General features: G+C 31.9%; 49 protein-coding genes and 1 pseudogene (1 of these 50 running past the window's edge). 18 read left to right on the plus strand and 32 right to left on the minus strand.

Features of this window, described 5'->3' with window-relative positions; all coding sequences use genetic code 11:
* From CHRY9293_RS18665 to CHRY9293_RS05005, 6 genes and pseudogenes are all read right to left on the minus strand, one after another.
* Positions 1-111, minus strand: a pseudogene (locus tag CHRY9293_RS18665) (IS982 family transposase); the annotation flags it as partial.
* A gap of 127 nt (positions 112-238) precedes the next feature.
* Positions 239-1,849 (minus strand): BamA/TamA family outer membrane protein, encoded by a 1,611-nt coding sequence (locus CHRY9293_RS04985; protein WP_162031869.1) that lies wholly within the window; start codon positions 1,847-1,849, stop codon positions 239-241.
* A 13-nt stretch (positions 1,850-1,862) separates the two neighbouring features.
* Entirely contained in the window at positions 1,863-2,657 is a 795-nt protein-coding gene (locus tag CHRY9293_RS04990; protein WP_162031870.1) for an SDR family oxidoreductase, read from the minus strand.
* A 57-nt stretch (positions 2,658-2,714) separates the two neighbouring features.
* The gene (locus tag CHRY9293_RS04995) at positions 2,715-3,941 is read right to left on the minus strand and encodes a 3-phosphoshikimate 1-carboxyvinyltransferase (RefSeq protein WP_162031871.1); all 1,227 of its coding nucleotides are present in this window, start codon (positions 3,939-3,941) and stop codon (positions 2,715-2,717) included.
* Between the two features lie 76 nt (positions 3,942-4,017).
* Complete coding sequence (locus tag CHRY9293_RS05000; protein WP_122548628.1) at positions 4,018-4,344, minus strand: nucleotide pyrophosphohydrolase; 327 nt, start codon at positions 4,342-4,344, stop codon at positions 4,018-4,020.
* Positions 4,344-5,753 (minus strand): hypothetical protein, encoded by a 1,410-nt coding sequence (locus CHRY9293_RS05005; protein ID WP_162031872.1) that lies wholly within the window; start codon positions 5,751-5,753, stop codon positions 4,344-4,346. The genes CHRY9293_RS05000 and CHRY9293_RS05005 overlap by 1 nt, the downstream gene beginning before the upstream one ends.
* Positions 5,754-5,945: 192 nt before the next feature.
* Here CHRY9293_RS05005 and CHRY9293_RS05010 point away from each other — a divergent pair, with 192 nt between their 5' ends.
* The 8 genes from CHRY9293_RS05010 to CHRY9293_RS05045 all read left to right on the plus strand — a co-directional run bounded on the left by CHRY9293_RS05010 (position 5,946) and on the right by CHRY9293_RS05045 (position 14,488).
* Positions 5,946-6,197 carry a type B 50S ribosomal protein L31 gene (locus tag CHRY9293_RS05010; protein ID WP_122548626.1) on the plus strand — a complete coding sequence of 84 codons (252 nt, stop codon included), beginning with the start codon at positions 5,946-5,948 and terminating at the stop codon, positions 6,195-6,197.
* 200 nt (positions 6,198-6,397) lie between these two features.
* Positions 6,398-7,558 carry a GlmU family protein gene (locus CHRY9293_RS05015; protein WP_162031873.1) on the plus strand — a complete coding sequence of 387 codons (1,161 nt, stop codon included), beginning with the start codon at positions 6,398-6,400 and terminating at the stop codon, positions 7,556-7,558.
* A gap of 99 nt (positions 7,559-7,657) precedes the next feature.
* Positions 7,658-8,167 (plus strand): RNA polymerase sigma factor, encoded by a 510-nt coding sequence (locus tag CHRY9293_RS05020; RefSeq protein WP_162031874.1) that lies wholly within the window; start codon positions 7,658-7,660, stop codon positions 8,165-8,167.
* Positions 8,142-8,804, plus strand: a complete 663-nt coding sequence (locus tag CHRY9293_RS05025) for a hypothetical protein (RefSeq protein WP_162031875.1) — start codon at positions 8,142-8,144, stop codon at positions 8,802-8,804. Before CHRY9293_RS05020 ends, CHRY9293_RS05025 begins: the two co-directional genes overlap by 26 nt.
* 64 nt (positions 8,805-8,868) lie before the next feature.
* The gene (locus tag CHRY9293_RS05030) at positions 8,869-10,149 is read left to right on the plus strand and encodes a DUF4252 domain-containing protein (protein ID WP_162031876.1); all 1,281 of its coding nucleotides are present in this window, start codon (positions 8,869-8,871) and stop codon (positions 10,147-10,149) included.
* 12 nt (positions 10,150-10,161) lie between these two features.
* Positions 10,162-10,662, plus strand: coding sequence for a DUF4252 domain-containing protein (locus CHRY9293_RS05035; protein ID WP_162031877.1), 501 nt, complete (start codon positions 10,162-10,164; stop codon positions 10,660-10,662).
* A gap of 154 nt (positions 10,663-10,816) precedes the next feature.
* On the plus strand, positions 10,817-12,277 hold the full coding sequence (gene guaB / locus CHRY9293_RS05040; RefSeq protein ID WP_122548620.1) for an IMP dehydrogenase: 1,461 nt from the start codon (positions 10,817-10,819) through the stop codon (positions 12,275-12,277).
* A gap of 336 nt (positions 12,278-12,613) precedes the next feature.
* The gene (locus tag CHRY9293_RS05045; RefSeq protein WP_162031878.1) at positions 12,614-14,488 is read left to right on the plus strand and encodes a GEVED domain-containing protein; all 1,875 of its coding nucleotides are present in this window, start codon (positions 12,614-12,616) and stop codon (positions 14,486-14,488) included.
* 84 nt (positions 14,489-14,572) lie between these two features.
* Here the strand turns inward: CHRY9293_RS05045 and CHRY9293_RS05050 are convergent, their stop codons facing one another.
* The 3 genes from CHRY9293_RS05050 to ruvC form a co-directional block, all read right to left on the minus strand.
* Positions 14,573-16,327: an AAA family ATPase gene (locus CHRY9293_RS05050; RefSeq protein ID WP_228455473.1), complete on the minus strand. Its 1,755-nt coding sequence runs from the start codon at positions 16,325-16,327 to the stop codon at positions 14,573-14,575.
* A 122-nt stretch (positions 16,328-16,449) separates the two neighbouring features.
* Positions 16,450-17,520, minus strand: a complete 1,071-nt coding sequence (locus CHRY9293_RS05055; protein ID WP_162031880.1) for a DUF4407 domain-containing protein — start codon at positions 17,518-17,520, stop codon at positions 16,450-16,452.
* Positions 17,521-17,742: 222 nt separating this feature from the next.
* Positions 17,743-18,297, minus strand: a complete 555-nt coding sequence (gene ruvC / locus CHRY9293_RS05060; protein ID WP_162031881.1) for a crossover junction endodeoxyribonuclease RuvC — start codon at positions 18,295-18,297, stop codon at positions 17,743-17,745.
* Positions 18,298-18,385: 88 nt separating this feature from the next.
* Here ruvC and CHRY9293_RS05065 point away from each other — a divergent pair, with 88 nt between their 5' ends.
* Together CHRY9293_RS05065 and CHRY9293_RS05070 are read left to right on the plus strand one after the other, a co-directional pair.
* Positions 18,386-18,877, plus strand: coding sequence for a hypothetical protein (locus CHRY9293_RS05065; RefSeq protein WP_162031882.1), 492 nt, complete (start codon positions 18,386-18,388; stop codon positions 18,875-18,877).
* A 15-nt stretch (positions 18,878-18,892) separates the two neighbouring features.
* Complete coding sequence (locus CHRY9293_RS05070) at positions 18,893-20,266, plus strand: T9SS type A sorting domain-containing protein (protein ID WP_162031883.1); 1,374 nt, start codon at positions 18,893-18,895, stop codon at positions 20,264-20,266.
* Here the strand turns inward: CHRY9293_RS05070 and CHRY9293_RS18935 are convergent.
* From CHRY9293_RS18935 to CHRY9293_RS05085, 3 genes are read right to left on the minus strand one after another with little or no spacing between them, the layout of a single operon-like run.
* A complete protein-coding gene (locus tag CHRY9293_RS18935) occupies positions 20,263-20,520 on the minus strand; it encodes a PLDc N-terminal domain-containing protein (protein ID WP_394351022.1) in 258 nt (85 codons plus the stop codon). The genes CHRY9293_RS05070 and CHRY9293_RS18935 overlap by 4 nt on opposite strands.
* Positions 20,517-21,662 carry a serine hydrolase domain-containing protein gene (locus CHRY9293_RS05080; protein ID WP_162031885.1) on the minus strand — a complete coding sequence of 382 codons (1,146 nt, stop codon included), beginning with the start codon at positions 21,660-21,662 and terminating at the stop codon, positions 20,517-20,519. The genes CHRY9293_RS18935 and CHRY9293_RS05080 overlap by 4 nt, the downstream gene beginning before the upstream one ends.
* Positions 21,663-21,711: 49 nt before the next feature.
* Positions 21,712-22,410 carry a Dph6-related ATP pyrophosphatase gene (locus CHRY9293_RS05085; protein WP_162031886.1) on the minus strand — a complete coding sequence of 233 codons (699 nt, stop codon included), beginning with the start codon at positions 22,408-22,410 and terminating at the stop codon, positions 21,712-21,714.
* Between the two features lie 121 nt (positions 22,411-22,531).
* Between CHRY9293_RS05085 and CHRY9293_RS05090 the strand changes: the two genes are divergently transcribed.
* Positions 22,532-25,264 carry a M16 family metallopeptidase gene (locus CHRY9293_RS05090; RefSeq protein ID WP_162031887.1) on the plus strand — a complete coding sequence of 911 codons (2,733 nt, stop codon included), beginning with the start codon at positions 22,532-22,534 and terminating at the stop codon, positions 25,262-25,264.
* A 74-nt stretch (positions 25,265-25,338) separates the two neighbouring features.
* Here the strand turns inward: CHRY9293_RS05090 and CHRY9293_RS05095 are convergent, their stop codons facing one another.
* Positions 25,339-28,686, minus strand: coding sequence for a methylmalonyl-CoA mutase family protein (locus CHRY9293_RS05095; RefSeq protein ID WP_162031888.1), 3,348 nt, complete (start codon positions 28,684-28,686; stop codon positions 25,339-25,341).
* Positions 28,687-28,870: 184 nt separating this feature from the next.
* Here CHRY9293_RS05095 and CHRY9293_RS05100 point away from each other — a divergent pair, with 184 nt between their 5' ends.
* Positions 28,871-29,203, plus strand: a complete 333-nt coding sequence (locus tag CHRY9293_RS05100) for a hypothetical protein (protein WP_162031889.1) — start codon at positions 28,871-28,873, stop codon at positions 29,201-29,203.
* On the opposite strand, the gene CHRY9293_RS05105 is transcribed toward CHRY9293_RS05100, so the two are convergent.
* Complete coding sequence (locus CHRY9293_RS05105) at positions 29,200-30,327, minus strand: DUF3667 domain-containing protein (protein WP_162031890.1); 1,128 nt, start codon at positions 30,325-30,327, stop codon at positions 29,200-29,202. The two genes, CHRY9293_RS05100 and CHRY9293_RS05105, sit on opposite strands and share 4 nt — an antisense overlap.
* A 328-nt stretch (positions 30,328-30,655) precedes the next feature.
* Between CHRY9293_RS05105 and rplM the strand changes: the two genes are divergently transcribed.
* The 3 genes from rplM (at position 30,656) to rpsB (ending at position 32,450) form a co-directional block, all read left to right on the plus strand.
* Positions 30,656-31,111 carry a 50S ribosomal protein L13 gene (rplM, locus tag CHRY9293_RS05110; RefSeq protein ID WP_122548607.1) on the plus strand — a complete coding sequence of 152 codons (456 nt, stop codon included), beginning with the start codon at positions 30,656-30,658 and terminating at the stop codon, positions 31,109-31,111.
* A 5-nt stretch (positions 31,112-31,116) separates the two neighbouring features.
* On the plus strand, positions 31,117-31,503 hold the full coding sequence (rpsI, locus tag CHRY9293_RS05115; protein WP_029295345.1) for a 30S ribosomal protein S9: 387 nt from the start codon (positions 31,117-31,119) through the stop codon (positions 31,501-31,503).
* 185 nt (positions 31,504-31,688) lie between these two features.
* The gene (rpsB, locus tag CHRY9293_RS05120) at positions 31,689-32,450 is read left to right on the plus strand and encodes a 30S ribosomal protein S2 (protein WP_122637591.1); all 762 of its coding nucleotides are present in this window, start codon (positions 31,689-31,691) and stop codon (positions 32,448-32,450) included.
* Positions 32,451-32,535: 85 nt separating this feature from the next.
* Here rpsB and CHRY9293_RS05125 read toward each other — a convergent pair whose 3' ends face one another.
* From CHRY9293_RS05125 to tsf, 7 genes are all read right to left on the minus strand, one after another.
* A complete protein-coding gene (locus tag CHRY9293_RS05125; RefSeq protein ID WP_162031891.1) occupies positions 32,536-32,961 on the minus strand; it encodes a DUF6759 domain-containing protein in 426 nt (141 codons plus the stop codon).
* A gap of 209 nt (positions 32,962-33,170) precedes the next feature.
* Positions 33,171-33,851: a tRNA (guanosine(46)-N7)-methyltransferase TrmB gene (gene trmB / locus CHRY9293_RS05130; RefSeq protein WP_162031892.1), complete on the minus strand. Its 681-nt coding sequence runs from the start codon at positions 33,849-33,851 to the stop codon at positions 33,171-33,173.
* A 102-nt stretch (positions 33,852-33,953) separates the two neighbouring features.
* Entirely contained in the window at positions 33,954-34,733 is a 780-nt protein-coding gene (locus CHRY9293_RS05135) for a DUF6759 domain-containing protein (RefSeq protein WP_162031893.1), read from the minus strand.
* 173 nt (positions 34,734-34,906) lie between these two features.
* Positions 34,907-35,695, minus strand: a complete 789-nt coding sequence (locus CHRY9293_RS05140) for a hypothetical protein (RefSeq protein WP_162031894.1) — start codon at positions 35,693-35,695, stop codon at positions 34,907-34,909.
* Positions 35,696-35,829: 134 nt separating this feature from the next.
* On the minus strand, positions 35,830-39,228 hold the full coding sequence (locus CHRY9293_RS05145; protein ID WP_162031895.1) for a T9SS type B sorting domain-containing protein: 3,399 nt from the start codon (positions 39,226-39,228) through the stop codon (positions 35,830-35,832).
* A 447-nt stretch (positions 39,229-39,675) separates the two neighbouring features.
* Positions 39,676-42,486 carry a T9SS type B sorting domain-containing protein gene (locus tag CHRY9293_RS05150; RefSeq protein ID WP_162031896.1) on the minus strand — a complete coding sequence of 937 codons (2,811 nt, stop codon included), beginning with the start codon at positions 42,484-42,486 and terminating at the stop codon, positions 39,676-39,678.
* A 195-nt stretch (positions 42,487-42,681) separates the two neighbouring features.
* Positions 42,682-43,503, minus strand: coding sequence for a translation elongation factor Ts (gene tsf / locus CHRY9293_RS05155; protein WP_162031897.1), 822 nt, complete (start codon positions 43,501-43,503; stop codon positions 42,682-42,684).
* Between the two features lie 143 nt (positions 43,504-43,646).
* On the opposite strand from tsf, the gene CHRY9293_RS05160 reads away from it, so the two are divergent.
* Positions 43,647-44,342: a DUF6759 domain-containing protein gene (locus tag CHRY9293_RS05160; protein ID WP_162031898.1), complete on the plus strand. Its 696-nt coding sequence runs from the start codon at positions 43,647-43,649 to the stop codon at positions 44,340-44,342.
* A gap of 71 nt (positions 44,343-44,413) precedes the next feature.
* Here the strand turns inward: CHRY9293_RS05160 and CHRY9293_RS05165 are convergent, their stop codons facing one another.
* Both CHRY9293_RS05165 and gltX read right to left on the minus strand, forming a co-directional pair.
* Positions 44,414-45,370 (minus strand): acetyl-CoA carboxylase carboxyltransferase subunit alpha, encoded by a 957-nt coding sequence (locus CHRY9293_RS05165; protein ID WP_122637584.1) that lies wholly within the window; start codon positions 45,368-45,370, stop codon positions 44,414-44,416.
* Positions 45,371-45,496: 126 nt separating this feature from the next.
* A complete protein-coding gene (gltX, locus tag CHRY9293_RS05170; protein ID WP_162031899.1) occupies positions 45,497-47,233 on the minus strand; it encodes a glutamate--tRNA ligase in 1,737 nt (578 codons plus the stop codon).
* A gap of 123 nt (positions 47,234-47,356) precedes the next feature.
* On the opposite strand from gltX, the gene CHRY9293_RS05175 reads away from it, so the two are divergent.
* Both CHRY9293_RS05175 and CHRY9293_RS05180 read left to right on the plus strand, forming a co-directional pair.
* Complete coding sequence (locus tag CHRY9293_RS05175; protein WP_122548596.1) at positions 47,357-47,701, plus strand: phosphomannose isomerase type II C-terminal cupin domain; 345 nt, start codon at positions 47,357-47,359, stop codon at positions 47,699-47,701.
* Between the two features lie 27 nt (positions 47,702-47,728).
* Positions 47,729-48,694: a glycosyltransferase family protein gene (locus tag CHRY9293_RS05180; protein WP_162031900.1), complete on the plus strand. Its 966-nt coding sequence runs from the start codon at positions 47,729-47,731 to the stop codon at positions 48,692-48,694.
* 1 nt (position 48,695) lies between these two features.
* Here CHRY9293_RS05180 and CHRY9293_RS05185 read toward each other — a convergent pair whose 3' ends face one another.
* The 9 genes from CHRY9293_RS05185 to rocD all read right to left on the minus strand — a co-directional run.
* The gene (locus CHRY9293_RS05185) at positions 48,696-49,580 is read right to left on the minus strand and encodes a hypothetical protein (protein WP_162031901.1); all 885 of its coding nucleotides are present in this window, start codon (positions 49,578-49,580) and stop codon (positions 48,696-48,698) included.
* A gap of 2 nt (positions 49,581-49,582) precedes the next feature.
* Positions 49,583-50,467 (minus strand): glycosyltransferase family 2 protein, encoded by an 885-nt coding sequence (locus tag CHRY9293_RS05190; RefSeq protein ID WP_228455474.1) that lies wholly within the window; start codon positions 50,465-50,467, stop codon positions 49,583-49,585.
* Positions 50,446-51,585 (minus strand): glycosyltransferase family 4 protein, encoded by a 1,140-nt coding sequence (locus tag CHRY9293_RS05195; RefSeq protein ID WP_162031902.1) that lies wholly within the window; start codon positions 51,583-51,585, stop codon positions 50,446-50,448. Before CHRY9293_RS05195 ends, CHRY9293_RS05190 begins: the two co-directional genes overlap by 22 nt.
* Complete coding sequence (locus tag CHRY9293_RS05200; protein WP_162031903.1) at positions 51,585-52,829, minus strand: glycosyltransferase family 4 protein; 1,245 nt, start codon at positions 52,827-52,829, stop codon at positions 51,585-51,587. The genes CHRY9293_RS05195 and CHRY9293_RS05200 overlap by 1 nt, the downstream gene beginning before the upstream one ends.
* Positions 52,830-52,897: 68 nt before the next feature.
* Positions 52,898-54,142, minus strand: coding sequence for a glycosyltransferase (locus tag CHRY9293_RS05205; RefSeq protein WP_162031904.1), 1,245 nt, complete (start codon positions 54,140-54,142; stop codon positions 52,898-52,900).
* Positions 54,143-54,145: 3 nt separating this feature from the next.
* On the minus strand, positions 54,146-55,333 hold the full coding sequence (locus CHRY9293_RS05210; RefSeq protein WP_162031905.1) for a glycosyltransferase: 1,188 nt from the start codon (positions 55,331-55,333) through the stop codon (positions 54,146-54,148).
* A gap of 3 nt (positions 55,334-55,336) precedes the next feature.
* Positions 55,337-56,323, minus strand: a complete 987-nt coding sequence (locus tag CHRY9293_RS05215; protein WP_162031906.1) for a CgeB family protein — start codon at positions 56,321-56,323, stop codon at positions 55,337-55,339.
* A gap of 4 nt (positions 56,324-56,327) precedes the next feature.
* Positions 56,328-57,077, minus strand: coding sequence for a glycosyltransferase family 2 protein (locus CHRY9293_RS05220; RefSeq protein WP_162031907.1), 750 nt, complete (start codon positions 57,075-57,077; stop codon positions 56,328-56,330).
* Positions 57,078-57,596: 519 nt separating this feature from the next.
* Positions 57,597-57,671, minus strand: partial view of an ornithine--oxo-acid transaminase gene (rocD, locus tag CHRY9293_RS05225; RefSeq protein WP_162031908.1) — the final stretch only. The gene runs 1,173 nt beyond the window's last position; only the last 75 of its 1,248 coding nucleotides appear in the window; the start codon falls outside the window, past its right edge; the stop codon is at positions 57,597-57,599.

The raw sequence follows: 57,671 nt of genomic DNA on the forward strand, positions 1-57,671 counted from the left end.
TTCTAAATCACTCAATTTCGGAGTTCGACGTTGATAAGCTACAAGTCTATCATTTGATATTTTTCTTAAAACTTCCAAAATTCTTTCGTAATTTGCTCTCAAGTTGTTCATTGTAAATGTTTTGTGGTAAAAACAATTTACTGATTATCAATCAAATGAACAACTTTATTTGTTTTTATCATAATGCACAACGGGTATAATTATATAAATTCTCATGTGATATTGGAGAAGAATTTTATTAAAATCTACTTAAAATTCCCCAGTGTATTTTTATGTCATTGAATTTGAATGGATTACCGAATTCATTTCCATTAGATAATTGAAAACTCATAAGGCCTATTGGGATAAAGAAATTAAATCCAAGCCCCACACTATAGAGTTTAGGCTTAACATTTAAAGATTTATTATTTAGCTGCCCATATTGTCCAAAAAAATCAAAAAATGCTTGATTGCCTATAAGATAACGGTATTCGAGACTTCCAAAATAGTAGAAATCTGCGGCAAGCGAATTCTCGTTAAAACCACGCATAGAGTTCCATCCCCCAAAACGATAAAGTTCATTAGCCGAAAAATCAATTTTAGAGTTCATCATAGCTCCTTCTCCTTTTATATTGAGGAAATGATTACCGGAAATATGATAATTATGCTCTCCGAAAAAATAAAACTGATTTTGGGGAGATTTTAGATTCTCTTTAGTATAAACTGTTGAGAGATAGTCATAACCTGCATTTATTTTTGTTTTATAGAGAAAAAGATCGATTTCAGTGGGTTCTATCATTTCGAACCAGATTCCAATTCCTTTTTTATTATAATCTTTCCCTTGAATATATAAATCATCAATAATACTTGAAGCTTCAAAAGTACCTCGCAGTCCCACTTTATTTCGATTATTAATATGGTAGTAAAAAGCAGGAAGCATCTTAACATTGGCGAAAGTAGAGTCTTGTCGAAAGATATTCACTTTCATATTAAGGCCTATATTTGAATTAAATAGATAAGGAATATCGGTTTGAAGATCAAAAGTTTGCCCTTTATCGGGATTCCTTTGCCAATATACATTAATGGCTTCAAAACCATTAAACATGTTTTTAAAATTAACATTTAAAGTTCCATTTAAAGTAAATTTATCAGTTTTATCATTTCCAAACCCAATAACTCCGTCGAATGTATTGGTTTTTTTCTTTTCTAGAAAGAGATAAATTTGGGTAGAATCTTTTGTAAATAACGTTTGTGGCTGTCGTTCAAGTGTTAAGAAAGGATGACTTTGGAAGTTTTTATGAATGGCTAAAAGATTTCTATCATCATAAGTTTTGCCTTTAAATTCTTTTTCAAGATTTTTCATAAATCTTTTAGGAACACGAGAATATCCTTTTACTACAAATCCATCAATTGTTCTTTTATCATTTTTATTGATATCAAGTTCTACTATGGGATACCCATTTTTTTGTCCTTTATATTTAGATTTAATTCTACTAAAGGAAAATCCATCATCAATATATATTTGATTAATACCTTTTTTTAAGGAGTCTAAATTTTTAGTGAAAAAATCTTTTTTTATCCGTGTCTTTTTTACAATTGAATCCGAAAGTTTAATATAGGTCTCATTAAAATTTTTTCCTTTATCATAAATAATTTCTGTGCTATCCCCCTTTACTTTTACTTCTTTTAATTGGGTAAAAAAGTAATTGTTTTGGGCTAAAGAATCTAAAAATTTAATAGCAGTGGCAGAATCTTTTACTTTCTTTTTAATCTGAGTTTCAGAGTCAATAAGCCAATATTGTTTTTTCTGCGCCTGGGCTAAAACGCAAAATAAAATAAAAAAGATTTTCAAAAATAGCTTCAAACTCATAGAATAATTGAAACTAACTCAGTTTATTATATTTTTTCATTAATTTCTCATAAGTTCCTTGAGGGAGAAGCCACTTTAAGGGAACTCCAATTTTTTGTCCAAATTTGCCAAAATAGTAGTGAGCTTTCCATTTATTTTTACTTAAAAGTTGATCGATATACTCTGCAACTTCAAGAGGCTCTGTTCCCTCACCGACATGTGCATTCATGAGAGAATATACTTTTTCAAAAATATTTTTATAAGGTTCAGAAACTTTTGTTCGGACTCTATTTTCTGCAATATTGGTCTTAATATCTCCTAAATGGAGTGAACACACTTCAATATTCCAAGGGTAAACTTCATACCTTATAGCTTCTGTTACTTTATCTAATGCAGATTTTGAGGCCGAATAAAACCCCCGAAATGGGAGTCCCATTTCACTTCCAATACTAGATATATTAATGATTTTTCCGAATTGATTTTTGCGCATTGTAGGAAGAACCGCGCTCATCATTTGAACAGCTCCTACTAAATTTAGATTAAATAGTTTTAAAATATCTTCTTTTGTAGAATCTTCTACAGAACCGACCATACCCATTCCGGCATTATTGATAAGAATATCAATTTGAGTTTCGGTTTTTAAAATTTCTTCTATGGTATTTTGAATAGCACTATTATCTGTGATATCTGTAGGAATAGATATGAAATATTGACTTTCCGTATATTTTCTACTTAAGCCATATACTTTATACCCTTTTTTCCCAAAATACTCAGCTAAAACAAACCCAATTCCTGATGAGCTTCCTGTAATGATTATCGTTTTTGACATGTGATTCTAATATAATTTTTAATCTATAGAAATAATGAATAATACTTCCCAAGTCATTTATATCGATTCTTTGGCCATGATCTTTGATAAATCTTCCCAAAATAGGGGGTAAGATTTCTCCACTACATTTTCATCTTCAATATGTAATTCTTGAATAAGACAAAACGGAGCAAAGCTCATAGCCATTCTATGATCTTGGTAGGTTTGGATAGAGATATTATCTTCCGGTTTATCAAAACTAATAGATTTGATAGTAGAATCAGTAATTTCAGTTACTGTTCCTAGTTTTTTTAATTCATTATATAAAGCTTGCAGTCTGTCAGTTTCTTTTACTCTTAATGTCCCTAATCCTGAAATTTCAAAATGAATTTTTAATGCAGCAGCTGTTACACATAGAGTTTGGGCAATATCTGGGCAATTGTTCATGTCTAAAACAATCCTTTCGGGCAATTGGAAATCTTGAATAGGTTGTAAGGTTATTTTATAGTCATTTGTCGAGAAAATTGTTTTTATTCCAAAAAAGTCTTCATAAATTTTTGAGATTGCAGAATCCCCTTGTGTTGATTCTTCAAAAAAACTTTTCAGATGAATAATTTCTTTACCTAATGCACAAATAGAATAGAAGTATGAAGCAGAACTCCAATCACTTTCTACTTCAAAAGTTTTGGAATTGATCGTTTCTTCAAGTTTTTTAACAGTGATTGTATTTCCATTAAAACTATTTTTAATACCAAATCTTGTTAAAATATCTAATGTCATTTCAATATAAGACCTAGAAGTTACTTCGCCAATAAGGTTTATTTCTAATCCATTTTCCAGTTTTCCGGCTATAAGTAGTAAAGATGTAATAAATTGACTAGAAATATTTGCTGGAACATCGACTTTATTGTGAGTGATTTTTTTTCCAACAATTTTCAGAGGTGGAAAACCTTCATTTTCTAAATATTCAATTTCTACTCCTAGATTTTGTAAAGCCGTTACAAGATTTTTTATAGGTCTTTCTTTCATCCTTTCTGAACCTGTAAGGATGGTGGTTTTTCCTTCACAAATAGAGTAATAAGAGGTGAGGAATCGCATGGCTGTTCCTGCATGATGAATATCTACAACATCATTATTTTCTGAAAGAGCTTTCTTTAGCAATTGGGTATCCTGAGAATTCGAGAGATTGCCAATTTCTATATGATTGAAGAGATTTTCCAAAATCAATAAACGATTCGAAATACTTTTCGAACCGCTAATCTGAACCACTTTATTTCCTATTAAATTTGATTTTTCTAACTTCATTCTATCTTCAGGTTTTATCTATTAGATTTCAGATTGTATAAGATCCGTTCTGAAATCTAATAGCTGTTATCCTATTTTATTTTAATTTTTTATTATTTTGATGCCTTTCTTTATCGCGATCAGTTTTTATTTTCATTTTTTTGTCAAAAGCTTCCTGGAGATTTACTCCAGTTTGATTGGCTAAACATAATGTGACAAACAAAACATCTGCTAATTCTTCTCCAAGATCTTTACTTTTATCACTTTCTTTTTCACTTTGTTCGCCATACCTTCTCGCGATAATTCGAGCTACTTCACCCACTTCTTCAGTGAGCATAGCCATATTGGTTAATTCATTGAAATAACGGACTCCAATAGTTTGTATCCATTCGTCAACTTGCTGTTGTAGATTTGTAATTTCCATTATTGATAAGCTCCTAAAGTAGGGTTAGCAGTTCTTGATTCATTCACGATATCCAAAGGAACAGTTCCTGCTACGGCTACATCTCCTTTTCCTCTTGCAATTGAGTTGGGCTTAACTCTCAAGTTAAGTTTTGCTGTAAAATAATTGACAAACTGAGGATCCTCATTCTTAATGCCCTGTATTACCCTAATATTGTTATCAAATGGGAAACCAGCTTCGGATATATTGGAATATTTTAACAAAGAATTTTGAATTAAAAATTCAAATTGTTGTCCAGGGGTTTGTTCAAAATTAACAGCATTATCTCTATCGGAATAAATAATACTATTTTTTATATTTAGTTGTTGGAGTGCTCCTTGCTCTGTTTGTCCATTGTCATTTTTCCATTCGTTGGTTGCAAAAATACCATTTCTATTAAGATTACTTAATATTTTGGAGTAATTGGCAATAGTTGCGTGAGTATAAGAGTGAGATCCCCCTTTAAAGATTCCGATACATGATTCTCCACAATTATTCATGACCAAATTTCTTCCATTTACAATAGACTCGACGGCATAAATTCCAAATTCTTGAAAAGTGTGAATAAAAGAATTACTGATCGTAGCATTAGTTTGTCGCATATCTAAGCCTCGTGTTCCTCCAAAAAGCCTTGTATGATTCATATTGAGATTGCTATTGGCTTCCATTCTGATGGAGTTCCAATTTTTAGGGATCGTATCATAATAGGGATCATTTCTATCTCCACGGATGATTACTTGATTGTCTAATGTCCCATTCATATTTAATGTAGCTCCTGTAGAAACTTTCATCCCACTGTTTTTGTGAAAATATACTTTGGTACCGGCTTCTATATTTAATGTTATATTGGGATTAATGGTTAAATCGCCATAAATAATTTTTGCTTTTTCATTGGTCCAGGTGGTAGGGGTGTTGATAATATTAGGATTAGTAGGACTTTGAATAAAAAACTCGGCATCTTGTACTACAGAAAACAACGTAACATGTTGTTGGCCAGCCGGGCTGGTAAACAATATACGATCATCTGCTATTGCTTCTGGACCTGATGCCTGGGGAGCAATTTCTACAAAAATGTAAAGGCTGTCCTTTTTTCTTAATGGAATATCATGGAAATCATATCCTGACTTTCCGTCAACATTGATTTTGTATAAAGATGTGGCTCCCTTTTCTAAGTTGATTTTGGGAATCATGATATCCTTATCTTCATTATTATATACTTTAACAGCATAAGTTTCGGAACGGACCTGATTGTAAACAGTATCACAGTATACCGTATCTCTTGAAAATCGTAAGGACTGTGATGGAGTATCAAAAGAGATATCATCTTTATTACATGATACAGCTATAAGGAGCATCCAAAAGGAAAAAGCCAGCAATAATTTGAATTTCATTGAACGTTAACTTTAGTTAGGTGTTCAAATTTAACGAAAATACTTTGAATTTCTTATGAGGGGGAAAAAATATCAAATCCATTATTTGTAAATTGGAAAAATTGTTGTACTTTTGCGACCTAAAATTAGCAGAGAAATATCCATTACTATTTCGAAAGCAAACTTTAATTTTTTTAAATTTAAAATTGTATTATGAAAAACGGAATTCACCCAGAAAATTATAGACTTGTTGTTTTCAAAGATATGAGTAACGATGAGATGTTTCTTTGCAAGTCTACTGCAGAAACAAAAGATACTATTCAATATGAAGGACAAGAGTATCCACTAATCAAAATGGAGATCTCTTCTACATCTCACCCATTCTACACTGGAAAAGTAAAATTAGTTGATACTGCAGGTAGAGTTGATAAGTTTATGAACAAATACAAAAAATTTGCAAAATAATTTTTTGAAGATAAAAGATATTGAAGTCTCCCTAATAAGGGAGACTTTTTTATTTTTAAGTAGAATTTAAATATTGCACTCAAAATGTATGTTAGTATTTGTATTTTTGTTTAATAAGGAAATCGGATGAAGGAGGTTCTAAATTAATTAAATTTAGCTCCCAAGGTTGGTTTCTAATTTAAACATATAACTTCTTAGAGATGCAAATAGTTTTTTCAGACGCACAATATTGGGAAGATTTTCTTCCACTCACTTTTACCAGACCCATTGCAGAAATGCGATGCGGAATTTTAACTTTTTCAGAAAGATGGCAAAAAATAGTAGAGATAACAGAAATATCTTATTTTACAGAAAACTACCTTCAGGATAAATTTAAAAAACCTGAAGATAAAGAAAGTCTTTTTCTAGTTCCCAATTTTCTACCTACCAAAAATGTGATAAAACAAATTAAGAGTCTTAAACAAGGAGAAGCTTTGGTATATGAAGATGAGTTGATTGCAGCAAAAGTGAATATGGAGAACTTTTCTTTACATCAGATTGAGAAAATGACAGATATTAAAGAAGAACTAACTTTCTTTAAAAAACCTACAGATCTTTTTACGTATAACCATCAAGCTATTGATTTTGATTTTGATCTATTAACTGAAGGAAGAGTTTCACAAGAATTATCTTCTACGAATGGTTTTTTAGGGGATAAAAAAGATTTATTTATTGAAGGAGGGGCACAAATAGAATTTTCGACTTTAAATGCAAAGATGGGAAAAATTTATATTGGGAAAAATGCAGAAGTAATGGAAGGATGTAATTTGCGTGGACCTATAGTTCTTTGTGATGAGTCTAAGTTTAATCTGGGAGCGAAAATTTATGGAGCTACTACTATTGGACCTTATTGTAAAGTTGGAGGAGAGGTGAGTAATATTATTATTTTTGGATATACGAATAAGGGACATGATGGATTCGTAGGCAATTCTGTGATAGGAGAATGGTGTAATTTAGGAGCGGATACAAACTCGTCCAATCTCAAAAATAATTATGGATCTGTAAAGTTATGGAATTATAGAGCTAAAACATTTGAAGACACGGGGTTACAATTTGCAGGATTAATTATGGGAGACCATTCTAAAACGGCAATCAATACTCAATTAAACACGGGGACAGTAATAGGAGTAGCTGCCAATATTTTCAAGGGAGGTTTTCCTCCCAATTTGATAGAAAGTTTTTCATGGGGAGGTGCTAAAGGCGATGAAAAATTTAAACTAGACAAGGCATATGAAGTAGCAGAAAAAGCAATGGCAAGAAGAAAGGTGCCTTTAACGGACCTTGATAAATGTATTTTAAAATATATATACGAACTGTATTAATGGGCTAAATAAAAAAACTTCAAAATTTTTTTGAAGTTTTTTTATTTTAGATGTAATAAAATTAGATTTTAGTTTGTCTTACTTATAGAAACAAAACTCATGACCCAAGAAACTTTTAAAAACACGGTTTTTATTCTCAAAAACGAGATGTATCGTTTTGCGAAAAGATTTGTTATGAGTAATGATGAAGCAGAAGATGTTGTACAAGATTTAATGATGAAGTTTTGGCAGAAAAAAGAAGAATTAGAGCAATTTGGAAATTTAAAATCCTATGCTCTTAAAGCGGTTCGGAATGAGTGTCTCAATAGATTAAAGCATCATAATGTAAAGCTGGGATTTGCTGATATGCAGCTCCATCAATCAGAACTTTATAAAATGGAAGTGAATAATCTTAAAGAACATATTATTATTTTTATTAATCAACTTCCCGAAAAGCAGAGAATGGTAATCCATTTAAAGGATGTAGAAGAATATGATGTTTCGGAAATTTCTGAAATATTAAATATGGAAGAGAATGCAATAAGAGTAAATCTTATGCGAGCAAGACAAAAAGTAAAGGAACAAATTTTACAATTGATGAATTATGAACAACGACAAATTTCAAGATAAATATGATAAGATCTTCCAGGATATGAAGGAAGAAAAGATGGAATGGGATTTTGAAGATTTTATTAAGAAGATAGACGGCAAAAAATCTGAAGAAGAGGAAGGTTCAAATACCTCTATGGAGAAGAATATAAAAACATCATTCCCTAAATGGTTCTGGATGGCAGCCAGTATTGTTTTGCTTCTTACCATTGGTTTTACCTTTACTTATATCAAAAATACTGATATTCAAAATCAGGCGAAATTGGTGGAAAATGAGGTGGCAAAACAGAAAACTGCTTTTATAGAAGAAAATAATGAACATCAGGAACAGGTAGCAATTAATAATATAGATTCTATTTCACAAGTAAAAAAAGATTCTGTATTTCATGAAAATAAAATTGTTGAAAACGATGTTTTAGACGAAATTCTGCCAAAAAGAGGACGTCTTAAAAAAGAGGTGAAGCCGAGGTTTGTCCATAATTCATATAGATCTTTAAAAGATTCGACAGAGTACAAAGATTCCTATGTAATTGTAAATGGGAAGAGGATAGAAAATGTAGACGAAGCTATCAATGTAACCAAATATTCATTCCAAGTATTGGCAAATAATGTTAATGAAAAATTGGTTCAACCTAAAGTGATTAACGAAGAATATTAAACTTAAAAAAGATTGTATACCTGGCCAGGTATTGATGATTGACTGAAAAAATAAAATTTGACTCATGAAAAAAATATTAATCATACTCGCGATTGCTTTTTCCCATTTCTTTATGATGTATGGGCAAGAAGATAAATTTGATAGAATTTTTGATAAATATCAAGAAGTGGAAGGAGTGACTTCCATTAAAATTGCAAAACCTATGTTTGGAATGCTGAGTAGTCTAAATATTGACGACTCTCAACTTGAACAGATTAAACCATTGTTAGCTAAAATTAATGGGCTGAAAATTTTAATTACAGAGAACCCGGAAACTACAAATTCAGCTGATGGTAAAATAGTGCAAAATAACTTATCACAGCTAAGTAAAGATATTTCTACCTATTTAAGTAATCTGAATTACAATGAAATTATGAGTGTAAACAATTCAGGTGCTAAAATAAAATTTCTTTCTTCAGAGGCTAAGAATGGAGTTTTAGATGACCTGCTGTTGAGTATTAATAGTGGAAAAGGAGAAAATATTTTAATTAAGCTTGATGGAAAGCTATCTATGGATGATGTAAATAAAATTATTAATTCTAGTGAGACGAAAACAACCACAATAAGCAACACTCGAAGTACTTTAGTGGGTGAGAATACTACGTCATATCTCAATGGGGAAAATCGAAATGTGGGAACATTTTCAGGAATAGAAGCAAGTACGGGTGTAAATGTGGTTTTTAAGCAAGAGGGCTCTACAAGTGTAAAAGTGATTGCGGATGCAGATAAACTGGAGTATATTGTCACGAAAGTTGAAAATGGTATTTTGAAGGTGTATGTTGATAATAAAGGAGTGAAAAATTTAAGATTTAAGAATATTAGTGTAAATGTTTCTTCTCCTAAAATGAATCTTATTAAAACTTCTTCTGGAGCAAGTTTTTCAACAGCAAATACCGTAAAAGAAAGTAATCTTACTATAGATGCCTCGTCAGGATCGATTGTAAAAGGAAATTTTGATGTTTCCAACAAAGCTAATATTGAGGCTACTTCCGGATCAAATATAAAAGCCGATATTAATAGTGAAAATATTACTATTAAGGGATCAAGTGGTTCCAATACAATCTTTGTAGGTAAAGTGAAATCAGGGAAGATAGATATTAGCAGTGGAGCATATTGTAAAACAGAAGATTTAAAATTAGACTCTGCAGAGGTGGAATCAACATCAGGAGGTTTTCTTTCTGTAAATGTAGCTAATAAACTTACTGTAAGAGCTTCTTCAGGAGGAGCTGTAAGATATAAAGGAAATCCTGCCATAGAATCAAATATTAGTAAAGTCTCCGGAGGAAGCTTAAAACCTGTTAACTAAAACCTATTTACCATGAAAATTTTAAAAAACATCTTTTTGATTATTGGGACGATGCTTCTTGTACAATCCTGTATTATCTCTGAAAAACCTAATATTGAATTTTTTAATGATCGACATTATGACTTTAAAGGAGCTAAATTTGTTAGTATTAATGTTCCTATGCTTTTAGCTAAACCTTATATTAGAAAGGCACTAAAAAAAGATGGAGAGAGTAAAGAGATGATTAATCTTGTTAAAAAAGTTTCAAAGATAAAAGTATTAACTGTGGAGAATGGAAATAGAGAAATGTTGAAAGATTATACAAAATATCTAACTGATAATAATTATGAAGATTGGGCTACGATAAGACACAATGGAGATAATGTCAATGTAAGAGTAAAGCAAAAAGGAGATGCTATTAAAAATATGCTTATTACTGTAAACTCAGAAAAGGATTTGGTTTTTGTAGATGTAAAGGGAAATTTTACGAGTGATGATATTTCAAAAATGATTAATTCTGCTACTGACAAGTAACTTCATATTCATATACGTATTATTTTGTTCAAAGAAATCGCTTTCATATAAGCGATTTTTTGATTTAACTCATTGATTATTAAATTTGATACAAACTATTAAAAAGGATTTTCATATCTCGCCAAAATAGTCTAATTTTGCAAAGAAAGTAAAGATGTCTATTCATAACAAAATTGTAGAGACAGCCATCACTTTCGATGACGTTCTTCTAGTCCCTTCTTATTCTGAAGTTTTACCTAATCAGGTTTCTTTAAAGTCAAGACTTACTGATAAAATTACACTTAATGTTCCTATAGTTTCTGCTGCGATGGACACAGTTACTGAAGCTGATTTAGCAATAGCTCTTGCAAGAGTAGGTGGTTTAGGATTTATTCATAAAAATATGCCCATCGCTGAGCAAGCCGCTCAGGTTAATAGAGTAAAGCGTTCTGAGAATGGAATGATTTCAGATCCTGTTACTCTTTCAAAAGATCATACCCTTGGTCAAGCCAAAGAATTGATGACAAAGTTTAAGATTTCAGGATTACCGGTTGTGGATGATGATAATTTATTAATTGGAATCATTACGAATAGAGATGTAAAATATCAGGAGAATCTTGGTATAAAGGTGGAGGAAATTATGACGAAGGAAAATCTTATTACTTCTGATAAAGATACAAATCTTGAAAAAGCAAAAGAAATTCTTCTGAAAAATAGGGTTGAAAAACTTCCTATTGTGGATAAAGATAATAAACTTGTTGGATTAATTACGATAAAAGATATAGATAATCAATTAGAGTATCCTAATGCTAATAAAGATAAAAATGGTCGTTTAATTGTGGGGGCCGGAGTTGGAGTAGGAGAGGATACATTGGATAGAATTGCAGCTCTTGTGCAAGCGGGGGTTGATATTATCGGGATTGATTCTGCGCATGGACATTCCAAAGGAGTTTTAGATAAAATTGCTGAAATTAGAAAAGTTTATCCTGATTTGGATATTGTTGGAGGAAATATTGTTACAGCAGAAGCTGCTAGGGATTTGATTAAAGCAGGAGCAAATGTTCTTAAAGTGGGTGTTGGACCAGGTTCTATTTGTACAACTAGAGTAGTTGCTGGAGTAGGAGTACCTCAATTATCAGCAATTTATAACGTATATGAATATGCTAAATCTAAAAACGTAGCAGTAATTGCAGATGGAGGAATTAAACTTTCAGGAGATATTGTTAAAGCAATTGCAAGTGGAGCAGGTGCCGTAATGCTAGGCTCTTTATTAGCTGGAACGGATGAAGCTCCGGGGGAAGAAATTATCTTTCAGGGAAGAAAATTCAAATCTTATCAAGGTATGGGAAGTCTCTCTGCTATGAAAAGAGGAGGTAAGGAAAGATATTTTCAAAGTGAGGCTAAGAAGTTTGTCCCAGAAGGTATTGAAGGAAGAGTACCTCATAAAGGGAGATTAGAAGATGTGATTTTTCAACTAACAGGAGGACTAAGGGCAGGAATGGGATATTGTGGAGCTAAGGATATAGAGGCTTTACAAAAAGATACGAAGATGGTGATGATTACAGGAAGCGGATTAAAAGAATCTCATCCACATGATGTTATTATTACCCAAGAAGCTCCCAACTATTCTTTATAATATTTAAGTATATAAAATTAAGAAGAGACTTTTCACGTGGTGGAAAGTCTTTTTTTATGTATTGATCTCCCGTGAATTAATGGATAAATAGCCTATTTTGTAATTGTATTTTTTGTTTTATAAAATGAAAATACAGTGAATTTTTGAACTTTTGTAATGGTTAATTGTATTATTTTTTAATATATGGCATTTGATTATTTTTTGTTTTAATTCATTCTTTTTGTCTTATTGTTTTTTAAATAAATTATATATATTAATATTATTAAATTTTTGTTATATTTTATTGAAATATTGTTGTAAAATACTAAATTTGGCGTGCGAAAATAAATTTTAAGAATGAAAAAACTAATCTTTATGGGTTTGTGTTTGCTAAGTATTGCCTATAGTGCTCAGCAAAGACAGTGGTCTTGTGGTTTTGATAATGTACAAGTGCCGTATCAAAGACAGAACGAGGAGATTGATGATGTTATTTATAAAATGCGTAATCAGATCCTTAAACAAGGAAGTAATACTCCTGCTAAAACCGTTGCTAATAAAACGGTAAATGGAGTCTATGAGATTCCTGTTGTTGTGCACGTTATTGCCCCTACGGGAGCTTCTTTGGGTACAGCTTATAATAAAACGGATGCGCAAATTCAAGCTTGGTTAGATCATTGTAACCAAATGTATGCGGGTACTTATCAATGGTTGCAAGGTGTTCCTGCTGATTTTGGAACAGCAGCAATTATGCCGATAAAATTAGTGTTGGCTAAAAGAGATCCCAATTGTAACCCTACTACGGGTATTGTAAGGTATAATGGAGGGACTATCTCTGGATATGACACCTATGGTGTGAAAATGAATACGAGTAGTGGTGCTACTACTGCACAGGTAAGAGCACTTGCGCCCCATTGGCCAGAAGCTTCTTATTTTAATATTTATATAATTAATAAAGTTGATGGAGGTGGGCAGTATGGTATTATGGGATGGGCAGGTTTGCCACAAAATCCCAATGCTTCTTTTGAATCGTTTATGAAGTCCTTTGTAGTTACTTTACAAGACGATATTACATTAGCACATGAGTTTGGGCATAGTATGGGGTTGCTTCATACTTTTGGAAATGCAAATTCAAGCCCTCCTGCAGGAACAACTTCTACAGACTATTGTCCACTTCAAACAAATAATAATTGTAATAGGGATGATGATGGAGTATGTGATACGGAAAGATCAAGAAGTTTATTAAGTGATTTTCCGACACCCACTAATGCGGATATGAACTATTGTACAAACAGTAATTATCAAGGAGTCCAGTATAATATGATGAACTATTCTAATCCAATAGCATATAAATTTACCGATGGACAGCATGATAGATCAGCATTATATTTCTTTGCACTTAGAGGAGCATTGAGTACATCATTAGGGGCAACAGCTCCTTCAACGAGTACTCCTATAGGAACTCCCGTTGCGGCTTGTACTCCTAGTGGTTTAGTAAATGCAGCAACAGAGGATTTTCTTGTAGGACCTACTTTAGTAAAGTTGGGAAATATTAATAATGCTTCAACAGGGGTTTGGACATATGCTCCTAATTATTATGAAGATTATACAGGAGCCAATTGTTTAAAAGCAACATCTACTGAATTGGCGATAAATCAAACTCAAAGTATTCAAGTAAATGTTACGGATAGTAATAATTCTGTACGAGTATGGATAGATTATAACAATAATGGTACTTTTGAAACTTCTGAATTAGTAGCTACCGAGGATAATATAGCTATTGATCCTGTTACACTTATTGGAACTTTCAATGGAACTTTTACAGCTCCTTCTTCTACTGTAATGAATACTCCGTTGAGAATGAGAGTAATTGTGGATTATCAAAACTCAAATATTACACCGTGTGGACAATTGCAATGGGGGCAAGCAGAAGATTATACAGTGAAATTTGTTACAAACTTATCTACTATAGATGCCAAATTCTCGGATAATGATGATTTTATAATCTATCCTAATCCAACGACAGCTCACCAAGATATATTTATCAAAACTAAAAATGCTAAAAATATAAAAGTTACAATTACTGATATGGCAGGAAGATTAATTGAAACGCCATCGGTAAAAGATGAAATGAATGGAACTTTTAGGGTAAATCATCATCTTTTAAAAGGGGTGTATATGGTAAAAGTATCTAACGGAAAAGATACAAAAGCTTCTAAATTGATAGTGAATTAATTTTTCTTTCATACAAGAAATGATAAAAAACCTCCAAATTGGAGGTTTTTTATGATGTAAAAAGATCTAATTTATTTCAAGATTTTATAAATTCAACATACTGTGGTATGCTGGTATATGAAGATATCCTTCTTTCTTTATACTTACATTTAAATTGTATTTTTGAGCTGTATCACAAATTTCTTTAGGCGACATACTGCCTTTTTTACTAAGCTCTTTACTCATATTCTTGAGTAAGTCTAAATGCAATAAGAGGTCTTCTTTAGTCCGTTTGGCTAATTGTTGCATGAGTTTCTCTATCTTTTCATCCGTGATGTATTGGTACATACGATGAGGGTAATCCTCCAGATTATAGGTGGCTTGATAATCATTTTCAAAACCGTATTTTCTTATATAATCTATAGCCAAACTTGTTGCTTGTTCTCTATCGTGACTTCTCCCGGTGCTTGCATTATTTTCTCCAAAAATAATTTCCTCAGCAATACCCCCGGCAAGATAAATTTTTATTTTATTCAATAAACTTTCTTTAGTGTCATATATTTGATGGGGAAATGTAAATCCGGCAGCATAACTACTTGCTACTTTACTTTTTAATTGTAAAGGAGTAAAGCCCGTGTAAAGTATATAAGTTATAGCATGTCCACATTCGTGAACGCTGATATTGGCGACAGTATCCTCCTGATTAGATTGTCGAATCCTGTCTATTCTACCTAAATAAGGAATTTCAATAACTTTGTTAACGATTTTGCCAATGATGATTTTTTTGTCATCATCATACCTGATTTCGATTATTTTATCATCATTAATAATGGCTTCAAATAAAAATTTGCTAAGGTTGGTGTCTAAGATATCTACAATACTGCTAAAGACAGGGCGAACTCCTTGCACAGGAAAAACGCCATTTCGATAAATAAGTTTATGGATGCTGTTATCGACTTTTAGAGTAATGCCGAATTTAGTTTTAGTTTTATTTTTGAGATTAGTGACTTCTCGTTCTATAAGTTGGTCAAAATCTTCTGTTTTCAGAGAAAAATAAATAAGGTGGATATTTCCAAATCGCGCTACTTGTTCCGGACGAAATTTTTTAGATAGAGCATTTTTAATATCAACGATTGTAATTTTTTTAGTAAAAGCATGAAAGATATTTGCATCCACATCTGCTTCGCTTGTTTCTCTTGACATTTGAAAGGCTTCGTCTAGATTTCCGCTGATGATAATTAACATTTTACTGTAATCAACAGGTTCATAAATTTTCTTTTCTTTCTGTTTTTTCAGTATGAGTTTTACCATATCTTCCTCCTTCATATCGATGATATCCATGACATCATCTTTTATGTTGAGGTATTTTTTGAGCTCTTTTGCATCCCATAAATTAAGATAAGGATTTTCTTCTAGATCGGTTTCACCTTTCATTTTTCTTCTCTTATTCTCTTTTTTGCGGAAAAGGTAAGAGAAAAGATAATGTTCTATATCTTCCCTTTCTTTTTTACTGAGACGACCGTCGCTTAATAATTCCCAAAAATCTGTGAATTTTGTCTGAGAGACAGGTGTGCCATCAGCTTCAATAGTGTTAAAACGTTGAATTTCATCAAATAAAACAATACTTGGTTTTTCGTCGCTTAAGCCGTTACTTTGAAGTATATCCGAAACGTTTTTACTCCATGTTGTCTCATCAGCATTACTGAGTTCTACTTCTACAAAACGGTCTTGAAACTCAAGGAAAGCTACTGTTTTTCTTATAAGATCTGTTTTTCCTACTCCAGTCATTCCCCAAAGATTAATAATCATAGGGCGTGTGAGAATTTCAGGCATCAAATACCAGATCTGGATGTATTCCATTAGATCGTCAATGATTTTGTTGATGCCGATAAATTCTTTTTTAAGATAGGCTTTACAATCGTCTAGCTTCTTCTTTTTTTTCTGTATTCCTTCTTTATCAATAATCATTTATGGAAATTACATTATTTTTTTAAATTATCGATAAAATTTTCAATTCGAAAATCAGTTAACGCATTTCCTTTTTCAATTTTTTCTTTGGAATACAATCGAAAGTCATTTTCGGTTTTTTCTAGGAGATAGTCATAAGGTCCTACTGCAGATATTAACTTAACTAATACAGGAGAAATCTCTAGGCAAATAAAAAGGCCCATAATAAACGAGGCGGCAAGTGCAATAATTGCAGAATTTTTTCCTAATTCATCTAACGCTTGTAGCCTTGCAGCAAACCCATTAAATCTATCTTCAAATGTTTCAGTAGATTTTCTTTCCGTTTCAAGGTTTGTATAGACTTTTGAGATTTCTTTATCGAGGTAATCTAATCTTGAAGTCATTTGCTTTTGGTAGTTTTCTAGATCTTGTCTTCTCTGTTCTTTAAGTTCTTGTTTGCGTTTGGCATTAGGTCCAAATCCTTCTTTCCCACTTGTTAATAAAGATTGTTTTCCTAAAATTTCTTTTTCAAGTTCTACAGATGCAGAATCATATGATCTTTGATATTGGGCGATTTTTTCTGAGATTTGTTTTTTTTCTGTTTCAAATGGTCCACTTTGCTGTAAAATTCTGCCACTCATTTCAGCTTGTAGCTGTTTTTTATTTCTCTGAATAATAGTATTCAGTTGCTTATTGACTTCTTTTTCAAAAATTTTTAGCTCTAAGGGTTTTGATATAATGATTCCTAAAAATGTTGCCAATACAAGTCTTGGTATAGCCATGAGGATTTGATTCCACCATGTTCCTGTTTTTTTTATAGAAGAAACAATATAGCGATCAAGATTGAAAATCATTAATCCCCAAAGAATACCAAATCCTATGGACATCCAGATATCATCAAAAACAGTATACATTGCATAACCTGCTGATAAGGTAGCAAAAATAGCAGTGAAAAGTACGATTCCACCAATGCCTGAAAATTTATTCCATTCACTTGGTGTTTTTCTCAAGATATGAATATTGCCTCCTGAGCATATCATGAGAAATCTTTGGAACCAATTTATATTTTGATTCGATTGATTTATAGCTTGTTGGTTATTTTTCATGATAGAAAATTTCTACAAAGGTAATATTAAAAACCATACCAATGCTAAAGATAGTATTATGTTTTACCAAGTATAGAGGGTGAATTGATTATTTGATTGGTTATCAGTTGGTTGTATTCTGGGTTAATTTGATTTATTTCATCTATCTATTGGATAGATGAGAGTTAAAATATGATCTCATGGAGATAAGTAATAGTTGGTATTAAGATTGTTAATACTTTATTATTTGAGTCTATCAGGATTTTGCTTTAGAAAGCTTTCCCAGCCCGAATAAGATTTGGTTTCAGCCGTAGATCCTGAATTGAAATGATGGCATACTGCAACAGCTAAGCCATCTGATGCATCTAGGTATTTTGTTGGAAAGTCTTTTAGGTTTAAAAGGTTTTGAAGCATTCCGGCTACTTGTTCCTTGCTTGCATTTCCATTTCCTGTGATGGCCATTTTTATTTTTTTTGGAGAATATTCCGTAATAGGAATATTTCGATAGAGACTTGCGGCCATTGCGACTCCTTGTGCCCTGCCTAACTTAAGCATACTTTGGACATTTTTGCCATAGAATGGTGCTTCTAGTGCTACTTCATCAGGATGAAATTCGTCGATCAAAGCTAGTGTTTTATCAAAAATATATTTAAGCTTCGTCTCATGATTAGGATATTTTTTAAGTATAAGTTCATGTATAGAAATCATTTCCATTTTACTTTTTTTTATGGAAATAATTCCAAATCCCATGATAGTCGTTCCCGGATCAATTCCTAAAATTATTTTTTCTGAAATCATTGGTCCAAAGATATGAATTTGAGATAATTATTCTATGAGAAGAGAAATGGAAAATGAAAAATTATTATTAAATTTAATAAAAAATGCTATGAAAAATTTATTTAATGTTCTCATTATTATGGGCTTTTTTTATTTCACTTATAGTGGATTTAATGATTTTAATCTTAGATCTTCTGTCAACTCTAGTGTGTCGCCTACGGATAAAGGAGAAATAATTTATCTTTTCTTTCAAGTTGAAAAAAACATTTCCGGGCAATATAAAATTGCTTTGCAAGACAAAAAAATCACGGAGGGAAAATTAAAATCAATACCCTCTTTCAGTGAAAAAGCTTTGAAGGTGGGAGATTTAATCATTTCTTTAATGGATTCCAATAATAAAGATGTAGTAAAGCAAATCTTAGAAGACCCTCTTAATCCTATTATGGAAAACTATTCGGAAGAAGGAATAAGTAGAAACTTAGTGCCTCTTCAAAAAGCAGAATTTAGTATACGATATTCTAAGCTTAAAAGCATCACAATGATAAAAATTGAAAAAAAGACCTTATCTGGAACACAAATAATATTCACCGAAAAACTATAATCAAAAACTATAATCATGAAAAAAAAACTGTTTTTTATTCTCATTTACTTTTATTCGTTTTGCTTTTCACAAACATTTGAAACAGTGGCCTTGATTCATAATGGTAATAATGATCAACGAATTAATATTGCCGTCTTAGGAGATGGGTTCACCTCATCTGAGCAAGATAGTTTTGTATCATCAGCACAATCCACATTAGATTATCTTTTTACAAAAAGTCCCTATGCAGAGTATAGAAATTATTTCAATGCTTATGCGATTAAAGTGATTTCCGGTGGTAGTGGAGTAAAGCATCCTGGAACAGCTAGTGACGTTGCAGAACCTGTTATACCAATTTCGAATCCCAATAATTATCTCGGAACTTCTTTTGATTTTGGAGTTCATCGATGCATTTATAGTAACACCACAAATAGAGTAGCGCAAGTTCTGGCAGCAAATGTGCCGGATTATGATATTACTTATATTTTAGGGAATTCTAAAGAGTATGGAGGCTGTGGAGGAACCTATGCTTTTGCTTCATTAAATGCTTCTTCAGATGAAATTGTCGTTCATGAACTGGGACATTCTTTTGGGAAATTGGCCGATGAATATTGGTTCTCTGGTACAGGAGAGTCACCAAATAAAACCAAAACTTCTAGTCCTACAAGTATTAGATGGAGAAATTGGCTCAATACAGATAATATAGGAATATATCCTTATACTGAAAGTCCTACATGGTTTCGTCCTCATCAGAACTGTGAAATGAGATATCTTAACCGTCAATTTTGTTCTGTTTGCAAAGAAGCTATTATTGAAAGAATTCATTCTTTAATCTCTCCTGTTGATTCTTTTACGCCGGCGAATGATACTGTTTTAGAAGGCTATTCTGATATAACATTTACAGTGAATGAGGTTCTGCCGATTCCCAATACATTAGTTAATACATGGGTTTTGAATGGGAATGTTCTTGAAGCTACAGAAAATACAATAACAATTACATCAGAGGAATTGAATGCAGGAGATAATACCTTGGCTTTTTCTGTTAATGATAATACTCCATTAGTGAGAGTGAACAACCATAGTGCAGTCCATTTTACCAATATTGCATGGACTTTAGTTAAAAATGATCGTATAACGACTAAAGTTAATGTGAAAGAAAGACGATTTGTAATATATCCTAATCCTGTTAATAATGAATTGTATATTGAAGGAAAAGAAGATTTTTCAAATAATATTAGTGTCACTTTATATGATGCTGTGGGAAGACTAATCCCTATCAAATTTGAACTGAAAGACACTAGAAAGATACAGATAGGTCTTAAAACATTACCTGCTGGAGTGTATACATTAAATCTTTTAGAAGATAGTGGGGTAATTATTTCACATAAAATTATTAAAGAAAATGATTAATAGTATACTAAAAACCAGCAATGAGAGCTGGTTTTTTCTTTTAAAACTAAACGCTTAATTTCTCTTAATAGCCGATTTAATTTTTTATTTGGATTCACTATAAAGAAGATAATTATCCCAATAATGGGGAGAAAGTAAACTATTAAGTGCCATGTCAATCTTTCTGTAGATTTGAGTTTACCTATTCTGATTGATACAGTTCTGAAAATCAAAATAATAACTAGGTAAATTGAAAATCGGAAGGAAATATTTATAGATTATGACGTTGAGGTTCTAGCATTTCTTTCTTAATATCCATGATGGTATTTTCGATAAGGTCGGTAGATTCTTTTATTTCAATATGAGGTCTGAAAATTGCATTTTTCCCTTTAGCTTCATCAGCAATATTGGATAGTATAATGACAGATGTATGGCTTTCTGGATAATAGATATTAAGAGAAGGTGCTCCTTTGATATATCCACTATGAAAATAGGCAAGAGGTTTTCCTATATTGAGCATAATTCCATAACCATAACCCATTTTTCCGAAAACAGGATGATGCCTTTCGGCACTTTTAGAAATAAATTGCTTAAAAGTTTCTGCTTTTAGAATTTTACCATTATAAAGTGCATTATTCCAAATTTGTAAATCTCCAATGGTAGAAAGAATACCACCTGCAGGAATTCCAATATTTTTATCACCTAGCCTTTTAGGCATATTAAGAATTTTTTCAGCATGTAGTGTATCACCGAGATATGCTCCTGCAAAATCCTTTCCTTCAAAAGTATTTCCTGTAGATGAGTTTTTCATTCCGACTCTTTTAAATAACTCTCCAATATTAGTATCAAAAGTTTTTCCTGTTACTTTTTCAACAATCTTTCCCAATGCATCAAAGCCTTCATTAGAATAAAAAAAATCCGTACCACTTTTAAACATAAGCTTTCCACCAAGAGTATTGAGACCTGAAGTATGATTCAGTAATTGGCTAATGAGTATATTTTCGTATTCTTTAGTTTGAAATTCTGGTAGATAGTGTGATACTTTATCATTAATACTTAATTTTTCCTGCTCCATTTGAAGTAAAATCAAAATGGCCGTAAATTGTTTACTAATAGACCCAATCGCAAAAACAGTATTGGAGTCGATTGGAATTCTATTAGTAAAATCTGAATAGCCGTTATTTTTTCTATATATGGGAATAGAGTCTCTAAATATGCCTACACTACCATTAAAATTATATTTTTTGAAAATTGAATCCATTTGATGGCCTATCATTTTTTTCTCGAAAATGCTAATGGTCGAATCTACAATGGTATTTCGATTCGTGGTTTTTATAGGATTATGTTCTGTTTGGCAACTTATTACACCCAATGATATAAAGAGGAATAGCATAATTTGATAGGATTTTTTCAGCATTTGTTTTTAGTTTATGCTAAAAATAAGGAAAAATAAGCTACATTCAGAATCAAATATGGAGATCACAAACCCAAAAAATATATTCTTCGATATTTTGTTTATTTGGGCTAGGATAGGTTTTCTTGATTGTTTCTCCGATTTCAAATTGAATAGGCTTTTTAAAAATAGGTCCTTCAAAGGTAAAGGTATGAAACTCTCCATTTTCTCCACAAGGGTCCACGTTTTTTGGGAGATCTTTGATAAAATCACGATCAATAATTCTTCCTACAAAACTTTTATCTAGATAGGCTTCATTTACACAGGTCACTATTGTTTTAAATCCGAGATCCAGAAACTCAAAGATAAGATCCGAGGTATTTTTTTTCCAAAGTGGGAATACAGCTTCTATATTAATAGTTTTTAATTGCTCTTCACGATATTTTCTAAGATCTTCTAGAAAAATATCGCCAAAAATGGAATGAGTAACTCCCTCTGACTTTACTTCATTCATGGTTTTTGTTATAATCTCTTGGTATTCTTCCATCGAAGGTTCTTTTGGAAGTCCCATTGTCAATAGTGGAATGCCTATACTTTCAGATTGTTTTTCTAAAAGAGAAAGGGGCACGCCATGCATGGAAACACGCTGGTACTCGTTGTTAATACTTGTGAGTAAATGGGTTATTTCGTATTTATTTTCCAGAAATATTTTATAAAGAGCAAGAGCTGAATCTTTTCCGCTGCTCCAATTAAATATAGCTTTTGCTCTCATTTTAGAAATAAAATTATAATATGATTACAAAAATAAGTCAAAAGCATGTAATATTTTATCAATCAAAATTGTCTTATCGAAATAAACTTATTAAATTTAAGCGAATTTTAAATAAAAACTAATGAAGAACCTACTATTTGGGATGGCTGTATTATTTTTTACAGGAGCCGCCAATCCTATTTTTTCACAAAAAACTGAGAGTCCCACGTTTGTTGGCAATATTGAAGGAGTAAAAGAGTATTCTTTAAGCAATGGAATGAGAGTTCTTTTACTTTCAGACCAATCACAAAGTAATATGGTAGTAAATATTGTATATAATGTTGGATCCAAGGATGAAGGATATGGCGAAAAAGGAATGGCTCACTTGCTTGAACATATGTTGTTCAAGAGTACCAAGAATATGGGAGATATTAAAAAGCAACTTTCCGATAAAGGAGGCCAAGCTAATGGAACTACTTGGTTTGACAGAACCAATTATTTTGAAATTTTCCCTTCCAGTGATGAAAATCTAAAATGGTCTTTACAAATGGAAGCTGATAGAATGATCAATGCTACTATCTTACAAAGTGATTTGGATAAGGAGTTTTCTGTAGTACGAAATGAATTTGAAATTGGAGAAAATGATCCTACGAGAGTAATGATGCAAAATGTTTTTTCCAGCGGATATACATGGCATAATTATGGAAATAGTACTATTGGTAGCAAAGAGGATATTGAAAGAGTAAAAGCTCCTACATTACGTAAGTTCTATGAAAAATATTATCAACCAGATAATGCTACATTAATTGTCGCAGGGAAGTTTGATGAAAAAAATGCATTACAATATATTTCTGAGTACTTCTCAGCAATACCAAAGCCTAGCCGTGAATTGGGGGGAACTTATACGGTGGAGCCTGCTCAAAATGGAGAAAAATATTTTGAGATTAAGAGAAATAATGATCAGCAGATTATTGCAGCGGGTTATCATACATCAGCATTTGCTGATAAAGATTATGCCGCTTTAGCAGCTTTGTATGAAATATTAACATCAGACCCTTCTGGATATTTATACAAAAGTCTTGTAGAAACCCAAAAGATATCTTCAGTATGGACTTTCAGTCCGGTGGTAAGAGATCCGGGAATGGTATATTTTAATTTTGATGTTCCCAAAGATAAAGATCTAAATCAAGCAACCAATTTTGTGAAAGCAGAATTAGATAAAGTTGCGAGCACTAAATATACAACAGATGATCTTAAAAGAGCTAAAGCAAAACTGATTAAAGATATTGAAAACGAAAAAAATAATACTATTAATTTTGCAATTAATCTTACAGAAATTGTAGGCGCAGGAAATTATAAATTAGGATTTCTTTATCGTGACAATGTTGAAAAACTTACCCTTGAGGATATTAATAGAGTTGCTCAGAAATACTTTAAAACTAATAATCGAACCCTTGGTGTTTTCCGTCCCTCTTCCAATGAAGAAAGAGTTTTCCCTACAGAATTTAGAGAAAATCAGATTGCCGATCTTGTAAAAGGCTATAAAGGAAAAGCATTAGAAAAAGAACCTGCTCCTTTTGAAGCATCGATTGCTAATCTTAAGAAAAATCTTACCGAAGGAAAACTTTCTAATGGGATGAAGTATGGTCTTATCAATAAAGAATTGAAAGGAGAAAAAGTTCAAGGTAGTTTCAGGTTTAGAATTGGAAATGAAAAAGATCTGCAAGATAAAAATGCAGTTGCAAGTATTACTGCAGCATTATTAAAAGCAGGTACTAAAAATAAAACCAAAGAACAGATACAGGATGAATTAGATGAAATGAAATCATCTATAAATCTGTATGCGTATGGACAAAGTTTTATTCTTAATATAAGTACCTATAAGCAATATTATCCTAAAGTAATGGGTATTTTGCAGGACATCTTAACTAATTCTATTTTCCCAGAAACTGAACTTTCAAAAACAGTAATTGAAACCAATACTTGGTTGGAGGGACAATTGAAGGATCCGAATGCGATTGCGAATAATGAAGTGCAGCGACTTGCATCTCCATATCCGAAGACTAGTATTTTTTATATTTCTTCTTTGCAAGAACGAATAGATGATAATAAAAAAGTCACCAGAGCTCAGATTATGGATTTTTATCAAAATATCATGGGAGCTTCCAATGGAGTAGGAACTATTATTGGTAATCTTGATCCTAAGCTCGCAGCAGCAGAATTGGAAAAAACTTTTGGTAAGTTTACTGCAAAATCAAAATTTGTTGAAGTTAAACCAACTTTCTTTGAAACAAAAAAACAAGATAAAAATATCATAACGCCAGATAAAGAGAATGCGGTGGCTTTAGGAACATCGAGCTTTAGAATGGCACAAGATCATCCTGATTATCCTGCTTTAGTAATGGCAAATGAGATTTTAGGAAGTGGGGGATTCCTTTCTGCAAGGTTGCCGATGAGGTTGCGTGAAAAAGATGGTATTTCTTATGGAGTAGGCTCATACCTTAGTGTCCCTATTACCAATGATGTAGCATCTTGGAATTATTATGCTTATTTAAACCCTACTAAAAGAGATGCTGTAGAAGCGGCAATTAAAGAGGAGGTAGGAAAAGCATTAGCATCTGGTTTTACACAAGAAGAATTAGATTCTAATAAAAAGAGTTATGCTAATGAAAGAAAAACGAATTTGGGAATGGAAAATACACTTATTAATTTAGTAAATACTCAGCTTCTTTTTGGTGTTCCTGTGGAAAAATTTGACGAACAAAATACAAAGATTCAAAATCTTAAGCTTTCTGAAGTGAATGATGCGTTGAAGAAATACCTTTCTGAAAATAATATTATTTCAGTTTTTGCAGGAGATTTCAATAAAAAATAATTTAGTATTAATTAATACTAAAAGCCCGCAGATTTTTTCTGCGGGCTTATTATTTTATTTATTATCGGTAAAGATTACATATTTCTTCTATATTTTCCACCTACTTCAAACAAAGCATTGGTAATTTGTCCAAGAGAGCAATATTTTACGGCATTCATCATTACCTCAAAGAGATTTTGCTGATTAATTGCAGCGTGTTGTAGCTCTTTTAGGGCTTCTTCAGATTTTCCTTCATTAGCATGTTGGAAGTTGTGTAAAGATTCAATCTGAGCTTGTTTCTCTTCCTCAGTTGAACGAATAACTTCGCCTGGAAGTACTGTAGGAGATCCATCTTTTCCAAGGAAAGTATTTACCCCGATGATTGGATATTCTCCAGTATGCTTTAACCATTCATAATGCATGGATTCTTCCTGAATTTTTGAACGCTGGTACATTGTTTCCATTGCGCCAAGCACTCCGCCTCTTTCCGTGATTCTATCAAATTCTGCATACACTGCTTCTTCTACAAGATCTGTTAATTCTTCAATAATAAATGAACCTTGAAGTGGGTTTTCGTTTTTAGCTAAGCCTAATTCTTTATTAATAATCAACTGAATTGCCATTGCTCTTCTTACAGATTGTTCTGTTGGAGTCGTAATAGCTTCATCATAAGCGTTTGTATGAAGGGAATTACAATTATCATAAATAGCATATAATGCTTGAAGAGTGGTTCTGATATCATTGAAATCAATTTCCTGTGCATGAAGAGAGCGTCCCGAAGTCTGAATATGATATTTTAACATCTGGCTTCTTTCATCAGCTCCATATTTTAATTTCATTGCTTTTGCCCATATTCTTCTTGCGACGCGACCAATCACTGAATATTCAGGATCAATTCCATTGGAGAAAAAGAAGGATAAATTGGGTGCAAAATCATTAATATCCATTCCTCTCGATAGATAATATTCTACGTAAGTGAACCCATTTGCTAATGTAAATGCTAACTGGGAAACCGGATTGGCACCTGCTTCTGCAATATGATATCCGGAAATAGAAACAGAATAAAAGTTTCTTACTTTTTCTTTAATGAAATACTCTTGAACATCTCCCATCAATCTTAGGGCAAACTCAGTAGAGAAAATACATGTATTTTGAGCCTGATCTTCTTTTAAAATATCTGCTTGAACGGTTCCACGAACTGTGGCTATTGTTTTAGCTTTAATTTCAGCGTAGATGTCAGCGGGAATAATTTCGTCTCCTGTAATTCCTAACAATTTTAAACCCAAACCATTATTGGAAGGTGGAAGGTCACCACTATATTTCGGTCTTTCTAACCCTTTATCATCAAACTTTGCTTTTAAAACAGCTTCAACTTTAGACTCTAGCCCATTTTCAATAATGTACTTTTCAACATTCTGATCAATGGCAGCATTCATGAAGAAAGCCAATAACATAGGAGCAGGCCCGTTGATTGTCATTGAAACTGAAGTTAATGCATTCACTAAATCAAATCCTGAATATAGTTTTTTAGCATCATCTAGTGTAGCAATCGAAACTCCTGCATTTCCAATTTTACCATAAATATCAGGAGGTAGAGCAGGGTCTTGCCCATATAGTGTTACAGAATCAAAGGCTGTTGATAAACGTTTTGCAGGCATTTCTGCAGAAACATAATGGAATCTTCTGTTGGTTCTTTCTGGGCCTCCTTCTCCAGCAAACATTCTTGTGGGATCCTCTCCGGTTCTTTTGAAAGGGTAAATTCCGGCTGTGTATGGAAAACTTCCAGGAAGATTTTCTTGCCCTTTCCATTGAATCAAATCACCCCAATCGTTGTATTTTGGTAATGCAATTTTTGGAATTTTTAAATGAGATAAAGATTCCGTTGAGGTTTCAACTTTAATTTCTTTTCCTCTTACGAAATAGGAATAAAATTCAGCATGGAAAGCTTTTTTCGTATCATCCCAAGTTTTTAGAAAATCAATATTTTCTTGTTGAAGTTCTTTTTCGGCTTTTTGATATTCAGCGTCTAAGGTTTCATTAGAAATGATGGCTTTAACACCATTAATATGATACATTTTTCTCGCTAATTCGGCTTGCTTTTCAATATTGGTGTCGTATTGTTTGTTGTTTTCAACAATTTCTGAAAGGTAACGAACTCTTTTTGGAGGGATAATTGTTACTTCATCTGTTGTTTCTTGTTCAACGAATGTTTTTAAATTTAAATCAGGGAATTTTTCATTTACTTTTGAAACTAATCTATTATATAGGTCTGTTGTTCCGTTATCATTAAATTGGGATGCTTTTGTCGCATAGACGGGCATTTCGTCTAGTTGATTTTCCCATAATAAATGGTTTCTTTGGAATTGTTTTCTTACTGCTTGAAGTGCATCAAGAGCTCCTCTTTTATCCGATTTATTTAAGGCCACCAGATCTGCGTAATCTAACATGTCAATTTTTTCCAATTGAGTGGATGCACCATATTCAGGCGTCATCACATACATTGAAACATCTGCAAAATCAGAAACTTCTGAACCTGATTGCCCAATTCCCGAAGTTTCTAAAATGATGACATCCGGATGAGCTAACTTCAACACATTCAAAGCAGAATGAATGAAGGGAGAAACCGAAACATTATTTTCTCTGGTTGCCATCGAGCGCATATAAACTCTTGGGTCGTTGATAGCATTCATGCGAATTCTATCCCCTAAAAGTGCACCTCCTGTTTTCTTTTTTGAAGGATCAATGGAAATAATCGCAATTTTTTTATCTGTATTTGAGCGTAAGAAACGTCTTACCAATTCATCTGTTAAGGAAGATTTTCCGGCTCCTCCAGTTCCCGTAATACCAATAATAGGAATATGTAGATCTTTTGATTTTTCGTCAATAGCCTTTACTAGCTCGGGCTTTTCTAATGAAAAGTTTTCTACTGCAGATATGATTTTTGCAATACTTGTAGGGTTTTCAAACGTAACTGAATCCAAATCGTTGAGGGTAATGTCTTTACCTGTTGCAAAATCGGATCGGGTTACCAAATCATCGATCATTCCTTGAAGTCCAAGTTCACGGCCGTCGTCCGGAGAATAAATCCGGTCGATGCCATAAGACATTAAATCTTTAATTTCTTCAGGTAAAATTACTCCACCACCACCACCAAAAATTTTGATCTGAGGAGAGTTTTTTTCTCTTAGAAGGTCATATATATATTTAAAATATTCATTGTGGCCGCCCTGATAAGAAGTTAGGGCAATAGCATTGGCATCTTCCTGAATTGCGGTGTTTACCACTTCTTCTGCAGATTTGTCATGACCAAGGTGAATGACTTCACATCCTGTTCCTTGAATAACACGACGCATAATATTAATCGCAGCATCATGACCGTCAAAAAGTGAGGCAGCAGTCACAATTCTCACTTTGTTTTTAGGAGTATATTTTTGGGTTTCCATAAAAAAATTAGAAAATTTCTGAATTTTCAAATATAATAATAAAATAAGAACCTTAGGTGAGGTTGTAATGTTTTGGTTTTTAATTGTTTATTGGAATTCAAGACATTGAGTATTCTCCCTTATAGTAGGGATTCGTGCAGAAATGATCACTAATTTTTTTACTTTTGTCTAATATTATTACAGTATGAAAAAAGCTCTATTATATTTTGTGTTAGGAACCCTATTGAGTTTTCTTATTAATTATTTCTTTTATAGTTCAGAAAATATAGGTCTTGATATCTATTATGCCCTGGCTTTTGGATTTGCTTGGGGCATCGCGTACTACTTGGATACCCCTAATTTTACCTTACCACAAAAATTAGCATTATCTTTTGTGGCAATGGGACTTTTGGTTTTGATAGGGACTTTGTTATTCAATCTGGAGTCTGCTATCCCTTCTATATTAAAGTTTTCTACTGTTTTTGTAGCATATTATCTAATAGCAAGTTTTCGGAGAAATAAGTCACTTCGTGATTAATGCATCATTAAAAAACTAATATACATTAAAGCAAGGAACATAAGCAAGATGCCCACAAAGTTGATCATAAATAATAAGCTTCCTTTTAGTATGGTCATTCTTTTTCTTGACTCATAGACCCTATAATGAGCAATAAAGAAGTATAAAGACATATATATAATAATGGCTGTATGTATTAAAACTGCTAGTAAAGTAAATAAACCATAATCAGGCAATCTATCAAGTAATCTGGATATAAAAATAAGAAGTAAAATACCTAATAAAAGAAAAGAAAAATAGTGAAGGGTAAAAATACCATGGTCAAAAAACCACCATTTCTTTTTATTATGAAATATCCATAGGAAGAAAGCAAATACAGGAAGATATAAGAAAAGTGCTTTAGGTAGAGTATGTACAAAAGTGCTTTTATACCGTGCAAATATTTCCTTTTTATTTAATCCCTTTTCTTGAAGAGAAAATATCTTTTTGGCAAAAGGTTCACTATATGCATAAAGAAATTTGTTTTCCCCACTTGTGCGACGTATAGAATCAAACTCATGTTTGTTTTCGGCACCCAATATTTTTATTTTGCCATCTTCTGTTTCGTCTATTAGACTTTCATCCGGGGCGCTATTTTTAATTTCATTGATTTTGATGAGATTATTTTCAATAAGAGGTTGTACGTTTTTATTTTTTGATAAAACTTCATTTTTCAGAACTTCACTTTTTATACTATCCGTAATTTTTGCTAATTCTTTTTCAGCGTCTTTTTTCTGTTTGATTTTCTCTGCTGAGGTTACTTTTTGAGAATCTTCACTTTCGTTTTTTGAGCTTGATAAAAGAGATGGGAGTAAAAAAGTAATAAAACTTATGAATATATATAGTTTTACAGGAGCTACATAGAGTTGTCTCTTACCTGCAAGATATTCTTTGGTGAGTTTACCGGGGCGGAAAAGTAAATATTGTATGGTTTTCCAAAATTGACCATCGTAATGGGTGAAATCTTCTATAAAATGCGTAAATAAATAATAAAAGGGTTGCCTAGGTTCTACATTTTCTTGTCCACAGTGAGGGCAAAACCTTTCTTCTACTGGATTTTCACAGTTTAGGCATAATTTTTCTTCTCTTAGCTTTCCGTGGCTCATAGTTTTTAAAGTTTATCACAAATATAATTATTTCAACTACTGAAATAGTTAATTTGATAATATTTAGCTGGAAATTTTAAAGAAAAATTAATAAAAGAAAGAGTTCAGGGAACTAAACTCTTTACTTTTCATTTGTGTTTTTAGAATCTAATAATTTTTTTCATCGTATTGACAATTTACAATTTTTGTGCCAAAACTAATTTTGAATAATTTTTTTTAATAAAAATTTTAGAGGGTGCCTTTTATAAAAATTTTCCCATTCCAAAAATTATTCGTACCTTTGCACACCCTTGAAGGGAAAATTATGTTTAATCTTTAACTAAAACGTGTGAATACATTAAGTTACAAAACTGTTTCAGCGAACAAAGCTACTGCTAATAAAGAATGGGTTGTGGTAGACGCTGAAGGACAGCCGTTAGGTAGATTAGCTTCTACGGTTGCAAAGATTTTGAGAGGTAAGCACAAAACGAATTATACACCTCACGTAGATTGTGGGGATAACGTAATCGTTTTGAATGCTGGAAAAGTTACTCTTTCTGGAAATAAATGGGCTGATAAGACTTATATCTGGCATACAGGATACCCTGGAGGTCAAAAGTCTATGACTGCGGCTGAACTTCAAAAGAAAGATTCTTTAAAAGTATTGGAAAAATCTGTAAAAGGTATGTTGCCAAAAAACAGATTAGGATCAGCTTTGCTTAAGAATCTATATCTATATGAAGGAACTGAGCATAAGCATGAAGCTCAACAGCCTAAAACAATTAATGTTAACGAATTTAAATAATTAATATGTCTACAGTTCATAAAATCGGAAGAAGAAAAACTTCTGTAGCAAGAGTTTATGTAAAGCCAGGTTCTGGTAACATTACTGTAAACGGTAAAGATGCTAAAGAATATTTCTCTACAGACGTAATGGTTTATAAATTAAACCAACCATTTATCCTTTCTGAAACTGTTGGTCAGTATGACGTTACCGTAAATGTATTCGGTGGAGGAAATACAGGTCAGGCAGAAGCAATCAGATTAGGTATTTCAAGAGCTTTATGTGAAATCAACGCTGAGTTCAGATTAGCATTGAAGCCTGCCGGTTTACTTACAAGAGATGCAAGAATGGTGGAAAGAAAGAAGCCAGGTCAGAAAAAAGCAAGAAAGAGATTCCAATTCTCAAAACGTTAATTTTCAGACTTCAGATTCAAAATATCAGATGCCAGAATTTTTTCATTCTGTTATCTTATATCTAAATCTATTATTTATCTAAACAAAAAAATTGCCCGTTATGTTTAGCATCCAAACACTTCTCCCATCTAAAGAAGTTGTTGATTGTTTAAAAGACGGAAAGTAAACTAACAAAAACAAAAAACATGGCAAAAGCAAATGTAAAAGACCTTTTAGAGGCTGGTGTACACTTCGGTCACATGACTAGAAAGTGGAATCCAAATATGGCTCCATACATTTTTATGGAGAAAAATGGTATTCACATTGTAGACTTACATAAAACAGCAGTTAAGTTAGATGAAGCTTGTAACGCTTTAGAAAAGTTAACTTCTGCAGGTAAAAAAGTTCTTTTCGTAGCGACTAAAAAGCAAGCGAAAGAAGTGGTTGCAAAACATGCTTCTGAACTTAATATGCCTTATATTACTGAAAGATGGCCAGGTGGTATGTTGACAAACTTTGTTACTATCAGAAAGGCTGTTAAGAAAATGAACTCTATCGACAAAATGAAAAAAGATGGAACGTTCGAAACTTTATCTAAAAAAGAAAGACTTCAAGTAGACAGACAGAGAGCTAACCTTGAGAAGAATTTAGGTTCTATCGCAGATATGGTTCGTCTTCCGTCTGCAGTATTTGTAGTTGATATTTTGAGAGAACATATTGCAGTAACTGAAGCTAAGAAATTAGGTATTCCAGTTTTTGGTATCGTAGATACAAACTCTGATCCTAGAAAAGTAGATTTTGTTATTCCAGGAAATGATGATGCTTCTAAATCTATAGATATGATTTTGAGCGTTGTTTCTGAATCTATCAAAGAAGGACAGTCTCAAAGAAAAGCTGATAAAGAAAAATCTAAAGAAGAAGGAGGAAAAGTATCTGCAGATAAAGATGCTGATTTTGATGCAGAATAATTAAAGATTATCTTTAAAAATATAAAGCTGAACAAAATTTGTTCAGCTTTTTTGTTTTTATATCATTGTTGATAGTCACGAAAGATTAATTTGAAAGAGTGATAGCATAAGAATTGGTGATATATTTAGAAGAGCTATAAGCTGATTGGCAAACCATTCCGGAAAGTTTATAATTTTGATTTTTTGGAATCATGGCATACCCTACTTTTCCTGCACCAATGGGTATTTTTCTATAAAAATTGTTTCCAGATACAGTAAGCACCATATTGCATCGAGATTTATTTTCAATTGAAATTGATGTTTGAGGGTTATCTGATGAACCGTTCAATAAATCAGTAAGAACATCCGCTGTTTCTGGTTTATAGGTTTTTAAAAGTTCATTATATTCTCTTTCTGTATTGGCGGAAGAGCTATTAGAATAATTTGGGTAGCTATTTCTTATGGGATAATTATTCATCGTGCAGCTGTTCACTATAAAAAGAAGACCTGAGAAAATTAAAAAATTTTTCATAGTAGGGGAGGGTTGTGTTTAATTATAGAAGTAAGTACTGAAATTACGATATCTAAATATATTCAATTTTTCGTTTACTTGGTAGTAAAATATCTTTTGAGATTTGTAATTAATAAAAATAGTAAGTAAATCCTTACTTACTATTTTTATTAAATTTTTTTTATTTTAGTTTAATAACTTTTTTGTCATTAATTAAAAGTTTTTAATAATTACGGGTTGATTCTAAACTTAATATAGGTGATTGTTTTTCCTTTAGCAGAAAATAGTTCCTCATAATAGGTTTTAATATCTCTTAAATGTGGAGTATTGGGGTCGTATTCAGGAGCTCCATAAATATCGTGATGAGCAGTGAGTATATCATAACCTAGTCCCTGAAGAAGTCCCAATGTATATCCATGTAAGAATTCTGAATCTGTTTTTAAATGAATAATTCCGCCTGGTTTTAGAAATTTTTTATATCTATCTAAAAAATCAGGATGTGTTAATCGATGCTTTGTGCGTTTATACTTTATTTGAGGATCTGGGAATGTAATCCAGATTTCATCAACTTCATTTTCTGCAAAAAAATGGTCTACAAGCTCAATTTGGCTTCTCAAAAAAGCTACATTATTCATGTCGTTTCCTATTGCTTCTTTAGCTCCAAACCAAAATCTGGCACCTTTTATATCTATTCCAATAAAGTTTTTTTCTGGAAATGTTTTAGCCAAACCAACGGAATATTCTCCTTTTCCACAGCCTAATTCGAGTACTATTGGATTGTTGTTGTGAAAAAAGTTTGATCTCCATTTTCCTTTAAGTTCAAATCCATTTAATGCGTCCTCTCTAGTTGGCTGGATAACATTTGGTAATATTTTATTTTCTGCGAACCTTGCTAATTTGTTTTTTCCCATGAGATAATTAAAATCTGGCAAAAATACTAAAAATAGGAACACCAATCTCTTTTTACCTTTAAAAACAGATTGGTGCGTTTATTACTTAGATTGAGCTAAATTTTATTTCTTTTCAGGATTGCCTAGCGCTACATGAATTGGTTTTTGGATTGTTTTTTGAGAGGCATATTGAGCTCCACATACAATACTTGTAAAAAGATAATCTCCTTTTTGTACTACTACAGAATTATCTCCGCGTGAAGGAATGGCAAGTCTGTATTTGGTATTACCAATTCCTTCCATTCTCATAATAATATTACAATCAGAGTTATTTTCAATAAGGACTATACATTCTTTGCTGTTTGGGTCATTATCAAATAGTGAGTTGAGTATTTTTACTGTTTTATTTTTATGTTCTACAGATGATACTGACATTAGCATATTAAACTCTTCGGCTTCAGAATCAGGAATTGCTGTGGTGCTATAAGTCGAAGAATTGACAACAATGGCATTTTGAGAGATGCTGGGTGTAAATGTAACACTTGATTTGCCGGTTTCCAGTTCTGTTTTATATCTAGCTATTTGTTTTTGCTTAATATTAGCGTTTAATTCATCAAAATCAATTTTGGTAGAAGGTTTTCTTTTTAGAACGGCAAGCCATTCCTGCATCTGCTTTACCTTTTGGTCTTGTGGGTGAGCATTTTTAAGATACTCTCTCATCATTTCCATTAGTCTTGGTTTTAATACGGATCTTCGTGGATCATCTGGATGTGCATCTCTAAGAAATGCATTTATTTCATAAATATTTTTGCTTTTCAAAATTTCGCTATAATCTTTTCCTTTTTTTTGAGCTGAAATATTTATTAAGAATAGAGAGCTGAACAGTAAAAGTGCTTTTTTCATTTACTAATATTAATTAAAAATAAAATTTTTGTAGTAGTAATTCGGTTATTGGTAATTAAACAGCAATATATTTTAATTATAATGTGATTTGATGTAAAATTAGGTATAATTTTAATATAAAAAAAACGTGCATTATGAAAATCATAATACACGTTATAGATATTGGTTGAAAATTATTTTATAACTTCTTGAAGATGAGAGTTTCTTAATCTTTTTTGATAGATGGGTAAATATTTTTCTATAGGGATTTTAATAGCTTCAAAATTACCTGCTGAAACATAAGGTTGTAAATTTTCAGAGGTATAAACGAATTGAAGGAAGTTATCAATTAGGTTTTCAGGAATTTTAAATTTTAAGAAATAATCAGTTCCCAGATAGTTTTTGATTTGAGAAACAGAACCGTTCATTCTTTCATAAGCCATATACCGTTGTTTTTTCTTTCTTTCGCCAGATAAAATATCATATATGCTTTCTAAGCTAAAGGTAAGGCCTCCGTCCCTCAATCCTGCCACAGGGAGTTCTGGTGAAGTCCCATCACCTTTTGGCTCTGGAAGTCCAATGACTTTTTTGAGAGCTAGTCCTTTATCTTCTTTTCTTAAGGCGTTGACATCGTATCTTAAGTTTCCGGTGGGTTTAAATCTACTAATAATTACTTCCTGTATATCATGATATGCGATTTTTAGTTCAATAAGATTTTTGGTTTCAAACATTTGAGGAGAGAGTTGTATATCTTTTCTTTCAGTAATAATGGAGGTAAAACGAATAATATCTCCAGTGCTTGCCTGAATAGTAAAGTCACCATTATAGTTGGTAAGTACAGTCTTTTGAGTAGTAAGATTGGTTACATAAACTTGATTAAGATATAAAACCGAATTGTCTCGTAAAAAGACCTCTCCTGAATATATTTGTGCATTGATTTTAGCTAAGAAAATCAAAAACAATAAAGGTATAAGTTTCTTCATATATTAAACAAAATTACATAGAAATGAATGAATTTTTATCTAATTTAATAAGAAATACAGGTTAAAATTATATTAAACTTTGATGTTAAACTGTTAATGAATGTTATAAATAAATGAGCAGTATATTAATTATATTATCTATTCTTTACCAATAACCAACTTGTATATTTCACGGTAGTAGTACCACCGAATTCTGTCCAGCTAAGAAAGTACCAATAAGTATTTGTATTTACTGGTCTTCCAGTTATTTTTCCATCCCAAGTATATCGATTAGAAGGACTTCCTCTAAAAACTTCAGCTCCATATCTGTCAAATATTCTGAATTCAAGATTGGAATTATTCATCAATGCAGAATAGTTGATATCATCATTATGCCCATCATAGTTGGGAGTAATCGTATTAATTAAATTAATGATCACAAATGGTCGTGAAGTAATATCACAGTTTTTGGAATCTCTCACATATATAGTATGATTCCCTCTTGGAACATTTTGGAATACATTGGAGCTTTGCCATGTTATATTGTCTAGAGAGTATTCATAGGGAGGTGTGCCACCGCTGGCTCCTATAGTCACGGTATATCCATTAATTTCGATTGATACAATTTCTGGGAGTGAAGATTCCATAACATGCACAGTTTGTCTGTATGTACATCCGTTGAAGGTAAGGTCTACCCAGTATGTCCCTGCTCCTATGTTCGATATCGAAGGAGTTGTTGCGCCTGTACTCCAAAGATAGCTTTCAAATCCTGTGCCTGCATTTAGGGAGGTAGTTGTCTTAGGACAAATAATTTGATCAACTAATATATCAGATTTTTTAGGCGTTTTAATTGTTATTGTAATGGAGGCAATTTGAGGGCATTCATTGTTTTTTTGAAATCGGAGATAAATGGTTTGTGTTCCCGTAAAATTTATAGGATTTGTAATAGGAGATATATTGTTCTGAGCATTCGCTAACGATCCATAATAACTTACTCCTACATTCGGATCTGTAGTGAACTGGTTGATAAATTGTGAGACATCTACTATTTTATTTCCATTGAGATCATTATCGCAGACACTCTCTGTAAGTGAAGTTCTTAATAAGGGTATTTTTGCGCCGATACTGAATGTTAATGGCTGAATTACAGGTGAGCATCCATCAGGAGAATCAACCCGTATATAAATGGTAGTGGTGGTTGTATAGCTCCAGTTGTTAGAAAGAGTATTTGAGTTTCCAGCATTGGCATCATTTAGATTGGCATAGTATCTTACATTCGTAAAATAAGTAGGATTGTTGAGAACAATGGGAGTGATGTTAGATAAAATAACACTGACTGTTCCATCAAGATTATCATCACAAAATGTTCCTGTATAATTATTTAAAACTATAGCAAGATTGTATAGATTAAGTGTTATTTGAGCGATATTTTTGCATCCCAAACTATTTTTAACGACTGCATAGACAATACTTCCATTTGTTGCAGAGTAATTATTGGCTGTTGTAATTATAGCTGTAGCGTTTTCATTTTGAGCATCTATTAATGTGGGGTAATAAGTAATTGTAACAGGAGAGTTATTTGTGACATTCGCTGATGCTAGGTTAAATGTTCCTAAACCATTTATATTGCATGCATTTAATGTAGTGTTTATTACTATAAGTGATTGGATATTAATAGTAACAGTTACGGTTTCGCAATCTGGAAAATCTGGATCATTGCCACAAAATGTATAGGTAAATGTATCAGTTCCTGTAATACCAGGATTAGTAACTGTATAAGTAATTACTCCCGTAGTCGTATTGATTGTTGTGGTTCCTAGCGTAGGAGGAGATGTAATTGTTATAGTGGAAGAGACAGGTGTTTGAGGTGAATTGCTAAAAGTTGGAATAATTTCTTGTGTTAAGCAGACGTTATAGTTTTTATTACTTTGTTGCATACAGTGAAGAAGTTTAAACTGCTCTGTTACCAAGGGAGCACAACTTCCCATTGTTACAGTACATGTATAATATCCTGCTTGAGTAGGAGTATAAGAAGGATTGGTTGCTCCTGAAATGATAGTTCCATTACGATACCATTGATAGGAATCATAAATAATGGGATCTACAGTAAGAGTAGCATTGGGGGCGCAAGTACCTCCGGAAGTGAGTATAACAGGTTGGGTAGGAAAGCCCGCAAAAAATCCACCATAGCCTACAGCATCACTTCCTGCATTAATTCCTGCAGTAATAGCTTTGTTTGAAACAATCGTAATGGTTCCCGTTACATTAGGTATCCCATAAGTGACCCAATTATTAGTCCCATTCATTCCGAAAGGTCCGGTATTCGCGGGTGGAGTTACCCCGTTTACTGTTACTACTGCACCTCTTTCAGTAATGAGATTAAGCTTAGTAGGAATATTTAAAATTCCTGAAGGGTTATTATTTGAATGTACAAAGTTTTCATTTATGAAACCTAATTCATTGATTTGTTTGGGTAAGTAACAGTTTAAAGCAGGAATGAAATTAAATCCTCCTGTGGCTACTTGACTTATTGAACTTGAGTCTCCCGCAAGTATTTGATAGACATAGGCATTTTTTGAAGTTTTAATAAATAAATTATAATGATTACTACCTTGTAGAATGTATTTAGTATCTGGGACAATGTAATATTCACCTGTATTTAGAGTAGCAATGGGGGGTATTTCATTATTAACAAATACTTGGGTATTGTTTTCTGTTGCAATTATTATGGCTCCTTCCATATGGGACCCAATGCTACCATTTCCTTTTACTAATGCAAATTCATTTCCTAATTTGTCAACCGGGACTGCTTGATCCATTAAAATATCTGAACTCGTAGGAAGATTTCCAGCATATTGACCGTTGAAATTCCCATTCGTGATATTTACAGGTTTGTCAGCGGTTATTTTAGCTCCAATGAATCCATCAGAGTTGCCTGTGATATCACCTATTCCATCAATAATATAAGACTGTCCTTTGTTTAGGGTAAAACTCATTGTGGGATTACTACTTCCTGTTGTCCCATTGGAGAATTGTACTGTATTTTTATACCCTGAAACGGTTACTGTCGTATTGTCTTCGGTAGCAAGAACGCTCATCATAAAGTTCAGAATGTCATTGTTTACTGAAATAGGGGCGCTAGCAGCGTAAAAAAGTTTTCCCGTAGAGGATATTCCTTTGGAGGTGATGATTTCGGCATGATTAAAAACAGAGAATCGTAAATTGGCATAGAATGGGAATTCTGCTTTCAAATAAAGCCCCTTTGTAGTTGGTGTAAATACATCAGATTGTTGAGTAGTAATAATATAATTTCTTAATACATCAAATTTTTGAGGGTTGTTTTTACTAATGTTAACCGTGCCAATTAATATGTTGTTATTGTAAATACTTACCGGAAAAGGAGTTGTCCTGTTAGTCGATAGATAGAGCTTTTGATAAGGATTGGGATTGTCTGTTCTATCTACCATGGGAGAAAACCAATGCTCTCTATCTAATTGAGCGAAAAAAGAGGTAGAAATAAAAAAGATAAATAAAAAAGATAAAATTTTCCTCATTCAATATTAGGTTTTATGACAAATTTAATAATAATTAGTATTCATGCGTTATAAAAATGATAAAAAATCATGATTTTATAGCGATGATTTTCAACATATGTACAATATCATTATTACTCTCGATTTTTAACCTGAACCCCTTTTATTAATTTGATATGACTTTGTTTTATTGTTGAGCCCACTTCCTCTCCTTTTCTATCCGTAGTTCTATATGGAAATCTTTTCTTTTTCTTTACATTTAATATTTATCAAACATTCTAAAAATAGAAATGAAACATACACTAAGCTGATGTAATCTAGCTACTTTTTTCATGCTAGGATTGAGATGTTTGCAAAAATAGTCTATTATTTTAAAATTACATGTGTGGTATTTTATACAATTGTTATTTTATATAATAAAAAACCACGATTTGTAAATCGTGGTTTAAATTTTTAATTCAATATGATTTATTCTCTATTTTTCACCAAAATCCATCCTGTATATTTTATAGGTGTTTTTTCTTTATTGGGTTCATTCCAGGTAATATGATACCAATAGGTTCCGGTAACAATTTTTTTACCGAAATGTCTTCCGTCCCATTTGTAATTATTAAACTTATCTCCGGTAAAGATTTTATTCCCATATCGATCATAAATTACAAAGGATAAATTTTCTTTATAAGCTAATTCACTATAATCGATATAATCATTTTTATTATCCCCATTAGGAGTAATGGCGTTTATTAAATTCGGAACTGTTACTTCAACAGAGGTTGGGCTACAATTGTATGAATCTCTTACATAGAACACATGTTGACCTCTAGAAAGATTTGTGAAAACATTAGAATCTTGCCATTGGGTTGTACCATCTACTGAATATTGATATGGAGGTACCCCTCCTTCAACAATTACTGTTGCTGTATTATTGGTGATTTCAATTTCTTTAATAATAGGATCAGCCGCTTTTTTCACTTTTACTGTTTGTGTAAGGAAGCATCCATTTTTTTCAAGGATAACAGTGTATTCTCCTAAGGAAACATTTTGTATTGAAGAAGTTGTTGCTCCTGTACTCCATTGATAAGAATTATATTCAGTTCCTGCATCTAATGTTGTCATGGCATCAGCACAAATATATTTATCTACCAAAAGAGGAGATTTTTTAATTGGCTTTGCGATTAGGGTTATTTTGGCGGAAGTATTACATCCATCTTCTGTTGTAATTTTTACATATACAATACCACCTGCAGATTGATATTTTGTTGGATCAGAAATAGGATTTGTCCCAGCAGTAAGATCTGCTAAAGTAGTATAGTATTTCTTTATTACAGGATTGTAATCTGTCACGTTAGCAGTCGTTAAATCAAATATAGCATATGGATCATTATCATATTGACAAGCATATATAGTGATGTCTCTTGCGACGAAAGGAACCATCGTGATGGTTAAAGTGACTTGTTCACAATCAATAAATTCAGAAGCATTACCGCAGAATTTATATACCACAATATCATTTCCTATATATCCGGGTTGTGGAACATAGGTTATAGTTCCGTTGGCATTTACTGTGGCTGTACCATGAGTGGGTTGGGCTACTATTACTACTGTATTGGGTACAGGAGTCTGTGTTGATGACGTAAATGTTGGTTGAATTATTTTGGTTGAACAAGCTTCAATGCTTTTTGAAGTTTCCTTAAGACATGATTGTACTTTATAAATTGGAGTTGTTACGGGAGGACATGTTCCCATGGTGACTCTTACGGTATAATTTCCGGATTGAGTGGGGGAATACGTATTGTTTGTTGCTCCGTTTATAGCTGTGCCATTTAAATACCATTGATAAGTTTCGTATCCTGCGTCCAGCTCTAAGATAATTCCGGGAGCACAATCTCCGGACTGTTTTGCAATAACAGGGATTGATGAAAATCCTGCAAAATATCCTCCATATCCGGCAGAGCTATATCCTCCATTTATTCCGGCTGTTACCGCTTTAGTGGAAGTGATAGAAACATTTCCTGAAATACCTTCGATCGCGTAGGTTTCCCATTCTGTATTACCTGTCAGTGGGTATGGCCCTTCATCGGCTGTAGGGGCAATACCATTGACTAAAACAGATGCTCCGGTTTCAGTTAAAATGTTTAATTTTAAAGAAATCTGATCTATTGGAATAGTAGGCATTTCATTAATCTTGCCAATTTCGTCAATTTTTCTGGGTAAGAAACAATTTAAAGGTGGAATATAATTAAAACCACATGTGGCATTACTTGAACCTACTGCAACAAATTGATATAAATAAACATTTTTTGAAGTTGAAATATACATATTGGAATGGCTTCCTGTTCCGGTTTGAGTTATATAGTTTGATTCATCAATTCTATACCATTTTCCTGTATTTATGGTTGCAACAGGTGAGGTAGAGCCATTAATAAATATGTCTGTATTGTCTTGGGTGGCAATAATAATTCCCCCTTCCATATTTTGGGCTGGAGCAGTAGATCTCGTTTTTACTATTGCGAAGGTATTACCAAGTCTTTCTATGGGAACTGATTGGTCTAAAACCGGATCCGACCCTCCATAGCTTCCTATTCCGAAGTTACCATTGCAGCTTCCGTTTGTTAATGTTATGGGTTTGTCTGCAACTACTTTTGCTCCGATAAAGCCAGATAGGTTTGCCGGATTATTTCCTGAGCCGGCTAAAATAAAAGATTTTCCTTTGTTTAATGTAAATGTCTGGCTCGTACCTGTAGGTGTACCTCCTATGAATGTTACCGCTGCGTTATCCCAAGTAACGGTAACAGTAGTATTATCTTCAGTGGCTAAAATACCAGCTGTGAAGTTATATAGGCCATTTGTGGAGGTGTTTGGGCTGGAAGCTACATAAAACTCTTTCCCTATACCTGCTTTTCCTTTACTTGTGATTATTTCACCATGAACATTTTGTGCCAGTCTTAAACTACAATAAAAAGGTTTTTCTGCTTTTAAATATAGTCCTTTATTGATGACTTGAAAGGCTTCTGCTGAACTGTTAGCGGAAATAAGATTATTGGTTATTGTATAGGTTTTGGGATTGCCTTTACTGATCGTAATTGTAGTTACTAAATTATCATTATTATAGATACTTACGGCTACTGGGGTTGTTGAATCGGTAGACAAGTATACGGCGTTCGTATATCCTCCTACGATATCATAATAAGGTGCTATCCAGTGTTCTGTATCTCTTTGGGCAAAGAGGTTGTTAATAGTTAAAAGAGCTAATACTAAACTAAGTAGATATCTTTTCATGCGTAATTAGGAATTAGGATTTGTGCAAAAGTAAAATAATATTTGAAATATTATTGACATATTATAAATAAAATTGCAATATGAGTTTCAATTTTATTTACAATCTAATCAAAATGTTAAATAGTTGATTTTTACTTAAATAAAAAATCTCGGTGAAAGCTTTCACCGAGATTTTTATTTTTATTTGAAAGATATTTACAAGCTTACTCTTACAAATCCTGTAACCTTTAGATCTCCGTTCACCGATTTTACATAATCAGCAACAGATTGGTTTGCATCTTTAATAAAAGATTGGTGTACCAATGTATTCTCTTTATAGAATTTCTGCATTTTACCTTTAAGGATGTTGTCAATAATGTTAGCAGGCTTTCCTTCTTTTGTAAGAAGTTCTCTTTCAATTTCCAATTCTTTGTCAATTGTTTCTTGAGATACAGCTGTTTCATCTAAAGCGATAGGATTCATCGCAGCAACTTGCATAGAAACTGATTTAGCAGCTTCGTCAGCTCCCTCAGTTTTAGAGGAAAGAGATGTGATAGCAGCAATTTTATTTCCTGCATGGATGTAAGCTCCTAAGAACGGTCCTTCAATTCTTTCGAAAGCACCTATCTCAATTTTTTCACCAATTACACCAGTTTGCTCAACTAATTTTTCAGCAACAGTGATTCCGTGGAAATCAGTGTTTAAAAGTTCTTCTTTAGAAGCAGCAACAATAGCCATTTCAGCTAATTCATAAGCTAATTCAATGAATGCTTCATTTTTAGCAACGAAATCTGTTTCACAGTTTAACGAGATAATTGCACCTAAAGTGTTATCTTCGTTTACTCTCGCGATTACTGCACCTTCTGTAGACTCTCTATCAGCTCTGTTAGCAGCAACTTTTTGTCCTTTTTTTCTAAGGATATCTACTGCTTTTTCGAAATCTCCTTCAGCTTCTACTAAAGCTTTTTTGCAGTCCATCATACCTGCACCTGTTTGGTTTCTCAATTTTGCTACATCTGCAGCAGCTGGTGTATACATAGTATCCATTATTTTTATTGTAAGATTAGTTATTGCTTAGCTTAATTTTAAAGCAGTGCAAAGATAATAATTTTTAATGATAAACTAAAAAATCACTTTTTACGTTATTTGTATATTTAATAAAATTTAAAAATACTGAGTTAATGAAAAAAATATTTATTCTTATTTTTCTATGTGCTTTTAGCTTTGGGTTTTCTCAGAAAAAGAGAAGTACTAAATCTAGAGCTGTCGTAGAGAAAGAAACTGTAATTATTTACACAGAATCTGATGCAGAGGCTACCAAAGAAGCGCGGGTTATTGCCGGTTTTTTAAAACAAAATCCGGGACATCCTAGAACGGAATACTTCAAGAAAAGGTTAATTGAGAGTATTATGGCAGATAATTCTCCCGAAGCAAAACCCACTATTAAGCCGCTTAGTGAAGATAAAGTAGCTCAAATGGTATATGATAATAGTTTAAACAAGTCGAAAACGATGGCATCAAATTCTACGACAACTTCAAAATCTGGTAGAATGGTAAGCACCGGTAGTACAAATACAATGTCTGGGCCTAGTGAAAAGAATAAAAAGACGGCTGCAATGCTTACTCATATGTTCAATAATGATCCGATGGATAAAGAGGCTTACATTAATATAAAAAATAGATCTAAATGTAATTTGATTGTGAAAATAAGTGGAAGAAAATATTATAACCTTGATGTACCCGCTCGAGGCCAAAATTTTATCCTCATTGATAAAGGTGAATATGTGCTAACCACAATGATTTGTGATGCGAAATACTCTTCTGTGAAAAGGATTACAAAAGATATTGAAATTGAATTAAATTTGAGAGAGGACTAATCTGTTATTGTTACCTCTTAAAATATTTTACAAAAAAGGTTAAGAAAAAACTTTCTTAACCTTTTATTATTTTATCCTTTAAATTGCCCCATGGCAATAAATTTTTCCTGTCTTTGAGTTTCAAGCTCTTGACCTGTGAACTTAGAAAAAGCTTTAATATTCTGTAGAATCGAATTTTTCAAGTTTAAATAAGTCGTTTCAGGATCATAATGAGCTCCTCCAAGAGGCTCTTCAATAATGCCATCAATGAACTTTTCTCTTAGAGCATCTTTTGGGGTCAAGTTGAGAGCATTGGCAGCATCTTCTTTGTGATCCCAGTTTCTCCATAAGATGGATGAGCAACTCTCTGGGGCAATTACAGTATACCAGGTATTTTCTAACATATATACTTTATTACCAACGCCAATCCCTAATGCACCTCCACTTGCTCCTTCTCCAATAATATAGGTGAAAATGGGAGTCTTAAGTTGAACCATTTCAAATATATTTCTTGCAATGGCTTCTCCTTGACCTCTTTCTTCGGCTTCTAATCCAGGATAAGCACCAGGAGTATCAACTAGAGTGACCACGGGGATTCCAAATTTTTCAGCAAGCTTCATAAGTCGTAAAGCTTTTCTGTACCCTTCAGGATTGGGCATCCCAAATCTTCTGTATTGCCTTTCTTTAGTTGTTCGTCCTTTTTGAGTTCCTATAATCATGACCTTTTGGCCATCAAGGGTAGCCAATCCGCCTATCATAGCAGGATCATCAGCAAAGTTTCTATCTCCGTGAAGCTCTAGAAAACTATTTTGATCCACCATCCCCTTGATATAGTCTAAAGTATAAGGACGATCAGGATGACGAGATAGTTGTACTCTTTGCCAAGGAGTAAGATTTTCATAGATTTCTTTTTTCTTTTCTATGATTTTATCCTCTATCTGGCTACATGCTAATTTTACATCAACACCACTTTCTTCTCCTACTAAAGAACAGGTTTGGTACTGATCCACTAATTCTTTGATAGGAAGTTCGAAACTTAAATATTCCATTTCTTGAAGTAAATTAAATCTTTCAAATTTATGAAAAATTATGAAACTGACATCTTTAAAAAATAATCTTTAAAATTTTTAGCTAAGATGATAATGTAATATATTTTATCAAAAGCATTTTAGAATTTACATTAAAATCTCATTGAAATGCTGAATAGCTTTATTTATTCTGCTAATACTTTCCTCTTTTTCAAGGATTTCAAGAATGTCAGGAACATCAGGACCTTTTAATTCTCCTACTAATGATAGACGCAGTGGCATCATTATTTTACCCATTCCTAGTCCTTTTTCTTCTGCAAAATCGTGAACAGATTGTTTTAGGCTTTCAGCATTAAAATCTGTACCGTTTAATTTTAAGATCAAATTATTTAAAATTTCCGAAGTACTTTCATTCCATGCTTTTTTAGACGCCTTTTCATCATAGTATTTAGGTGCTTCAAAGAAGAATTTACCATTTTCATAGATTTCAATGGGAAAAGTAGTCCTCTCTTTCATTAAGTGAATGATTTTTAAAAGCTTGTCATCAGAAATATTCAAGCTAAGATCAGAGTTTCTTAAAATAGTAAGAAGTTCATCATTGGATTTTTTCTGGATATATTGATGATTGAACCATTCTGATTTTTCTTTACTAAATCTTGCCCCCGCTTTATGTACTTTATATAAATCAAATTCTTTAGCCATTTCATCCAAAGAAAGGATTTCTCTATCATTAGCCGGAGACCATCCTAATAATGAAACCATATTGATGAAGGCTTCAGGAAGATAACCGCTTTCTCGATATCCTTTAGATATATTTCCGGTTGCAGGGTCTGTAAAATTCAATGGGAAGACAGGAAATCCAAATTTATCACCATCTCTTTTGCTTAATTTTCCTGAAAGGCCTTTCTTTAAAAATTGTTTTACAGAAGCTGTTAATGGATTGTCTTTTTCATTTTCTGCCAACATAGATTTGAATCTTGGACTCTTAACTTCTGAAAAGAAAGATTTAATAAGTGCTGCTGATTCATCAAAAGAAAATTGATCATTTTTTGCTACAAATTCTTCTGTAAACGATTTTGTAATACTATCAATATTATCTTTATCAATTAATGTAGATACATCAGGTTTCAAAATCAATGAAAGATGTGCAAATTGAGGCGCCTCCCAACCCATAGCTTCATATAGTAGGGTATGCAAACCTAAGGAAGGTAGCCATTCTTCTCCACGAATAACATGGGAAATTTCCATCTCATGGTCGTCGATAATGTTGGCAAAATGATAAGTGGGCATTCCGTCATTTTTTACTAAAACCTTATCGTCTAATGTATTGGTATTTACAGATGACTTTCCACGAATAATATCTTCAAGATTTAGAGTTCTATCAACGGGCATCTTAAATCTTACTACATAAGGCTTTTTTTCATTCAATAATTTTTGAACTTCTTCTTCAGATAATGTAAGGCTGTTTTTAAGACGATTCCGTGTTTTGTTGTCATAAGAGAATACTTCATTTTTGGCTTCAAATTCACTGCGAATCGCATCCAATTCTTCTGGAGTATCAAAAGCAATGTAAGCGTAATCTGTTTTTAAGATTTGTTCTGTATATTTATCATAAATATCTCTTCTTTCAGATTGTCTGTATGGAGCGAATTTTCCTCCCTTTTTAGGACTTTCATCGGCGATGATCCCGCACCATTCTAGGGCTTCTTCGATATATTCTTCTGCTCCTTCTACATATCTTGCAGTATCTGTATCTTCGATTCTTAATACAAATTCACCTCCCTGATTTTTAGCAAAAAGATAATCATATAATGCGGTTCTTACGCCTCCTAAATGCAAAGGTCCTGTTGGACTTGGGGCAAAACGTACTCTCACTTTATCCATTTTCAATTAAAATTTGGTGCAAATTTACTTAAAATTATATTTTTTAAGGATGATTAATGTTTTCCTTATTGGCTTTTTTGATCTTAATATTTACATTTGTACAAATAAACTTATAAGTAAATTATGTTAGAGATAGGAGAAAGACCTTGGGGAAAATATTATGTATTAGCAGATGAGCTTAATTACAAATTAAAAAGAATCGAAGTAAACCCGGGACAAAAATTGTCTTACCAATACCATCATAAAAGACAAGAACAATGGACAATCATTGAAGGAAGTGCAACGGTAGTTTTGGATGATAAGGAAATTAATTTAAAGTATGGTGAAAGTATTTTTATTCCACTTGGAGCCAAACATAGAATGATGAATCTTTCTGATAAACCAGTTGTTTTCATTGAAGTCCAGACAGGAACATATTTTGGAGAAGATGATATTGTGAGAATTGAGGATGATTATGATAGAAATTAAATAAAAAGTATATTTAAAAATGTATTAATGAAAATTATTTTTCACGAAAATCAATTATGCTATAGAGGAACTTCTAATGCTCTTTTTGATTATGCTTACTTTAATGAAGAAATTCTAAATAATGAATCTGTAATTCTATATGCCAAGAATAGTCCAAATAATATTATTGAAGCTATTGAAAGATTTGGAAAAAGATTTGAAGTCTTTGGCTATGATAGTATAAATGAAAGGGATCGTATTATTAATAAATTAAATGCAGATCTTTTTTATGCAATAAAATCTGGAGAAAAAGAAATTGATGCCCCTACCGATTTAATTAAAACGGTTATTCATGCTGTTTTTAAATATAATGAACCGTATGGAGATGTGTATGCGTATGTATCAGAATGGCTGGCGAAAACGATGAGTAACGGACAATTACCTTTTGTGCCTCATATTGTGGACCTACCCGAAATAGAAGGTGATCTTCGTGAAGAACTCAATATTCCTAAAGATGCAATGGTATTTGCAAGATATGGGGGGAGCGAAACTTTTGATATAGATTTTGTGATGGATGCAGTGAAAAAAACAGCACGTAAGAATAAAAATATTTATTTCATTTTTATGGGAACAGATGAATTTGTTAAGAGAACTTTTTTTAGGTCCTATAAAAATGTAATATTTTTGCCCCCCACCACAGATGTAGAAAGAAAAGTTAAGTTTATCAATACATCCGATGCGTTTTTGCATGCAAGACGACAAGGTGAAAGTTTTGGTATGGCAGTAGGTGAGTTTTCATTAAAGAATAGGCCAATCATTACCTGGTCTGGCTCGGATGAGAAATCACACTTAGATATTTTAGGTGAAAAAGCAATATTATATGCGGATCAGAAAGATATAATCCATATTTTAAATAATTTCAAGCCAGATACCGGTAAAAATTGGGACTGTTATTCTAAACTATTCAACCCTTCAACAATAATGAAAAAATTTGAAGATGTTTTTATTAAATAATTTAAAAAAGAGATTTGAGATAGAGCTTTAATCTCTTTTTAAATGGAAGAGGTATCTGAATATCTTGCTGTGGATAATTTTTCTCAAAGTTTATAATGAATTCTTCTATATTTTTTGCCGGAATAAACTGTAATTCTTTCCAGTCTTTTGGATATATAGGATGGAAGTCTTTAAATTGGGTGTAATTTTCTGAACTTAAGCTTTCCCATGTTTTATAAAATTCTGAAGTGTCAAAATCATTATTATGTCCCCAATTATTAATTTTTTGAAGAATTTCATGTCCCTCTCTTGCCCAAGATTGATGGATATTGTTAAAGTCTAATTTTAGAGAATAGCTATTGTGAGGATATCTTGCATGGCTGTAATGAGGTACATTTGTAATCAGAAAACAAGATTCAGTATAGGGCGAAATCACAAAAAATCCATCCTCAGTTTGCTTGAAAAGCGTAACAAAGTTTACGAAAAAATTGACAGGAGTTTTTTTTGTATTTTTTAGAAGATATTTTTGTTTTCTTAAAAATAATTCAAGTTTTTTAAAATTAATAGGATATTCATCACTATCAATTTGAATATGCCATCCTCCTTTTCCCATCTTCTCAGCGAGCATATTTCTTTGTCTTGTTTCCAAGTCCATTGTACTTTTCCCTGGAATATAAAATGTATCTGCATAAAATGTGATCTTTTTTTGATGATCTAATTTGCGGATATCTGAAAATATTGTTTCAGGAATTTCGAAATCATTACCGGCCCATGTTTTTCCGTCTTTATCATAACAGATAAAGATTTCATCTGTAGAATCGTATGTCTGTTTTAAAGAGTTAAAAATGAATTTATAATCATAGGACAGGAGATATCCTGTTTTAATAATCTTTTCTTTATCCTTCATAATTATATTTTTGAATAATTGCCGTGTAAAATTCCTTTTATGTAAGCATTAGCCATCGAAAACTTTCCTTTTTTTATTGCTTTTCTAGCCAATTTCCATCGTTCTTTGGTTACATATTTTATATTTCCATTATACAATCTACAAACCCAAATTCGGTTTCTGGTCATATAATATTCATAAAAACTCCCTTTATTGCTGGCCAGATTGTAAGCCTCACATTGGGTTTTGACTGCTATTTTCCAACCTGTATTTTTAAGAAGGCGAAGGCACCATTCAGATTCTTCATAATACATGAAAAAGTTCTCATTCATAAAACCGATATCATCTAGAATTTCTTTTCTGAACATCAATGCACTTCCGTCCACATATTTTATATCGTAATTATATACAGACATTTTTATGCTTTCTTTATTTTGTTCACCATTAGCATGGCCTCCCATAAAACCTTTTTCAGGAAATAATAACCCGCCATCTGAAAAAATTTTATTACGATCGTTTCTATAACAAATTCGAGGACCTATTATTCCAATATCTGAAAATTCTTTTAACCCATTATATAGCTGTTCTATAGTCGTTAATGATATTTCGATGTCAGGATTTAGTAATAAAAAATAATTTCTTCCATCTTCGATAGCTTTTTTAATGGCTAAATTATTACCATAAGCATAACCACCATTATGATCGCTTAGAATGTAATTAATTTGTTTTTGAGCCCCCAATATTTTAATGTTTTCCTTATCTGTGGAGTTATTATCTACTATATAAATAGATTGTTGAGAGACCCCTTCAGCCAATAAAGCATTAACTTCTCGACTGGTGTCGTCAAAAGAATTGTAATTCAGTATAATAATGGCTAGATCATTCATTAGGGAATAAGTTTTTTCCATTTTTCTATCGCTTTCTCTTCTGAAAAATTATTTTTAAAATATTCTTCCGCTTGATTTTTCATTTTCTGATAATATAAGGGATCTTGTAATAAAGACATTATTTTATCTTTAAAGATCTCAGGATTATCACTTATCAAACATCCATTTAAGGTTTTCGAGGAAAAGCCATCAATAGCTCGCTCTGTACCTACGATGGGAAGTCCATAAGATAATGCTTCTATTACCTTTATTTTGATACCTGTCCCCTCTAACATGGGGCAAATCGAAATTTTTGACTGATGGTAATATTCCTCTAAACTTTCTGAAAACTCTACCAATTCTACACCTTCTCTTTTTTCAAGATGTTTACATATTCTTCCAATTACTATGATATTGAGGGTTGTTGGAAATAGCGGGTATACATTGTCAAAAAACCATTGCATTGATTTTATATTGAAAATGTTTTCAGATCCAACAAAGATCAAATCATATTTTTTATCTGAATTATTTTTTTCAAAATATGAGGGGAATGAAGGAGGTATATTTTTTACCTTTTCACCTAAAAATCTTTTAAAAACAAGATGTTCATCTTCTGAAATGGTTATTACATGGTCAAACTTTGCAAGATTATTTATTTCTTCATTGAAACGTTTACCAATATCTAACGATTTATCTTTATAGAACTCATTTAATGTAATCCAATCATGTGTATCTATTATTTTTAAAGTATTTTTCATAGATTCATGATCAATTAATCCTGTCCAAAACTCATAATTAATGATAATAATATCATAATTTTTCTTATTAAAAATACTCTTAAATTCCTTTTTAGCAAAATCGGTTAAAGAGTTATTATACGGATTAGGTTTTTTGTGAAGTTTTGAAATTTTATATTTCCAATAGTCTGATGAGGTTTTTATTTTCGGAGGTTTTTGTTTAATTAAAAACAGATTATCAATAATATCTTCATCAACTTTTGTAGTGTCATTTAGGTGTTTGTAAATTTCATCCACTCCTACCAAATCTATATGATATCCTAGTTTTTTTAAAACAATGAGGGTCATTTTTGCTCTTGTGATATTTCCTGCTCTGTTGGAAAATGGATTTTCAGGAAAAAAAAATAGAATTTTTCTTGTCATTACAAAGATTTAATAGCTGAATTAAATTTGTGAATTATAGTATCCCACGAATAGTTTTTTAATACATAATCTTTTGCTTTATTACCTTCTGAAACTAAATCGTCTTTTTTTTGATTGATATAGAAAATAAGAGCTTGAGAAAATTCATCATTGTTTGAAAAGCTTTTACCTGTTTCACTTTTTTCAATATGAGAATATAAAACCTCACAATTTTTATTTACAATTACTGGAATTTTCATTAACATCGCTTCTAATGTTATTAATGAGAGACTCTCGTAAAATGATGGCATTATAAGTGCAGAGGCATTTGCTAGCAAAGTATTTTTAAGATTATCATCTACGAATCCGGTTAGGATAATATCATCTCCTTGAGTTATTTTTTTATCAAGCGCATTCTTACCCACCAAAACTAATTTCATATCTTGATATTCAGGATATGTCTTTTTAAAATGATTAAAATATTCAATCATCATCACGCATCCTTTGTCTTCAACGATTCTTCCGATATAAATGAAATATTTTTTTTGATGAAGATAGGTAGGTAATTCGCTTATTGTAATATCATAGTCATCAAAACCAATTCCTGCCATTTCGGACTTTATATTTTTTGACTGAGGATATACCTTTTCTACCAAGTTTTTTTCAATCTGAGTATTATACATAATAAACTTTGCAGAAGAAAATAATTGGGTATAGCCATCGAGATAAAATTGAGGCTCATCGTGTGCAGTTGGAATGAGAATACTTTTTTCGGCGACCTCTTTAATACCAATATTACTAGGATGATATAGATAGGTGAAGAAAATAAAAGCTTTATATTTTTCTTTTTTCTCTTTTATAAAATGGATTAAATTATTAGAAAAAGGTCCCTGTACTTCTAACCATTGATTAAAATTAAAAGCATTTTTGTTCTGTTGTCGTTTATAATAAACATAAGGGAAATTTACAATATTTAATTTTCTGTTATTGTATTTATATAAATTATTAATAATTCTTTTAAAGAATTCAAATTTTTGGACGTCTTTCTTTAAAGTTTTAAATCTTCTTACTTTGATCCCATTGATCATTTCAATTCCTTCTGGATAGTAATTATTCCAAAATTCGTGTTCTATTGCACACGTTGTAATAATTTCGACATCATATATATTAGACAACTTTTCAGCTAATAATCGTGCGTGAAGTTCTGCGCCTCCGTTTATTTCAAAGCCATATCTTTGAACAACTATAGCAATCTTGTCTTTCATATAAATAGTATGATTAATTCATTATTAGCTTTTATTATTAGAAAGATAAGGTATAAAAACGAACCTGATTAAAGTTTCTTTTTACCCTTCATTTTCTTCAAGAAGATATTTACTTTTTTTCTTATTTTATTGTATAATGTTTTTTCAAGGTAGTTGACTCTTCCATTTAATCTATCAATTTCTGCTAAATGGAAAACGTTATCTACACTATTAGCTGAGGTTTCTTTTTTATCAAAATTATGGATGAAAGATAATCTTATTTTAAACAAATCTCCAATAGATTCAATCGAAAAATTTTCTCGGATTTGTTTTTCAGCATTGCTTTTTATTGTATTTAATCCGGTAAAATGATCTTTAATATATTGCAGTTTTTCAGCTGCATCATCAATATTCGGTCTTGCCAAGGTTAGCCCCTCTGCAATTAGCCCTTTAGTATTGGAGGTTTTGATAAAGTCATATTGAACAAGGAAACTATTATTTACGTTCATAAAATCTAAATTGCCAGAATAACCGGTCCCCACAACGATTTTTCCATATGACATAGCTTCCGCCATTGTCAATCCAAAACCTTCAGAACCATGAAGGGAAATAAGAACATCCGATTTTTGAATCAATGAATGTAATTTTTCTTTAGAAAAATGTTCATTAATCATAATAATATTTGGAATGGCAGCATATTTTTCAAGTGCCTTTTGGGCATCTTTACTTCTTTCCAGATTGTGTGTCTTTACAATTAAAACACTTTCGGGATCGTTTTTAAAAACTTTAATAAAAGATTCAATGGTAGCCTCCGGATTTTTTCTGATGGTTGTACTTAGAGAATCAAAAATGGTAACGAATACTTTAGAATTTGGCTTAATATTGTATTCATTACAATCAAATTCATCTGATGTTGTAAGTTTCTCAATAGGATGGGAGAATCTCATCACAGGAATTCCTGTATATTTTGTGAAAATATTGACACAAAAGTCACTCGGAACCCATAATTCATCAAAAATATTTAAAAATTCAACTGTTTTATCCGATACTTCGGGAAATTCCCAAGCCCAATACACAATATTATAATGGCCCGCAAGTTTTATATCTTGATTTTTTGAGAAAAACTCATGAGTAACATTACTGTTAATATGAAAAATATTAATGGAAGACTCTTGTTTAGTTTCGCTTTTTATTTTTTCAAGTGTATCACTGGAATAATTTATTCTGTTTACTTTTATACCCGCCTTTTCCATCGCCATTGCATTCAGACGCGTGGCTTCGGCGATTCCAAAATTTCCGTCAAAAAAACCGTGATAATTTATACTTAATGACATGTATTATAATGTTTTAAGTTTGTTTTTTACTTCTTCAGGTGAAAATGCAGTAAGGCTATCCACTGAATTTATGCTTAATGTATTCCAAAGTTCTTCATTATTATTCAGATGAAGAATAGCTTCCGCAAAAGTTTTTTCGTTATTCGCTATTAATACATTCTTTTTGTCAATCAGTTTCATCCCCTCGGCTCCGATATCTGTAGTAATAACAGGGAAAAAATATTCAAAAGCTTGCCCAATTTTTCCTTTTACACCCGCTCCAAATCTCAAAGGAGCAACCATAATTTTAGAATTCATAAAATATTCTTCAATACTTTCTACAAATCCTAAGAATTTAAATTTAGGATATTGCTGAATATCTAATTTATCAGCAACATTTCCAATTATACTTACTTCAAGTTCTGGATTTTCTTTCCAGACAAGAGGCATTATCTTATCATATAAAAATTTTACAGCATCGATATTCGGTTCGTGAATAGATCCAATGAAAATGATTCCTTTACTTTCGCTGAAATTATTTCGTTCGGAAATATTAATTTTGGGGTAGTGTATATTGGAAATTGTGATAATTTTACTTTTATCCGCATATTGACTCATTATCTCTTTTTCATTGTCTGAAATGGCAATAATATAATCGAGCTGAGGGGCAACAATGGTTTCTAAACGGAAAAAATGCTTATAATTTTTCTTTAGAGAAATACGACTAGGCTCAAGTTCAATCGCTCTTTTGTATCGTAAAAAATGAATATCCACCATATCATATATAAATTTTGTATGGGGTAAAATAGCTTTCATTTTTTTGTAAAATAAATTCAGGGCAAGTGGTCCATTAAACCAAACGAAATCTATTTTTTTAAATAAAGAAAGGAATTCGTAAATGTTTTTAAACTTCATGTTTTCAACAAATACAATGACTTTATGTTGCTCATAGAACTTTACATAAGAATCATCTTCAAACATATTAGGAGCGAATAAAATGCAGTTATAACCTAGTTCTTTATAGATTAAAATAATTTCTTTGAGTCTATTGGAACCTGAATCTCTATCGTGAACCGGAAAATCTCTTGAAGCAAATAGGATTGTTTTTTTTGACGAGTCATACAAATGAATGTTGACAATATCTTGAGTCTCTAGCTCCTTGAGTTTTTCTTTTCTTTTAAAGAGTTTTTTTATTTTTTTTAAAATTCCCATTTACTAGTTTTTTTTGAGTTCAAAGACTCTGTCAGTCCAGTTATCTAAAGTATAGTTGTAATAGATGTCCTCTGGCACTTTTTCGTAGGGTAATTCAAAAAAAGATTTTTCCAGATTGCTGCAGGTTTCGTTTAAAACCAAAATGTTATTTGGATTATAAAAATCGTAACTTTTAATAAACTCATTATCCGTTATAATCTTTTTCTCCAAAGATAAAGCTTCGAATACTCTGAAACTTAGACCGTATTGGTTTTCTCGTGTAAGATCCAGTAATGTTTTAGCATTTTTATAATAACTAGGGAGCTTTGCATGAGGTATTTTTTTGATACTAAAAATAATGTGTAAATGCTCTGGAATTTTAATAAAAATATTTTTTATTTGATTGGCCCATCCTTTTTTACCAATAACCATGATTTGGAACTTTACATTTAACTTACTTAATTTTTTTGCCAATAATTTGATGAAAAATACTCTTTTATTGTCATACGAAGTAATATAAAAAACATCCATTTGAGGATTTTGATCTTCGTTTTTTATGTAAGGAAGATAAATATAATTGGTCAGTTTTTCAAATCCATATTTTTGGGTGTCTGCAATATCGAAAGAGAAAATTTTGTCAAAAAGATTCAGTTTTTCTTTTTCTACAGGCATTCTGTCAAGACTGTCATAAAGATAGGTGATCAGTCGGTGAGAATACTTTCGTATTTGCTCCAATGTGGATAAGTCAAAAGTATCAGGATTCAAAACCAGAATCTGATCCTGGCATCCAAGTTTTTCTAAGGAATCAAGAACATATTTCAGCCTTTTTTCCGTTTTCAGATTTTTATTCAAAAATATTTTGCTTACCGCATTTGTAGCACGCTCACTGAAATTAGAATGTGTAACAGAGCTCATTTTAATATGATGAGCATCAATTCCTTTGTTACATAATGTGTCTACAATATGTTCGTCATATCCCCAAAAATCGAAACTAATAACGCAAATCTTCATCCAACTAATTTTGCTCTTTTTTTAATGATTCATATGTTTCAAAAACGCTTAAAGATTGTAGGTAAGAAAGTTGATACCCTTCTTTTCCGTCCAAAACACCAAGTCTCATTATATAAGCTTTAAAGAATTTAAATACAGTTTTAAGATATTGAACCAAAATATTGAACTTTTTACCCTTTGCAGCCAATTCTTTTCCTTTTAATACACCATAATGAATCATCTTTTTGCGATAGGATTCATAATCAGAAACAGAATAATGGAGAAGTTTATTTTTCAAAATTCCTACCGTTCCTTTTACCTCCAATGTTTCATGTACTTTTTTTTCGGCAATATATCTTGCCTTTGATCTTCGGAAAAGTCTAAAGTTTTTATCAGACTGAGTTCCTGAAAAATTGATCGGTTTATTTGCAAAAAAGAATTTCCTGTAGAAATAATAGGCATCTTTTTGGGAGGGACTATTGAGTTCTTTAATAATTTCTTTTCTTAATGCCGGGGTTATTCTCTCATCTCCATCTAGAAATAATACCCAGTCATTTTTTGCAACATCTAAAGCCAGATTTCTTTGCTTTGTAAAATCTTCAAATCTGTGTTGAATAATTTTTACGTTAGGAAACGTTTTTGCAATTTCTACAGTTTTGTCTGTACTGAAGGAATCTATTACAATTATTTCGTCACAAAAATCAAAACATTCCAATACTTCCTTTATATTTTTTTCTTCATTATATGTTATGGTCAAACCACTTATATTCATCATAATGTTTCGTTTGATTCAGATATAAAATCTAAAATATTTATCTCAGACAGTCTTAATCTGCCAAAGATAAGTTTTAATTTAAATTTTATTAACGAATCTTTGCTTATCTATCTACTTTAAACAATTTCTAAGGTTTTGACTAAGAAAAAGAAACGCTGTTTTTCAATTCTTACAGCAAATTTAATTCCTAAATTTTCACTACCGAAAAAACTTAATTTTGTTTTCACTTGGAATATTTTCAATAATAGCTTATAATACTTGAAAAATCCATATTTTTAATTAATGCCTAAAGCAGATAAATAATCAAGATTAGTTTATATTCGTCCTCACAAAGGTAAGAATAATGCTCTTTTTTCAATGTATAAGATTAGAAAAAACTTTGATTTCTAGTTTTTTCATAATAGTTGGAGTTCATTTCAAGATTTTTGCTGTCTCAGTATTTTCTAGTTTTGGAGCAAGTAAAAGATTTTGTTTACCCTACTTATTATTTTTTTCTGAAAAATGTATCTCAGGATATTTTCATTTATATTCCAAAATAGTTTTTTCAATAATCTTTACACAATCTAATAACTGTTCTTCAGAAATGATCAAAGG

The organism is Chryseobacterium potabilaquae (assembly GCF_902728265.1).
Taxonomy (GTDB): Bacteria; Bacteroidota; Bacteroidia; order Flavobacteriales; family Weeksellaceae; genus Chryseobacterium; species Chryseobacterium potabilaquae.

What these genes read in the sequence shown, in the direction of transcription:
- CHRY9293_RS04985 (WP_162031869.1), bottom strand. Translation starts at nt 1,849, where the DNA reads ATGAGTTTGAAGCTATTTTTGAAAATCTTTTTTATTTTATTTTGCGTT.
- CHRY9293_RS04990 (WP_162031870.1), bottom strand. Translation starts at nt 2,657, where the DNA reads ATGTCAAAAACGATAATCATTACAGGAAGCTCATCAGGAATTGGGTTT.
- CHRY9293_RS04995 (WP_162031871.1), bottom strand. Translation starts at nt 3,941, where the DNA reads ATGAAGTTAGAAAAATCAAATTTAATAGGAAATAAAGTGGTTCAGATT.
- CHRY9293_RS05000 (WP_122548628.1), bottom strand. Translation starts at nt 4,344, where the DNA reads ATGGAAATTACAAATCTACAACAGCAAGTTGACGAATGGATACAAACT.
- CHRY9293_RS05005 (WP_162031872.1), bottom strand. Translation starts at nt 5,753, where the DNA reads ATGAAATTCAAATTATTGCTGGCTTTTTCCTTTTGGATGCTCCTTATA.
- CHRY9293_RS05010 (WP_122548626.1), top strand. Translation starts at nt 5,946, where the DNA reads ATGAAAAACGGAATTCACCCAGAAAATTATAGACTTGTTGTTTTCAAA.
- CHRY9293_RS05015 (WP_162031873.1), top strand. Translation starts at nt 6,398, where the DNA reads ATGCAAATAGTTTTTTCAGACGCACAATATTGGGAAGATTTTCTTCCA.
- CHRY9293_RS05020 (WP_162031874.1), top strand. Translation starts at nt 7,658, where the DNA reads ATGACCCAAGAAACTTTTAAAAACACGGTTTTTATTCTCAAAAACGAG.
- CHRY9293_RS05025 (WP_162031875.1), top strand. Translation starts at nt 8,142, where the DNA reads ATGAACAACGACAAATTTCAAGATAAATATGATAAGATCTTCCAGGAT.
- CHRY9293_RS05030 (WP_162031876.1), top strand. Translation starts at nt 8,869, where the DNA reads ATGAAAAAAATATTAATCATACTCGCGATTGCTTTTTCCCATTTCTTT.
- CHRY9293_RS05035 (WP_162031877.1), top strand. Translation starts at nt 10,162, where the DNA reads ATGAAAATTTTAAAAAACATCTTTTTGATTATTGGGACGATGCTTCTT.
- guaB (WP_122548620.1), top strand. Translation starts at nt 10,817, where the DNA reads ATGTCTATTCATAACAAAATTGTAGAGACAGCCATCACTTTCGATGAC.
- CHRY9293_RS05045 (WP_162031878.1), top strand. Translation starts at nt 12,614, where the DNA reads ATGAAAAAACTAATCTTTATGGGTTTGTGTTTGCTAAGTATTGCCTAT.
- CHRY9293_RS05050 (WP_228455473.1), bottom strand. Translation starts at nt 16,327, where the DNA reads ATGGAATACATCCAGATCTGGTATTTGATGCCTGAAATTCTCACACGC.
- CHRY9293_RS05055 (WP_162031880.1), bottom strand. Translation starts at nt 17,520, where the DNA reads ATGAAAAATAACCAACAAGCTATAAATCAATCGAATCAAAATATAAAT.
- ruvC (WP_162031881.1), bottom strand. Translation starts at nt 18,297, where the DNA reads ATGATTTCAGAAAAAATAATTTTAGGAATTGATCCGGGAACGACTATC.
- CHRY9293_RS05065 (WP_162031882.1), top strand. Translation starts at nt 18,386, where the DNA reads ATGAAAAATTTATTTAATGTTCTCATTATTATGGGCTTTTTTTATTTC.
- CHRY9293_RS05070 (WP_162031883.1), top strand. Translation starts at nt 18,893, where the DNA reads ATGAAAAAAAAACTGTTTTTTATTCTCATTTACTTTTATTCGTTTTGC.
- CHRY9293_RS05080 (WP_162031885.1), bottom strand. Translation starts at nt 21,662, where the DNA reads ATGCTGAAAAAATCCTATCAAATTATGCTATTCCTCTTTATATCATTG.
- CHRY9293_RS05085 (WP_162031886.1), bottom strand. Translation starts at nt 22,410, where the DNA reads ATGAGAGCAAAAGCTATATTTAATTGGAGCAGCGGAAAAGATTCAGCT.
- CHRY9293_RS05090 (WP_162031887.1), top strand. Translation starts at nt 22,532, where the DNA reads ATGAAGAACCTACTATTTGGGATGGCTGTATTATTTTTTACAGGAGCC.
- CHRY9293_RS05095 (WP_162031888.1), bottom strand. Translation starts at nt 28,686, where the DNA reads ATGGAAACCCAAAAATATACTCCTAAAAACAAAGTGAGAATTGTGACT.
- CHRY9293_RS05100 (WP_162031889.1), top strand. Translation starts at nt 28,871, where the DNA reads ATGAAAAAAGCTCTATTATATTTTGTGTTAGGAACCCTATTGAGTTTT.
- CHRY9293_RS05105 (WP_162031890.1), bottom strand. Translation starts at nt 30,327, where the DNA reads ATGAGCCACGGAAAGCTAAGAGAAGAAAAATTATGCCTAAACTGTGAA.
- rpsI (WP_029295345.1), top strand. Translation starts at nt 31,117, where the DNA reads ATGTCTACAGTTCATAAAATCGGAAGAAGAAAAACTTCTGTAGCAAGA.
- rpsB (WP_122637591.1), top strand. Translation starts at nt 31,689, where the DNA reads ATGGCAAAAGCAAATGTAAAAGACCTTTTAGAGGCTGGTGTACACTTC.
- CHRY9293_RS05125 (WP_162031891.1), bottom strand. Translation starts at nt 32,961, where the DNA reads ATGAAAAATTTTTTAATTTTCTCAGGTCTTCTTTTTATAGTGAACAGC.
- trmB (WP_162031892.1), bottom strand. Translation starts at nt 33,851, where the DNA reads ATGGGAAAAAACAAATTAGCAAGGTTCGCAGAAAATAAAATATTACCA.
- CHRY9293_RS05135 (WP_162031893.1), bottom strand. Translation starts at nt 34,733, where the DNA reads ATGAAAAAAGCACTTTTACTGTTCAGCTCTCTATTCTTAATAAATATT.
- CHRY9293_RS05140 (WP_162031894.1), bottom strand. Translation starts at nt 35,695, where the DNA reads ATGAAGAAACTTATACCTTTATTGTTTTTGATTTTCTTAGCTAAAATC.
- CHRY9293_RS05145 (WP_162031895.1), bottom strand. Translation starts at nt 39,228, where the DNA reads ATGAGGAAAATTTTATCTTTTTTATTTATCTTTTTTATTTCTACCTCT.
- CHRY9293_RS05150 (WP_162031896.1), bottom strand. Translation starts at nt 42,486, where the DNA reads ATGAAAAGATATCTACTTAGTTTAGTATTAGCTCTTTTAACTATTAAC.
- tsf (WP_162031897.1), bottom strand. Translation starts at nt 43,503, where the DNA reads ATGTATACACCAGCTGCTGCAGATGTAGCAAAATTGAGAAACCAAACA.
- CHRY9293_RS05160 (WP_162031898.1), top strand. Translation starts at nt 43,647, where the DNA reads ATGAAAAAAATATTTATTCTTATTTTTCTATGTGCTTTTAGCTTTGGG.
- CHRY9293_RS05165 (WP_122637584.1), bottom strand. Translation starts at nt 45,370, where the DNA reads ATGGAATATTTAAGTTTCGAACTTCCTATCAAAGAATTAGTGGATCAG.
- gltX (WP_162031899.1), bottom strand. Translation starts at nt 47,233, where the DNA reads ATGGATAAAGTGAGAGTACGTTTTGCCCCAAGTCCAACAGGACCTTTG.
- CHRY9293_RS05175 (WP_122548596.1), top strand. Translation starts at nt 47,357, where the DNA reads ATGTTAGAGATAGGAGAAAGACCTTGGGGAAAATATTATGTATTAGCA.
- CHRY9293_RS05180 (WP_162031900.1), top strand. Translation starts at nt 47,729, where the DNA reads ATGAAAATTATTTTTCACGAAAATCAATTATGCTATAGAGGAACTTCT.
- CHRY9293_RS05185 (WP_162031901.1), bottom strand. Translation starts at nt 49,580, where the DNA reads ATGAAGGATAAAGAAAAGATTATTAAAACAGGATATCTCCTGTCCTAT.
- CHRY9293_RS05190 (WP_228455474.1), bottom strand. Translation starts at nt 50,467, where the DNA reads ATGGAAAAAACTTATTCCCTAATGAATGATCTAGCCATTATTATACTG.
- CHRY9293_RS05195 (WP_162031902.1), bottom strand. Translation starts at nt 51,585, where the DNA reads ATGACAAGAAAAATTCTATTTTTTTTTCCTGAAAATCCATTTTCCAAC.
- CHRY9293_RS05200 (WP_162031903.1), bottom strand. Translation starts at nt 52,829, where the DNA reads ATGAAAGACAAGATTGCTATAGTTGTTCAAAGATATGGCTTTGAAATA.
- CHRY9293_RS05205 (WP_162031904.1), bottom strand. Translation starts at nt 54,142, where the DNA reads ATGTCATTAAGTATAAATTATCACGGTTTTTTTGACGGAAATTTTGGA.
- CHRY9293_RS05210 (WP_162031905.1), bottom strand. Translation starts at nt 55,333, where the DNA reads ATGGGAATTTTAAAAAAAATAAAAAAACTCTTTAAAAGAAAAGAAAAA.
- CHRY9293_RS05215 (WP_162031906.1), bottom strand. Translation starts at nt 56,323, where the DNA reads ATGAAGATTTGCGTTATTAGTTTCGATTTTTGGGGATATGACGAACAT.
- CHRY9293_RS05220 (WP_162031907.1), bottom strand. Translation starts at nt 57,077, where the DNA reads ATGATGAATATAAGTGGTTTGACCATAACATATAATGAAGAAAAAAAT.